At 38.8% G+C, this 40530-nt stretch carries 33 protein-coding genes; 22 read left to right on the forward strand and 11 right to left on the reverse strand.

All coding sequences use genetic code 11. The annotated features are described in order from the left end of the window. The first annotated feature begins 162 nt into the window (after positions 1-162). From VB711_RS02495 to VB711_RS02565, 15 genes are all read left to right on the forward strand, one after another. Positions 163-1263, forward strand: coding sequence for a glycosyltransferase (locus VB711_RS02495; protein ID WP_323284104.1), 1101 nt, complete (start codon positions 163-165; stop codon positions 1261-1263). Positions 1264-1329: 66 nt separating this feature from the next. Beyond that, positions 1330-3567: a polysaccharide biosynthesis tyrosine autokinase gene (locus tag VB711_RS02500; RefSeq protein WP_323284105.1), complete on the forward strand. Its 2238-nt coding sequence runs from the start codon at positions 1330-1332 to the stop codon at positions 3565-3567. A gap of 188 nt (positions 3568-3755) precedes the next feature. Beyond that, positions 3756-4757 (forward strand): glycosyltransferase family 2 protein, encoded by a 1002-nt coding sequence (locus VB711_RS02505; RefSeq protein ID WP_323284106.1) that lies wholly within the window; start codon positions 3756-3758, stop codon positions 4755-4757. 1030 nt (positions 4758-5787) lie between these two features. Then, entirely contained in the window at positions 5788-6456 is a 669-nt protein-coding gene (gene hepC, locus VB711_RS02510; protein ID WP_323284107.1) for a heterocyst development glycosyltransferase HepC, read from the forward strand. Between the two features lie 293 nt (positions 6457-6749). Beyond that, positions 6750-8600 carry a heterocyst formation ABC transporter subunit HepA gene (gene hepA / locus VB711_RS02515; RefSeq protein WP_323284108.1) on the forward strand — a complete coding sequence of 617 codons (1851 nt, stop codon included), beginning with the start codon at positions 6750-6752 and terminating at the stop codon, positions 8598-8600. Positions 8601-8675: 75 nt separating this feature from the next. Then, complete coding sequence (locus tag VB711_RS02520) at positions 8676-9533, forward strand: hypothetical protein (RefSeq protein WP_323284109.1); 858 nt, start codon at positions 8676-8678, stop codon at positions 9531-9533. A gap of 61 nt (positions 9534-9594) precedes the next feature. Beyond that, positions 9595-10725, forward strand: coding sequence for a glycosyltransferase family 4 protein (locus VB711_RS02525; RefSeq protein ID WP_323284110.1), 1131 nt, complete (start codon positions 9595-9597; stop codon positions 10723-10725). 179 nt (positions 10726-10904) lie between these two features. Further along, the gene (locus VB711_RS02530) at positions 10905-11891 is read left to right on the forward strand and encodes a glycosyltransferase family 2 protein (protein WP_323284111.1); all 987 of its coding nucleotides are present in this window, start codon (positions 10905-10907) and stop codon (positions 11889-11891) included. Between the two features lie 339 nt (positions 11892-12230). Next, positions 12231-13421 carry a glycosyltransferase family 4 protein gene (locus tag VB711_RS02535; protein WP_323284112.1) on the forward strand — a complete coding sequence of 397 codons (1191 nt, stop codon included), beginning with the start codon at positions 12231-12233 and terminating at the stop codon, positions 13419-13421. Then, positions 13351-14277 (forward strand): glycosyltransferase family 2 protein, encoded by a 927-nt coding sequence (locus VB711_RS02540; protein ID WP_323284113.1) that lies wholly within the window; start codon positions 13351-13353, stop codon positions 14275-14277. Before VB711_RS02535 ends, VB711_RS02540 begins: the two co-directional genes overlap by 71 nt. Positions 14278-14522: 245 nt before the next feature. Further along, entirely contained in the window at positions 14523-15950 is a 1428-nt protein-coding gene (locus VB711_RS02545) for an O-antigen ligase domain-containing protein (protein WP_323284114.1), read from the forward strand. Between the two features lie 3 nt (positions 15951-15953). Then, positions 15954-16832, forward strand: coding sequence for an aspartoacylase (locus VB711_RS02550; protein ID WP_323284115.1), 879 nt, complete (start codon positions 15954-15956; stop codon positions 16830-16832). A 284-nt stretch (positions 16833-17116) separates the two neighbouring features. Further along, on the forward strand, positions 17117-17809 hold the full coding sequence (gene queC / locus VB711_RS02555; protein ID WP_323284116.1) for a 7-cyano-7-deazaguanine synthase QueC: 693 nt from the start codon (positions 17117-17119) through the stop codon (positions 17807-17809). A gap of 102 nt (positions 17810-17911) precedes the next feature. After that, positions 17912-20029: an aminodeoxychorismate synthase component I gene (gene pabB, locus VB711_RS02560; protein ID WP_323284118.1), complete on the forward strand. Its 2118-nt coding sequence runs from the start codon at positions 17912-17914 to the stop codon at positions 20027-20029. Positions 20030-20194: 165 nt separating this feature from the next. Next, positions 20195-21559 (forward strand): aldehyde dehydrogenase, encoded by a 1365-nt coding sequence (locus tag VB711_RS02565; protein ID WP_323284120.1) that lies wholly within the window; start codon positions 20195-20197, stop codon positions 21557-21559. A gap of 314 nt (positions 21560-21873) precedes the next feature. On the opposite strand, the gene VB711_RS02570 is transcribed toward VB711_RS02565, so the two are convergent. The 4 genes from VB711_RS02570 to VB711_RS02585 all read right to left on the reverse strand — a co-directional run bounded on the left by VB711_RS02570 (position 21874) and on the right by VB711_RS02585 (position 23526). Next, a complete protein-coding gene (locus VB711_RS02570; RefSeq protein ID WP_079290402.1) occupies positions 21874-22197 on the reverse strand; it encodes a Txe/YoeB family addiction module toxin in 324 nt (107 codons plus the stop codon). Then, positions 22190-22471, reverse strand: coding sequence for a type II toxin-antitoxin system Phd/YefM family antitoxin (locus VB711_RS02575; RefSeq protein WP_040553935.1), 282 nt, complete (start codon positions 22469-22471; stop codon positions 22190-22192). Before VB711_RS02575 ends, VB711_RS02570 begins: the two co-directional genes overlap by 8 nt. Positions 22472-22678: 207 nt before the next feature. Then, positions 22679-22849, reverse strand: coding sequence for a 50S ribosomal protein L32 (gene rpmF / locus VB711_RS02580; RefSeq protein WP_323284123.1), 171 nt, complete (start codon positions 22847-22849; stop codon positions 22679-22681). Between the two features lie 74 nt (positions 22850-22923). Further along, on the reverse strand, positions 22924-23526 hold the full coding sequence (locus tag VB711_RS02585) for a hypothetical protein (protein ID WP_323284124.1): 603 nt from the start codon (positions 23524-23526) through the stop codon (positions 22924-22926). 176 nt (positions 23527-23702) lie between these two features. On the opposite strand from VB711_RS02585, the gene VB711_RS02590 reads away from it, so the two are divergent. Beyond that, complete coding sequence (locus VB711_RS02590; protein ID WP_323284126.1) at positions 23703-25535, forward strand: caspase family protein; 1833 nt, start codon at positions 23703-23705, stop codon at positions 25533-25535. Positions 25536-25601: 66 nt separating this feature from the next. Here the strand turns inward: VB711_RS02590 and VB711_RS02595 are convergent, their stop codons facing one another. Next, positions 25602-25979, reverse strand: coding sequence for a Mo-dependent nitrogenase C-terminal domain-containing protein (locus VB711_RS02595; RefSeq protein ID WP_323284128.1), 378 nt, complete (start codon positions 25977-25979; stop codon positions 25602-25604). A gap of 485 nt (positions 25980-26464) precedes the next feature. Between VB711_RS02595 and VB711_RS02600 the strand changes: the two genes are divergently transcribed. After that, positions 26465-26923 (forward strand): CBS domain-containing protein, encoded by a 459-nt coding sequence (locus VB711_RS02600; protein ID WP_323284129.1) that lies wholly within the window; start codon positions 26465-26467, stop codon positions 26921-26923. A 270-nt stretch (positions 26924-27193) separates the two neighbouring features. Beyond that, positions 27194-27850, forward strand: coding sequence for a phycobilisome degradation protein NblB (gene nblB / locus VB711_RS02605; protein WP_323284131.1), 657 nt, complete (start codon positions 27194-27196; stop codon positions 27848-27850). Between the two features lie 533 nt (positions 27851-28383). Here the strand turns inward: nblB and VB711_RS02610 are convergent. Beyond that, positions 28384-28653: a LapA family protein gene (locus VB711_RS02610; protein ID WP_323284132.1), complete on the reverse strand. Its 270-nt coding sequence runs from the start codon at positions 28651-28653 to the stop codon at positions 28384-28386. Positions 28654-28725: 72 nt separating this feature from the next. Next, positions 28726-30156 (reverse strand): phosphoglucomutase/phosphomannomutase family protein, encoded by a 1431-nt coding sequence (locus VB711_RS02615; RefSeq protein ID WP_323284260.1) that lies wholly within the window; start codon positions 30154-30156, stop codon positions 28726-28728. Between the two features lie 106 nt (positions 30157-30262). Here VB711_RS02615 and VB711_RS02620 point away from each other — a divergent pair, with 106 nt between their 5' ends. Next, on the forward strand, positions 30263-31117 hold the full coding sequence (locus tag VB711_RS02620; protein ID WP_323284133.1) for a PD-(D/E)XK nuclease family protein: 855 nt from the start codon (positions 30263-30265) through the stop codon (positions 31115-31117). A gap of 8 nt (positions 31118-31125) precedes the next feature. On the opposite strand, the gene VB711_RS02625 is transcribed toward VB711_RS02620, so the two are convergent. The 3 genes from VB711_RS02625 to VB711_RS02635 all read right to left on the reverse strand — a co-directional run bounded on the left by VB711_RS02625 (position 31126) and on the right by VB711_RS02635 (position 34933). Beyond that, the gene (locus tag VB711_RS02625; protein ID WP_323284134.1) at positions 31126-32412 is read right to left on the reverse strand and encodes a hypothetical protein; all 1287 of its coding nucleotides are present in this window, start codon (positions 32410-32412) and stop codon (positions 31126-31128) included. 368 nt (positions 32413-32780) lie between these two features. Continuing rightward, entirely contained in the window at positions 32781-34415 is a 1635-nt protein-coding gene (locus VB711_RS02630) for a transglutaminase family protein (RefSeq protein ID WP_323284135.1), read from the reverse strand. 104 nt (positions 34416-34519) lie between these two features. Next, positions 34520-34933, reverse strand: a complete 414-nt coding sequence (locus tag VB711_RS02635; RefSeq protein WP_323284136.1) for a DUF3782 domain-containing protein — start codon at positions 34931-34933, stop codon at positions 34520-34522. Positions 34934-35273: 340 nt separating this feature from the next. On the opposite strand from VB711_RS02635, the gene VB711_RS02640 reads away from it, so the two are divergent. The 3 genes from VB711_RS02640 to VB711_RS02650 all read left to right on the forward strand — a co-directional run bounded on the left by VB711_RS02640 (position 35274) and on the right by VB711_RS02650 (position 40012). Next, positions 35274-38132 carry a cation-translocating P-type ATPase gene (locus VB711_RS02640; protein WP_323284137.1) on the forward strand — a complete coding sequence of 953 codons (2859 nt, stop codon included), beginning with the start codon at positions 35274-35276 and terminating at the stop codon, positions 38130-38132. Between the two features lie 143 nt (positions 38133-38275). Continuing rightward, positions 38276-39421, forward strand: a complete 1146-nt coding sequence (recF, locus tag VB711_RS02645; RefSeq protein WP_323284138.1) for a DNA replication/repair protein RecF — start codon at positions 38276-38278, stop codon at positions 39419-39421. A gap of 177 nt (positions 39422-39598) precedes the next feature. Continuing rightward, positions 39599-40012: a hypothetical protein gene (locus VB711_RS02650; RefSeq protein ID WP_323284139.1), complete on the forward strand. Its 414-nt coding sequence runs from the start codon at positions 39599-39601 to the stop codon at positions 40010-40012. Positions 40013-40198: 186 nt separating this feature from the next. Here the strand turns inward: VB711_RS02650 and VB711_RS02655 are convergent, their stop codons facing one another. Continuing rightward, positions 40199-40351, reverse strand: coding sequence for a hypothetical protein (locus VB711_RS02655; RefSeq protein WP_323284140.1), 153 nt, complete (start codon positions 40349-40351; stop codon positions 40199-40201). Between the last annotated feature and the right edge of the window lie 179 nt (positions 40352-40530).

Raw genomic sequence — 40530 nt, forward strand, 5'->3', positions numbered from 1 at the left:
TGACTACACAAACAAAGTCCACCTGCGTGGACTAAGAAACTATTTATTTTCTTCAACCCACGGAGGTGGGTTTCGCCTGTGTAGACGCGGTTTCTAACCGCCCTTTCTAACCGCCCTTTCCAACTACCATTTGAATCTTTGTTAAACCTATAAGGTAAAACTATGAAAATAGCTCTCGTCCATGATTACTTAACACAACGCGGCGGGGCAGAGCGTGTATTTGAACTACTATGTAAACGCTATCCCCAAGCCGATATTTTTACCTCCTTGTATAACCCAGAAAAAACAATTGATTTAGGTGAAAGAATTATCAACACCACCTTTTTACAAAAAATTCCCGGTGCAGCCAAATATTTTCGCCTACTCGCTCCCCTATACTTTCCTGCCTTTCGATCATTGAATTTACAAGACTACGATTTAATTATTAGTAGCAGCACAAGCTTCGCCAAAGCAGTACAAAAAAATCCCCAAGCACTTCACATTTGCTTCTGTCATAACGTCACCCGTTTTTTATGGGATACCCAAACTTACTTACGAGAATATGGAGATTATCGCTATTTTGCACCCTTGATTGAAAAGATATTTCAATTAATGAGAAATGTAGACCTGAAATATTCTCAAGAACCAGACCTTTATATTGCTAATTCTACCGTTGTCGCCAGACGAATACAGAAAATTTATCACAAACAAGCCATTGTCGTTAACTATCCCATTGATACCAGTAATTTTAACTTTTCTGATCAAAAAGATGAATACTACTTGGCATCAGCCCGCATGATAAGTTATAAACGTCTTGATGTCATAGTTGAAGCTTTCAACTGGTTAGGGTGGCATTTATTAATATCAGGTGACGGACCAGAACAAGCACGGTTGAAATCTAAAGCATTAAGCAATATTGAGTTCGTAGGTCATGTTAGTGACGCAAGACGGAAAGACTTATTTGCTCAAGCCAAGTCGATTATTGTTGCTGCTTTAGAAGACTATGGATTAGTACCAGTAGAAGCAAATGCTAGTGGAACACCAGTTATTGCCTATGGAGCAGGTGGAGTATTAGATACTCAAATACCTGGCAAAACTGGAGTTTTCTTTAAAAGACAATCACCCGAATCTTTACAAGTAGCATTACTAGAGGCTAGAGGAATATCTTGGAATTACGAAAACATCCGTAATCATGCAGTCAATAATTTCTCAGAGCAAGCATTCTTTAGTAAAGTCGAACAAATCATTGAGCAAACTTGTGGCGTGCGTCAATCATTTATTTGATTTATTAGCTTTATCTTTAAACAGGAACAAGCTAAACATAACATCTGACAAAGAAGGATAAAAAACATGGTTCAAACAAGTCTAAACCCCCATATCAATCCAGCCTCAGTAGCCGACGCAGAACCGGGTTACGGACAAATATTTACCGTGTTTGTCCGCAGATTTCCCTGGATTTTAGTAGTATTTATGAGTTCTACCGCTCTAGCCGGTCTGATAACTATTAGAACCAATCCTACTTTTAAAAGCTCAATGCAGCTATTAGTAGAACCTAATTACCAAGGTAAAAAAGAAGTCGGTAATGAAACAGGAAATCAGTTTACTGATGCCAATGTACAGATAGATACTGCTACTCAACTCAACTTGATGCAGAGTTCTGGATTAATTAAACAAGCAGTTGATAAACTTAAAGCTGAATATCCAGATATTACCGTAACTGAAATCAAAAAATCCTTGATTTTAGATCAGTTAAAGACTAAAGAAGATAATCTTGCGACTAAAATCTTTCAAGTCGATTATACTGATAAAGACCCAGATAAAACACAAAAAGTCCTGGCAGCCATTCGGCAAGTTTATGTTAAATATAACAAAGAACAACAAAATGCTCGATTGCAGAAAGGTCTGCAAGTTATTAGAGAACAACTAAGAAAAGCCAGTGATGAAGTAAATAATTCTGAAGCTAATCTGCAACGTTTTCGTAAAAGCCAAAATCTTATTGATCCAGAGTTACAAGCTAAAGCCGTCGAGACAGCATTACATTCTATCCAAGAAGACCGACAAGCAACTCGTTCTCAATATCAAGAAGCCTTAGCAAAACAAAAAACTCTGCAAGAACAGCTAAACCGTTCTCCTCAAAATGCTTTGGTTTCTTCTCGTCTGAGTCAATCCCTTCGCTACCAAGGTTTACTCAACGAAATTCAAAAAACAGAACTTTCTTTAGCACAGGAACAGTTGCGTTTTACTGATGATACTCCCAGTGTACAGAAGCTCAAAGAACAACTTGAAAGCCAAAAAGAACTACTACAAAAAGAAGTTAGTAGAACTTTAGGTGGACAATCTAAAGCTGCTTTAAGTGCTGGAGAAACCTTGCTAGAACAAGGACAATTAGGTGAAATTGATCTCGACCTGACTGAAAAGTTAGTAGAAACTCAAACTACAATAGTTGCCTTAACTGCACGTGACCAAACATTAGTACAAAAAGAAGCTGAACTCCAGGCAGAACTAAAACGGTTTCCCTCTCTTTTAGCTTTTTACAATCGCTTAATTCCACAGTTACAATTTAGTCGTGAAAGATTGGAAGAACTGCTAAAGGCAGAGCAGCAATTACGGCAAGAACTTTCTAAAGGTGGCTTTAACTGGGAAATAGTAGAAGAACCACAACAGGGGATTATGATTAGTCCTAACCTCAAGCAGAACCTGTTATTAGGTGCCGTGGTAGGGTTAATTTTAGGAGGTATTGCAGCTTATATTCGTGAAGCTTCTGATGATTCTGTACATACTACTGCTGAATTAGAGAAACAGTTTTCTCTGCCATTATTAGGAACAACTCCTAAGTTACCGCCGGCAAAATCTAGAGAATCAATGATTAAGTTACCTTTTGGTAAACCAGAAGTTCTCGCTCCCTGGACAATTCAGGTACTACAATCTCCACCACGTTGGGAATCGTTGGATCTGATTTATAAAAATATTGAATTGCTGAATAATGGATCTGATTTAAAATCGTTGATGGTGACATCAGCTTTGGCAGATGATAGTAAGTCTGCTTTCTCTTTGGGTTTAGCTATGAGTGCAGCACGGTTACATAAAAAAGTGTTGTTAATTGATGCCAATTTACGCGATCCTAGTCTGCATAAACAACTTAATCTCCCTAATGAACAAGGGCTTTCTACGCTGTTAGCCAATGATGTTAGTTTACCCAATCAGGTAGGAGTTCAATACTCTGGTTCGTCATATATTGATATTTTGACTGCCGGACCCATACCTGTTGATCCAGCTAATTTGTTGAGTTCTCCACGGATGATCCAATTAATGGCAGGATTTGAAGAAAACTATGATTTGGTAATCATAGATGCTCCAGCAGTTCTCGGTTTAGTAGATGCAATGCTCACGGCTTCATCTTGTCGCAGTGTGGTGATGGTGGCCAGCATTGGTAGGGTGACGCGAACTCAATTAACTCAAGCTACAGCTATGTTGAGCAAGTTGAATTTAATTGGTGTGGTGGCTAACGGAGTTTCTAATTCTGATAGTACCTATGTGCCTTATGTCAAGCAAAAACAATTGGTGTTGCAACAGGCTTTAGAAAAATAGTTGTTTATGTCCTGATTTAATATTAGACCTCTTGCAGAAGTATTTTGTAGAGGTCTGATTTCTACTTTAATGTTGGCGTAAAAAGGTTAGGTTGTCCCAATTTAAAGATAGCACGATGGGAATTAATAAAAAGTTCGCCATGGCTATCTTGATCATTTTTAATTACCTACAAGAGATGGATGGAAAGTATGAGACAGAACAATGAATATCTACAACCTTTAGTCAGTGTAATTATCCCAACATATAATAGATTACATTATCTACCGGAGGCGATCGCTAGTGCAGTTCAACAAACCTATCAAAATATTGAGATTATTGTTTGTGATAACTGTAGTGAAATCAGTCCTCAAGCCATCATAGATACTTTTCAAGATCCACGAATCCGCTTGTGGCGTAATGACCAAAATATCGGCATGGTAGCTAATATTAAAAATGGATTTAATATGGCAAAAGGAAAATATGTTGCCAGTTTACATGACGATGATATGTGGGAGAAGGACTATTTAGCAAAGCTTGTTACCGTTCTAGAAGATAATCCTGATTTAGCTTTAGCTTTTTGTGATTATCACATAATTGATGCTGATAATAAAATAGATTATACCCTCACAGAAGAAGTTTCACTGGAGCGAAACCGGACTAATTTAAAAGCCGGAATATATAGACCTTTTTATGATTTGGCAATCAATATGTCTATAGGTAGTGCTAATGCTGCGGTGATTCGTAAGGATATTGTGGATTGGCAAGCAATTCCCCTTGAAGTGGGTGGTTGCTACGATTTATATATCAATTATCTTTGTTCCTGTTCTGGTCTTGGTGCTTACTATTCTCCAGAAAGATTGACTAGATATCGCATACATCAGCAAAGTGAAACATTGACTGATAATCCACAAGTTAATATTGGCAAAGCCAGAAATCATATATTTTGCTATGAGCAATTTATTGAAGATACTAGGCTAGAGCAATTACAGCCATATTTTCGGCGGAGATTGATAGAATCTACTTATGTTTTAGGGGTAAATTTATTGGTAATGGGAGAATTAAAAGCAGCACGCACTTGTTTTAAGTACATAATTAAGAGAAAAAAGTTCAGCAAAAAAGCTATGACAGGGCTGTTTTTAACTTTTTCTCCATCTCTGGTTGCTCTCCGTTCTCGATTACCCCAGAAATATTTTTCTCAACAACCAATATAGGTTTTAGTTCAGGTAAGTAGGACGAAACAAATAAGGCTAACTATCTAATTAACAAAACTCCTGAGTAAAGTTTAATAGCATAGTTATAAATTTCTCCACTTACCTACTAACTTAAATTGCTATTTATTAACTTTTCGGATATTTTGTGGTCTGTAGGGTGTGGTTCGGCAAGCTCACCAACCACGTCAGACAAAATAACTTAGGCTCAAATCAATAATTGTCAGTTTCTGACGCGCCTTATTTCACTAAAAAAGCAACTTACTAGGACTTACGCACTATACAATTAGTGCGGTGCGTCAGATAGAGAAAATCTGTTAGATGCTCAATTATCGGGTCTGACGCACCCTACAAGAGATAAAATCCATAACCTTTATGTAATAGATTCTGTCAATGCGTAACTCTTACTTACATTACTAATAAACTTTGTAGAGATTAAATATCACAAGTCTCCACAAATTAAAAAAATTATATTATCCAATTTTAAGAAAAATGTATCGGCTTTTACAGCTTATTTTTTTAGTTAAATAGCACTGGTATATCAATACAATTCATAGGAACTTAATAAAATCTTGGCTATAATTCACTTTAGTTAAAGAGTGAATAAAGAATCTATAAAAGTAATAGCTATTTCTCGATATTCTTATATTCTATAAAAAGAGGACTTAATTCAGAAGTATATAGCAGTTGTCAGTGAGATGAAAACATATATAGTTTTCATTCCATAAGGCATACCCCGAACTGCTGTGATCTACAGGTTGAAAACGACCTTAACTTTTAATAAAAATACCAAGTGTTATCACTACCTACTCATCTTAATTGGTATTTACTTCAATCTTTATTGTTACTATTTTCACATCTTGACACCTTCATAATTCTACAAGATGGATATTGGCTAGTAACAAAATTCACTTGTTTTCACAATTAGTCCTCTTCAATTATTTAGAGTAGCAACGAGACTTAGATCACATTTCTGGCGTTAATTTCTTGTGTATTAAGTCAGTAATTAATTAGTGTAGACATTTAAAGAGATATGACAGCTTCAATCATTTCCAGCGTAGAAAATAACTATACTGTATCACAGCAGTATCAAACTTCTCCATCTCAATATTGTGTACTTCATTGGCGCATGGGTCAACTATTAGTAATGTCACCAGGAAAGTTAAACCCGCCATATTTACCTGCCTTGGATAATGAATTATTGCTGATAGAATGTTTGAAATCTTCTCCGGTAAATTTGGTAAAAATAGATTCTCAATTAGGTGCAGTTTGGCTAAAATTTTGGGCAGAAGCTTGTTATAAAGCTAATAAACCCTTATTTATTTCCAGCGAATTTAGAAATAAATTGCCGAAAAAAAAGCATCAAATACTACGAATTACAAAACGCCTAATTGACTTTTGTTTAGCATTAGTATTGCTGGTATTTTTAAGTCCACTAATACTAATATTAATGGTGCTAATCCAAGGTTATTCTCCAGGAGAGTGCTTTTCGTATCAGTGGTGTATTGGAGAACGAGGCGAAGTTTTTCGTGCTATTAGTTTTTCCACAATAAGTCAGGGGAATATCACATTTATGGGTTTATTAATGCAGAAATTCGGTTTAGATCATTTACCTAAATTGTTAAATGTACTCAAAGGAGAAATGAGTTTAATTAGCTATCGCTATTCTGGTTTACAAGATATTGTAAAAGTGACTTCATAACTTCTTTTATGTTGAGAAAAATGTCGGTTGAGTTAGGACTAACTTAGGTAATTGCGAAAATGAACAAAATTTCCAAACTGTTGGCTTTCTTAGCTCAACTTACATAAATTTCTCGAAGAAAGGCAGAGATGAAATCAGATTATAAGCTAGAAAAAATGATTGCTATATAATTCCTGATTAACAAATTGTAGAAAGAATTTATTTGTATAGTGAAGTAATTCAAACAAGCTATTTGCTTGCATCCACTAGAGCATAAAATGTTTACACCAACCAATTATTATTAACCAAAACTGATGAATTTAAGATTTTTGGACTCATTACTGATTTTTTTGAAAGCTAGTAGATTCTGGGAGGATAATCATTTAATTTTGCAAGAATTTAAACATTTTCGCAAAATTACTATTTTAGCTTTCATATTTGCTCTGTTTGCTGCAACATTTGAAGGTGTTAGTATTGGATTTCTACTATCTTTTTTACAAAATTTAACTAACCCTAATTCTCCACCAATTCAAGTTGGTGTAGGTTGGTTTGATCACTGGATTTTGGGAGTTCATACATCAGCAATTAGTCGTTTATATCGGGTTTCTCTGCTGATATTATTAAGTACCTGGATGCGAGCGCTCTTTAACTATCTTGCCCAAATATACACAGAATTAGTACAGTTATATCTGGCTGATAGGTTAAGAAAACAAATTTTTGAGCAGTTACAATCCTTATCACTTAGTTACTTTACTAATACTCGTTCCGGTGAATTAATAAACACGGCTACTATAGAAATTGAAAAGATTACCCAGGGTTTTAGAGGGGTGGCTTTTTTGTTTACTAGAGTATTAACGGTTATTGTTTATTTCGGAACAATGCTGTTACTCTCCTGGCAATTAACAATAATTTCTATTTTGTTATTTACGCTTTTAGCTGTTGGGTTATCTACTTTAAATGCTAAAACCAGAGAAACAAGTTTTGGGGTTTCTACAGCTAATAGTAATTTTACATCAACGGCTTTAGAGTTTATTAATGGTATTCGGACAATTCACGCTTTTGGGACTCAAAAATTAGAGCGCGATCGCTATTATAAAGCCAGTAATCAAGTAGTTACTACTTCTACTAAAGTTGTTTACATTTGGAATTTAGTCAGACCAATTTCTGAAAGTGCGGCTACTACTGTACTGGTCGGGATGATTATTTTAGCTTTTACGAAGTTTGTAGTTAATGGCCAGTTAGAAGTTAGTTCGTTGTTAACATTCTTCTTTGTGCTGTTTCGCCTTGTTCCTATCCTTCAAGATATTAATGGTACAAGGGCATTTCTTAGCACTCTCCAAGGTTCAACTGACAGTATTAAAAACTTATTACAATCGGAGGACAAGCCCTATTTCCGAAATGGTAATGTTGTGTTCAAGGAGTTAAAAAGGTCAATTGATTTAGTATCTGTAGATTTTAGTTATGGTGCTAATCAAAAAGTATTAAATAATATTACTCTGACGATTGAACGAGGCAAAACAATAGCATTGGTTGGTGCTTCTGGTGCCGGTAAAACTACATTAGCTGACTTAATTCCCCGGTTTTATGATGCTACAGATGGTCATATTTACATTGATGAAATTGAGATTAAACGGCTTGACATTAATTCACTTCGACGGAAAATAGCAGTTGTTAGTCAGGATACGTTTATTTTCAATACTTCTGTTGCAAATAATATTAGTTATGGAACACCAAAAGCGACAGATGCAGAAATCAAAGAAGCAGCTAGATTAGCAAATGCTTTAGAATTTATTCTGGAAATGCCAGAAGGATTTGAGACAAATTTAGGAGATAGGGGTGTACGATTGTCTGGAGGACAAAGACAACGACTGGCGATCGCGCGGGCTTTGTTACGCAATCCAGAAATTTTGATTTTAGATGAAGCTACAAGTGCTTTAGATTCTGTATCTGAGCGGTTAATTCAAGACTCATTAGAGAAGCTAACTGTGGGACGTACCGTAATAGCGATCGCTCACCGTCTTTCTACTATTGCTAAAGCTGATAAAGTTGTAGTTCTCGAACAAGGACGCATCGTAGAACAAGGTGGTTATCAAGAACTATTGGAACTAAAAGGTAAGCTTTGGCAATATCATCAAATGCAGTATGAACTAGGTCAAGTTCCATAACTTTTAGGGGTGTAAACCCCTAACCCTAACATCATATTCAAATCAAGTGTTATTTCTATTTTATTGGAGAAATCAATGGTAAATATAGGCTATCATTCTGCAAAAATGCAAGCGCAAATTTATCGTTTTGTCTACACGAAAGCAATCAATAATATTGTCAGATTTCCACTAAATCAACATCAGAAAGTTAACATAAATATCTATTCTTTCTCTTGTCAACGAGATTTAGCTATCCAAGTAGCCAATATTCGCTCATTTATTCGTCATGTTGGCATTCCTAACAAATTTACTGTGATTTCTGATGGTAGTTATTTACCAAATGCCAGTAAAATTTTGTGTCAAATCGATCCCTGTGTAGATGTTATTGAATGGAAAAATTTAGTTGTGGGTGACATCCCTAAACCTATTTCAAACTATATATTCAACCATCCTAACCGAGCGATCATGGCGTTTTGGAGAAGATTGGCTGTCTTAACTTCAATTGCGATCGAACAACCGACAATTTACACCGATTCTGATATTCTTTTCTTTCCGGGTGCTAAAGAAATTATAGATTTATGCGAATCTAATGATAGCTTACCTTGGTATTTACCTGATTGTTTACCTTCACTAGATGAACGAATAATATTAGATGAAAATGAAAAATTAAACCCAGTCAATGCCGGGTTTTTCTTGCTAAAGCAGCAAATAAATTGGGAGAAAGCTTTAGACCGTGTTACTCAATTAATAGACTCTCCAATGTATTTTACTGAACAAACTGTAGTCCATTTGGCTATGCACAACAACCAAGCAAAACCACTAAATAAAGAGAAATTCATTTTAAGTAATGATGACCAATTCAACTATTTAGACAATTTTGATCACAACAAAATTGCTTTGAGACACTATGTCAATGATGTCCGACATAAATTTTGGTTGAATTTAATAAATTAATTGCCGTGCTGAAAAATATTACCGGAAAAACTGAATTTATCTAGTAGCGAGGAAATTTAAGATGATACTTACATCAGTTGCTGAAAAAATGATATATCACTGCTCTGTTGCTGATATTAGGGGTGGTGGAGGTCTAGAAACCTATATAGCTTCTTTAGTCAATTCCCAGACTCCTAATGTTAGCGATCGCTCTTTAAAATCTCTCAAAAATCTAGATCAAAGTCAGTGTAAATTACTGCATCTTCATGATCTAGAAATGGTGGCACAACTGCGGGGAGAATGTCCAGTAGTATTGACACTCCATAATCATAGTAGTTACTGTCCTAGTGGGACAAAATATTTAGAAGAACAGGGTAGAGAATGCCATCGTAATATGCACCCTCTCGGATGTGCATGGGGACATTTAGTAGATGGTTGTGGTAGTCGCAGACCTCAAAAGATTTTAGCGAATTGGTTAGGAACCGAAAGTTTTATTACCAATCTCAAAAAACTTAATATCCCTATTATTGCTAATAGTGATTATGTCAAAAAGCAAATTATTAGTAATGGTATATCACCCGATAGAGTCACAACTCTCCTCTGTGCTGTACAATCACCTAAATATCCTATTCCACCTTTAAATCAAGAAACCCATCAAAATCAACGCATTTTATTTGTCGGTCGGATTGTTCCCTATAAAGGAGTTGAATGGTTAATTAGAGCTTTAGCAATAACTGATCCCCGCATTCATCTTGATATTGCCGGTGACGGTTGGGGTAAACCCGAATTAGAAAAATTAGCTGATAAAATGGGTTTGCGCGATCGCATTACTTGGCATGGTTGGTGTAATAGTGACAAGTTAGAAACTCTTTACCAACAATGTTTAGCTGTAGTTTTTCCTAGTCTTTGGCCTGAACCTGCTGGTTTAGTTACCCTCGAAGCGTATGCTAGAAATCGTCCAATTATTGCCAGTGCGATCGGTGGTATTCCTGAATATGTCAAAAATGGTAAAACAGGGATTCTTGTACCAACTAATCATATTCAATCTTTAGCAGATGCCATTCATGAACTGACAGTAAACTATGACAAAGCTCGACTAATGGGTGAACAAGGTTTCCATTGGTTTCAACAAGAATTTACCCTAGATACTCATATTCAAAGACTAGAAAAAATTTATGAGAAAATTATTGCTGATTTTCAAAGGAATTTGTAACCCAATATTATTTGGAATAGTGCTATTTAGAGACATTGTAGGTTGGGTTGACGTAAGGAAACCCAACATTTTCGGGATTTTCTTGGGTTACGCTATTGCTTAACCCAACCTACTATTTTCGTAACTGACTCCTGCTATAACAGTTTTGTTCTAAAATTAACCAATTACTAATTTTGATTATGTCTTTTTTAACTCAATTATCAAATCCTCTGGTTAGTGTAATTATCCCAACTTATAATCGACCAGATTATCTCAAACAAGCAATTGATAGCGCAATTAAGCAAACATACCGAAATATTGAAATTATTGTTTCTGATAATTGTAGTCCTGAAAGTCCTCAAATCCTAATTGAATCTTTTAGTGATTCACGCATTAAATTTTGGCGACATAATCAAAATATCGGAATGTTGGCTAACCAAATGAATGCCTTTAAAATGGCAAAGGGTAAATATGTGGCTAGTCTTCATGATGATGATATGTGGAATGAAGATTTTTTAGCTAAACTTGTTCCACCTTTAGAAGAAAATCCTGATTTAATTTTAGCTTTTTGTGATCAATATATTATTGATGCTCAAAGTAATATTAATCAAATTGGCACTGAAATTAATACGCGCAGTTATAAACGCGATCTACTTACACCCGGAATCCACAAATCTTTTATTAACATTGGTCTAATTGATAAAAGCATACCTACTGCTGCTGGTTGTGTAATTCGCAATGGTTTGATTGATTGGGATTCAATCCCCTCAGAAGTTGGTGGATTGTGGGATTTATATTTAACTTATCTGTGTTGTGTATCGGGATATGGTATTTACTATCTTCCTGAAAAATTATCACTTTATCGAGAACATCAACAAACTGAAACTATGCTCAGTGGTAGACGGAACATCCAAGCCAAAATTAGTAAAGCTAAAAGCGAAATATTCTGTTATCAAAAATTTACTGAAGATATACGTCTTCAAGAAATACATCCCCATTTTAGACAGCAATGGTCAGAATCTCACACAACTTTAGGAATTGGCTTAATGTTAGATCAGCAAACAAATATAGCACGTTCTTACTTTTGGCAAGCCTTGAACAAACAAAAATTCAACTTGCGAACATTAACAGCACTGATACTCAGCTTTATTCCTAGTAAATTAACTAATAAATTACTTGGTGTTTAAGTAGGAAGGTACAAATAAACTAAGTTGCTTTTTTAGATGAATTAAGGTGCGTCAGAAACTTAAAATTACTGATTTTAGCCTAAATTATTCTGTCTGACGTGGTTGATGAGTTTGCCGAACCACACCCTACAGACTTCTTCCTTGTTCCTTCTTTCTTCTTTCTTCTTCCTTCGCGTCCTTAGCGTTCTTTGCGGTTCATTTAATCCATATTCTCTTAGTGAGAAGGGAGTAAAAAAATAAAAATCTTGTAAAGAGAAATTATTATTTTCAAGAAATCATGGAAAAAACAACAACTTTAATTTATATTTGTGAGCAAGTTAGAGAAGATAGAGGTGATAAATGAGACTTTGTATTATAACCCACAGAATTAAAAAAGGTGATGGTCAAGGACGGGTTAACTATGAAGTTGTGAAAGAAGCAATTCGTCGCGGTTATCATCTCACCTTATTGTGTAGTGAAATAGCACCAGAAATAGAAGAAAATCCATCTGTAAATTCCGTCGTAATTCCAGTAGAAGACTATCCTAGCGAATTTATCCGCAATTTAATATTTGCTATTAAAAGCGCCCATTGGTTACATCAAAATCGCTCTAATCTTGATGTAATTCAAGTCAATGGGGCAATTACAATGGGTGTTACTGATGTCAATGCTGTGCATTTTGTTCATAGTTCTTGGTGGCGATCGCCCGTTCATATTTCCCGCATCCGTCGAGATTGGTATGGTTTATATCATTGGTTATACACAGCTATTAATTCCTATTGGGAAAAACAAGCTTTCCGCACCACAAAAGCCATCATTGCCGTATCAGAAAACGTAGCTCAAGAATTAGTCAGCATTGGTATACCCCGCTCACAAATTCGCGTCATTGTCAATGGTGTAGACTTAGAAGAATTTCATCCCGGTGTCAGTTCTCGTCAACAATTAGGTTTACCAGAAAATGTCAACTTGGCATTATTTGCCGGAGATATCAGAATTACCCGCAAAAACTTAGATACCGTACTTCGTGCCTTAGTTCACGTCCCCGACTTGCATTTAGCCGTTGTGGGAGAAATCAAAGGTAGCCCTTATCCCCAAATGGCCGCAGATTTGAACCTCAGTGAGCGAGTACACTTTTTGGGTTATCGTCGGGATATGCCCCAAATTCAACAAGCATCAGATTTCTTTGTTTTTCCATCCCGTTATGAACCTTTTGGATTAGTAGTAATTGAAGCGATGGCTTCTGGTTTGCCAGTCATTACTGCAAAAACCACCGGTGCGGCTGATCTTGTCACCCCCGACTGCGGCATCGTTTTACCCGACTGTGATGATGTTAATGCCTTAGCTTCGGCACTCAAGTTACTCAATAGCGATCGCTCTCTTTGTCAAAAAATGGGTAAAGTCGCTCGCACTGTAGCTGAAAACCATAGCTGGACTACCATGGCACAAACCTATCTCGATCTGTTTGAGGAGTTAATCAATCATGAGAAACACTGTTCTCATCCCCACCTATCGTCGTCCTCAAGACCTCTCACGCTGCCTTTTGGCACTTAAAGCCCAAATTAAACCTGTTGATCAATTAATCCTGGTTGTTCGCGATACAGACACAGAAACACAGCAATTTCTTGATCAACTCCATCCCCATCAATTACCATTACAAATCCTCACTGTCACCCAGCCAGGAGTAGTCGCCGCCCTCAACACCGGACTTGCAGCCGTAGAAGGTGACATCCTTTCCATTACCGATGATGATGCAGCCCCCCACCCAGATTGGTTAGCTAAAATCAACGCTCATTTTCAAAGCGATAGTTGCATTGGTGGCGTTGGTGGTCGTGATTGGGTACATCAAGGCAATGAATTAGTCAACGATTCTCGTTTAGTAGTTGGTAAATTACAATGGTTTGGCCGAGTTATTGGCAATCATCACTTAGGAATCGGAGAACCCCGTGAAGTTGACGTACTCAAAGGCGTAAATATGAGTTTTCGTCGCACAGCGATCGGGCAATTACAATTTGATCAAAGAATGCGAGGCACAGGCGCGCAAGTACATTTTGAAATGTCCTTCACTCTCACACTCCAACGCGCCGGTTGGAAAATGATTTACGACCCCAACATCGCTGTAGATCACTATCCAGCCCAACGTTTTGACGAAGATCAGCGCCGCAATTTTAATCAAACTGCCTTAATTAACTTAGTTCATAACGAAACCCTAATTTTACTAGAACATTTATCACCTTTACGCCGCATTATTTATCTAATTTGGGCAGTCCTAATTGGTACAAGAGAAAGTTTAGGTTTAGTCCAATGGTTGAGATTATTACCAAACCAAGGTCAATTAGCAACCAAAAAACTTTGGGCATCTTGGCTTGGACGTTGGCAAGGATATTACAGCAGTTTTAGTAATGGATAATTATACTAACACGGCTTAATCCTTTGATTCTGTGGGTAGGGGTTTAGCATTGCTAAACCCCTACAAAACTGGGGTTTTCATAATTTTGTAAAAGTCCATGTCCCAACGGTTTTTAGTATACCAATCACCCAAGTTGCTAGTAATCTGTCAAGAACTAATCTGTATTCTGTTTTAATCCTGCAAATCTTTTAATCCTGGACATCCTGATTCAGACATTTTTCTTCATTCTGTCACCTTTTTCCACCATGATTTCCAAACAAATACTATTTAATAGTTTTTTACAAAAAGAATTTTCTCCTGAACAACGAGCAGCAGAAGCTTGGATAGTTATCTCTGGTTTTCTATTACTCACTGCAACTTGCTACTTTAGTGGTGCTGCCAGTTTATTACGCTTGGTTTTTCCTGCCACCTCCTTAATAGTAGCCATATTTTTATACTTGCGTCACCCCATCCTTTACATCGGCTTTACCTGGTGGATATGGTTTCTTACTCCATTATTGGCTCGTTTAGTTGATTATCGAGTTGGTTGGGATCCCACCCGACAGATCCTCCTAGCACCTTATTTAGTGGTGTTTGTCACTCTAGCTACCCTTTTTAAACATCTTCCCACTGCCATAAAACAAGGGGGAACGCCTTTCATTTTGGGTTGTATTGGAGTCTTATATGGTTGTTTACTCGGATTAATTTATAATCAACCAATCTCAGTAATTCGTGGCTTTTTAGATTGGCTCAGTCCTATTATTTTCGCCTTTCATTTATTTATGAATTGGCGCGATTATCCTAATTACCGTCAAAATATTCAACGTGTATTCTTATTAGGTGTGTTAGTCATGGGAGCTTACGGAATTTATCAATTTGTCGTAGCTCCAGAATGGGATCGATACTGGTTAATGGAATCAGAAATGTTTACCAGTGCAGGTAATCCCCTACCTTTTGAAATGCGCGTGTGGAGTACCATGCACTCACCTGGACCCTTTGGTACGGTCATGCAAGCAGGTTTGTTATTACTATTTACCAGTACAGGAGCTTTAATTTTCCCAGCTTCAGCCGTTGGTTATTTATCGTTTTTATTAGCACAAGTTCGCAGTAATTGGGGCGGCTGGCTATTAGGAATGATGATGATCTTTGGCTCAGTTAAACCCAAAATTCAAATTCGCTTACTCACCATTATTTTAGTCATGTCTCTGTGTGTTTTACCATTGGTAAATATTGAGCCAATTTCTGATGTAGTAACAACTCGTTTTGAAACTTTTACTAATTTAGAAAAAGATACTAGCTATAGAGATAGATCAGCAAACTATAGCCGCAACTTCACTTTAGCTCTTTCTACACCTTTAGGTAATGGTTTAGGAAATGTTTGGAAAGTCGATGAAAAAACTGGACGAATTGAAGTTTTTGTGCTGGATAGTGGAATTTTAGATATATTTTTCACTTTGGGCTGGTTTGGTGCTATCCCTTATGTAGGGGGATTAATTTTAATGATGATCAGTGTGAGCAAGTATACGGAAAGCCGTTTTGATAGTTTTGTTAGTGCTGCCCGTGCCATTGGCATTAGTTGTTTTTTCCAGTTGATTATCAGTAGTGGAATGCTGAGTATTGCTGGTATGGTAATGTGGGGATTTTTAGCTATGGCTATGGCAGCACATAAGTATTATCGACATCAAGGAATTTAATTTATGAATTTAATTAACCGAGTTGCAATTGTAGGAGGAAGTCACGGTAATGAGTTAACGGGAGTATATTTAGTTAAAAAATTTCAGCATTATCCAAATTTAATTAATAGGCCAAGTTTTCAGAGTTTAGCATTACTTGGTAATTTGAGAGCGATCGCTGAACGCAAACGATATACTGAAAAAGATTTAAACCGTTGCTTTCATACCCAGGGTTTACAAGATCCCACTCTTTCCACCTACGAAGAATTAAGAGCGAAGGAAATTCACCAAATACTCCTACCACCAAATCAACCCAGTGTCGATGCCATTATTGACATCCACAGCACAACTACCAAAATGGGGTTAACTATTATCTTGGGTAATATGCACCCTTTTTTACTACAATTAGCCGCTTATTTAAGTTCAATTAATCCTTTAGTAAAAATTTGTAGTCATCACCAACCCAAAAACAGTGGTTTTCTTCGTTCCCTCTGCGATTTGGGTTTTGCTATTGAAGTTGGTGCAGTAGCTCAAGGTGTTTTAGATGCGGAATTATTTCAACAAACAGAGCAACTTATTCATCAAATTTTAGATTATTTTGAAGCCAAAATTCAAGGTAAAACCCTAAATATCACCAACACGCTCACATTTTATGAATCTTTTGGTATGATTGATTACCCCAGAGGTGATAATGGAGAAATTGAAGCAATGATTCATCCCCAACTTCAGTTTAAAGACTATGAACCTCTGCATCCAGGTGATCCGATGTTTTTGACCTTTACCGGCAAAGATATTTTTTATGCAGGAGAAACCACCGTTTACCCCATTTTCATCAACGAAGCAGCTTATTATGAAAAGGGAATTGCAATGCACCTCACCCAAAAGCAATTGATTCAACTTTGATCAAACTTGGTGTATACTCAAGACTGTTAAAAAATTAATTTTTTCAAAAATCCGTAAGGGGCTTCCAAATAAAAAACACTCAACCACCTAACGCAAAAAATCTCTCAAACCCTCATTCCTCTGTGTCCTCTGCGCCTCTGCGGTTAGTTAATCCGGATCATTTATTTTTGTAAATCCCTAATTGTTTGATTTTGTAGAGGCTTAGATCAAGTCAGGTGCGTCAGATTCAAATTATTCTGTCTGATATAACCTACAGACTACAAAATATATGAGGAAATATAAAGATGACGGAAAAAAAAGCATTAATTGTGTTGTCTGGTGGACAGGACTCAACCACCTGTGCAGCTATGGCTTGTCAAGCATTCGATCAAGTTTATGCGGTTACGTTTAATTATCAACAAAGACATTCTATTGAATTAGAAAGTGCGATCGCTATTTCCCAAGCCCTGGGAATTACCAGCCATGAAATCATCGACTTGGGTCCCGTTCTTAAAGGTACAAGTCCATTGGTCAGCGACAATCCTGTGGGAGAATACAATTCAGCCCAGGAATTACCCACAGGCGTAGAACCTACTTTTATACCTGGTCGAAACATTCTATTTTTAACTATAGCATCAAATCGAGCCGCTTGTTTAAATATTAATGATATCTTTATCGGAGTCTGTCAAGCCGATTTTGCCGGTTATTGGGATTGTCGTCAGAGTTTTATTAATGCTATGTCAGTGGCTTTGAGCGAAGGTATATATGGCAATCAGAATGCTTTTAAGATTCACACACCATTGATGGATTTAACCAAGGCTGAATCAGTAAAACTGGCTATTGATGTTTTGGGCGATCGCTTTGAGTCGATCATGGAATTAACTCATACCTGTTATGCTGGAGTTAAAGGCGGTTGTGGCAAATGTCATGCTTGTATTTTGCGCGATCGGGGTTTTGCAGAAGCTGGAATAACTGATCCTATTTGGAAATTTAGGTAAAAGGTAGAAGCAATAAATTTCTGAGGATTTTTTATCTATTGATAATTGCCTAAAACCTCTTGTTAAAGGACAATCATTATAAACCTGAAACCTCAAGGGAGTATGCAAACATTAATCATAGATAATTATGACTCTTATACCTTTAATTTGTACCAAATGATCGCCGAGGTGAACAGGGAACTGCCCTTGGTAATTCGTAATGATCAGCTTAACTGGGATGAAATTAAAGAAATTTCATTTGATAATATAGTCATTTCTCCAGGTCCCGGTCGTCCAGAAAAGCCAGCAGATTTTGGAGTCTGTAAACAAATAATTGAAAACGCAGATGTGCCGTTACTGGGAGTTTGTCTGGGACATCAAGGACTTGGCTACCTACATGGGGGCAAAGTGATTCATGCACCAGAAGTCCGACATGGTAGATTAAGTAAAATAATTCATAATGGTTCGGAATTGTTCCAAGGCATTCCCAGACAGTTTTCAGTTGTGCGTTATCACTCCTGGTTAATCGCAGATCAACTACCTGAATGTTTAGAAAAAATTGCTTGGACTCAAGCAGGATTGGTGATGGGATTGCGTCATCGGTATCTACCTTTTTGGGGTGTGCAGTTTCACCCAGAATCTATCTGTACAGAATATGGGCAAAGATTATTAGAAAACTTTAGAGATATAACCCTGCAATTTCCGAAAAAATCATCAAGAAGTTCAAAAATTGTTTCTCCCAGTATAGATCAACCCAACCAAAAACAATCTCAGCAGTTTGAATTGTTGACACGCAAATTAGATATTTGCCCAAATACAGAACAAATATTTGTACAGCTATTTGAGGATGCACCGAACGCTTTTTGGTTAGACAGTAGCCGTGTAGAACCCGGTTTATCTCGCTTCTCGTTTATGGGTGACGGAAGTGGAGAAAACAGTATCTTGGTACGCTACCATACCCAAAACCAAGAACTAATCATCACACAATCAGATACATTGACCCGTCGCAACGAAAGTATTTTTGACTATCTAAAGCAAGAAATAGATGATCGACGTTGCCAATCTGATCAATTACCTTTTGATTTTAACTGTGGATTTATTGGCTATTTTGGCTATGAACTCAAGGCAGATTGCGGATCGCAATTAGGACATTCTTCTAATTTACCTGATGCAATTTTTTTATTTGCCGATCGCCTGATTGCCATCGATCATCAAGAACAGTGTCTTTATTTGCTGCAATTAGTTAAAAAAGGACAAACACAACAGGTAGAAACTTGGTTTGATATTATTCAACAACAACTCGAAACTTTAGCTCCTCTTTCTTCCCTTGTACCCCAGAAAAACCCAAAGCCAGTTAAATTCCGTTTGAGTCGCACTTACCAAAATTATATCCAAAATATTCACCAATGCTTAGACGAAATTCATGCAGGGGAAACTTATCAAGTTTGTCTCACAAATCAGCTTTACACCGATGCGACACCTGACCCATTGACATTCTATCGCGCATTACGTCAAGTCAATCCTGCCCCATACTCTGCATTTTTGCGCTTTGGTGAAATAGCGATCGCTTGTTCATCTCCAGAACGATTTCTCAAAATTGATCGCCAAAAATGGGTAGAAACTAAACCAATAAAAGGAACAGTACCGCGAGGAAAAAACCCCCAAAAAGATTTTATCCTGCGGGAACAGTTACGCAACAGTGAAAAAGACCGGGCTGAAAATCTGATGATTGTGGATTTGTTACGCAATGATTTGGGACGAGTTTGTGAAGTTGGAACTGTCCACGTACCCAAATTAATGGATGTGGAAACATACTCAACATTACATCAGTTAGTCACAACTGTACGGGGTCGGTTGCGATCGCACCTACAAGCGGTAGATTGCATTCAGGCTTCATTTCCAGGGGGATCCATGACCGGCGCACCCAAAGTCCGCACTATGCAAATTATAGATCGTCTCGAACAAGAAGCGCGGGGAGTATATTCAGGAGCGATCGGTTTTTTGGGTTTGAATGGTTCAGCCGATTTAAATATTGTGATTCGGACTGCTGTTTTAACTCCTGATCAAACCTCCATTGGTATCGGTGGCGGAATTGTAGCCCTTTCTGACCCTGAAATAGAGTTTCAGGAAACTTTACTCAAGGGGAAAGCTTTAATTCAAGCTATGATAATGACAATACATGGAACTACAAAATTTTCGGATGATGTAATTATAAACCATCAGAAAAGTTTAATTTCATAAGACTTCCTGCAAAAGTCGTGATTTTCAAATTCTTCTTTGCGTCTTTGCGCCTCTGCGTGAGCTTTTCAAGAATATTCTTGGCAACACCAAAGTATATTATGCAAGAGGTCTATAGAAGATTCGATCCTTAAATTCTATTGCTTCTACCAAAAAATACCTGAAATTATGAATTTTACCATATCTCAACAGCGTGTTTATTTTTCCACCGGAGAAACCAAAGATATTAACTTTCGACAACAACAACTCATCATCCTCAAAAAATTAGTTATTGATTATGAAATAGAAATTGTCAAAGCATTACAATCGGACTTACATAAACCAGAATTTGAAGCGGTGGCATCAGAAATTATCCTGACTATCAAGGAAATTGAACTAGCAATCAAAAGCCTAAAAACCTGGACTAAACCACACAAAGCCCCAGTTCCTTGGCAATTATTACCAGCTTCAGCCAGAATTGAACCAGAACCTCTAGGAGTAGTTTTAATTATTGGTGCTTGGAACTATCCATTTCAGTTAGTAATTTTACCATTAATTGGGGCGATCGCTGCTGGAAATTGTGCCGTTATTAAACCTTCAGAAATCGCTGTTCATACGTCTAAGTTATTAGGTGAAATTATCCCTAAATATTTTGATCCAGCCTATATTTCTGTTGTAGAAGGTGGCATAGAAACAACTCAACAACTACTTACAGAAAAATTTGATCATATATTTTTCACAGGGAGTCTTCATGTAGGTAAAATAGTCCTGGCTGCTGCTGCTAAACACCTCACACCTGTTACTCTAGAATTAGGTGGAAAAAGTCCCTGTATTGTCGATACAGATATCCATGTAGAACACACTGCTAGAAGGATTATTTGGGGAAAATTCATGAATGCGGGACAGACTTGTATTGCTCCCGACTATATTTTAGTTAATCAAAAAATCAAAGCACAATTATTAGTTAATTTAGAAAAATGTTTAAATGAATTTTATGGGAAAGACCCCCAAAGCAGCAAAGACTATGCGAGAATCATCAATCGCAAAAACTTTGATAGATTAGTAAATCTGCTCAACAATACACAAATCATGATTGGTGGTGAAACTAATGCTGATCACCTTTATATTTCCCCAACGTTAATCAATAATGTTGTTTTTACAGATTCCATCATGGAAGAAGAGATTTTTGGACCGATTTTACCAATAATTGAATATACAGACATTAGAGAAGCTATAGATTGGATTAACTCTCAACCAAAACCCTTAGCTTTATACTTATTTTCTCAAAATAAAAACCTGCAACAACACGTTTTACAAACAACCTCATCTGGTGCAGTTTGTCTAAATGAAACAGTTCTCCATTCTTCTATTTCATCTTTACCATTTGGTGGTGTAGGAAATAGCGGTATTGGTAGCTATCATGGAAAAGCCAGTTTTGACACCTTTTCCCATTACAAAAGTATTCTACAAAACCCTTTTTGGTTAGATATAAAATTACGCTATCCACCATACCAGGGTAAATTATCTGTATTCAAGCAACTATTTAAATTTTAGATAGTGATATGGTTAGGAATATTGGTATCAACTGAAGTTAAAAATAGCTCATCTGTTGGCTTCTACACCCGTCAAGGAATAAATAGGGTTTGCTGAATAAACCAAAAACCTAGATATATCAACAATTTCAGGCTGAAAAAAGTAGGAGAAGGTGCAAGAAATAAGCGATGAATCATCAAAAACCGTTCATTTACCCAGATTTGAGAATATTCTGATCTCCTTCTAATTCTTCCTCCTGACTCCTGACTCCTGACTTCTGACTCCTAGCCCTAACGGAAAGACTTTTTCAGCAAGCCCTAAATAGATTTACGATTTTAATCTGATTCATAATGATAACGAGCTTGTAAAAAATAAACTTTATTTTGTGTTACTTTATAAACCAAACGATGTTCTAAATCAATGCGTCGTGACCAAGTATCAGGAGCAATATATTTAAGAGGTTCAGGTTTACCTAAGCCTGTAAACGGTTGACCATCAAGAATATCCGCTACTAAATCTAATATCTTATCCCCTTTTTTTCTATCATGATTATACCACCAAGCCAAATCTGCTTTAAAATCAGGACTGAAAACCGGAAAATACCCAGATAATTCTTTTTCTTCATTATGAGTATCCGGCTTTTTTTTCTTACTACTCAATTCCTAACTCCTCTTTTAATTCAGCCAATGTTTGAGGAGTTTCCATTGCTGTTTGTGTCCATTCTAAAGCTCGAAATAAACGTTTAGCATTTTCAGGTGATCTTAATAAATAAACACACTCTAATAAACTGGAAAGTTCATCTTCTGCAATTAACGCGACATTTTTCTCATTACGACGTTTAATGACTACAATTTCCCGTTGATCACACACCTGATCTAAGATAGTTGCTAAATTCAACCTTGCTTGAGAGTAAGTGGTTTCTTTGTTTAACATTCTCTTTTTTAAATAAGTTGTACAACTATATTGTACAATATTCACGGTGAAAAGGAAGTGCTGATTAAAAATCGGACTACAGAGCGATCGCTATATAATTTAGCTGGATTCTATAGCCTAAAATAAATTTAACTTTTATTGGGTGGGCATCCCTGCCCGCCCTCATATTCAAATTAGGTGGGTTTTAGCTTATTTGTGAGGGAGATATTATTCTTCTTCCTCTTCCTCAGCCTTGGGATAAACGAATGTAGAACGTCCTGTCAAAATTGATTTACCGAGGGAGAGAGCTTTTTGAGCTTCTACTACAGCTTTATGTGTCCAGGTAGCGCGGCGTTTATCTCGTTTGGATTTAGATGTTTTCTTCTTTGGAACAGCCATGATAGCTTATATTGCGATTCTTGACAACCTTCCTATTCTAAGCGATCATTTGTCATCTTGAGAAGAAAAATAATCTAGTCTCTAACGGGTTGTTCTAACTGTTCTTGTAAGCGTTGCAAATCTTTAAGAACGCTAGAAGGATCGCTGGAAGGAGCAGAAATGGAATTTAGCAGATCCTCAACTGTGTTTGGTAATGTATTTGTGGGTGTTGTAGTTGGGGTGGCCGCATTGGTGGTTGATGGTTGTTGGTCAAATAATAGGAGCGATCGCGCAGTTTTAAAATAAATCACCCAACGTTGAGGATCAGGGCGACTTTTCCACTGGGGACGACTCACCTCTAAAGACAAAACAGGGGCGATCGCTCCATAATTTTGGGCAGAAACAATAATAGAAACCTCTGTCACCAATATATCTTGGTCAAAACTCCTTTGAGTTGCTGCTCTAGCTACCGCTTCAGCACGTCGTAGCATAGTTTCATAATTTTCATTGGGAATCCGATCAATCGTCAAGTCCACTCTAGCTGTATAGGCTTGAACAATTTGGGGGGCGATCGCTTCTGTAGTCAACCACAGAGGCATAGCTAATAACAGCCACAATTGCCACCGATTGATCTTGATCTGGCGGATAATCGAAGAAAAGTGCATAATTGATAATCCTTGTTTGTAAATCCTGTCCATAATTCTCTAGCTCCTCTCAATCCTGCGAGTAACTTAAAAAAATATTAACGTAATAAAAACTACAGTTTTTGTGATCAAGGCTGGAATATCACCTAGACTATAAAACATAGGTTAGCTTTGTTGATTTAGCAAGGCCAACTGTAATAGTAAGCAAACAATAAAAGACAAATAGCGGGATGGGAAATTACTGGGCGATCGCTATTGGCATCAATCAATATCAATTATTTCAACCCCTAAGTTGCGCTCAAACAGATGCTGAAGCGTTAAAAGATTTTTTAGTCACAGAAGCCGGTTTTGCCTCCGAAAACTGTCTGCTGATGACCAACACCACACCGCCAATTGGCGATAGATCATCCTATCCCAGCAAGGAAAATATCCTTTTAGTGCTGGAAGAATTAGCAGCAACATCTTGGCAGCCAGAAGACAATCTCTGGTTCTTTTTCAGTGGTTATGGCGTTAATCACCAGAACAAAGACTATTTAATGCCCATAGAAGGCAACCCTGAACAGGTTTGTGAAACAGGGATAGAAGTGCGATCGCTGATGCAAAGTCTACAAGTGACAGGACTCAATGTATTACTGATCTTTGACATCAACCGCGCTTTTGGCACTCAAGCAGATGCCCCCGTGGGTGAAGAAATCATCGAACTTGCTCAAGAATTGCAAATGGCCGCCATTCTTTCTTGCCAACCAGAGGAATTTTCCCACGAAAGTAGCGAAATCGGTTATGGATTCTTTACCGCCGCTTTATTAGAAGCTTTGCGTTCTGGTAACGGTAATAACTTAGCCAATTTAGAAACCTATCTCAGTTCCCTGACTCCAAAGTTATGTCAACATCATTGGCGACCAATCCAAAACCCTGTCATCGTGATTCCATCGGTACAACAAGCCATTTTACCCGGAGATCACAACTTAGAACCAGAAGCCGTCATTTTTCCTGAAGACAGCTTTGCCATTAGTCGTTCGGCTGCACCTTTCCCAACTACTTCTTCCCAACCGCAAACCACAGACCAAGACTGGTGGAGTCAAGGGGGAACAGTAGAAACCCGTCTCAACCCCTCTCGATCTGCTAAGGGTGACAAGTCCGCCAATAACGGCAAATCTGTTTCTCATGTCTTGGCAACTTCTCCAGAACTAAACACAGGGAACAGATTTATTCCCTCTGCGGCTAAACTTCATGTTTCTGAATCCCATCAAGACAAGATTCCCGTCTGGAAACAATTTATATTGTGGGGTGGTGGCAGCATGATCGTAGTTGGTTTAGTTGCCACATTCCTTTTGCGTAATCAAGCAATTTTCCGGTTTAAAGAATTACCAACCAACAGCACCAACAACAGTACGAGCGATCGCCCAATTGCCAAGCCCATACCAGCTTTACCAGCGATCGCCAACCCACCCTCTAATCCAACTAACCAAGCATTGGCAGAATTAAAGAAAATGTCTCTGCAACCCACACAGGCTAGTGATTTGAGTACAGCGATCGCTAAAGTCAGCAAAATTAAACCCAACGAACCACTTTATTCACAAGCTCAAGAAAATATTCAGATTTGGAGTCAAATGATTTTAGATTTAGCCGGGGATCGGGCTAAAAAACGACAATACCCAAGTGCGATCGCTGCTGCTGAATTAATTAACCAAAATTCAACCCTTTATCCCCAATCTCAAACCGCAATTAAACAATGGCGAATAGAAGCTAAACAATATTTAACTAACAAAACTGTTGTAGAAGCAGCCAGTTCTTTGATCCAAACAGGACAGGCATCAACCTACAATCGAGCTATTGAAGTCGCTAAAAAAGTATCACCCGGAGAACCAGGATCAGATATTGCCCAGAAATCTATTAATCAATGGAGTGAAAAGATTTTCGATTTGGCCAAAAAACGCGCCGCCCAAGGAAAACTCACAGATGCCATTGCCACCGCTTCTTTAGTTCCAGAAGCAACAGCCGCTTACCAAGACGCTCAAGATGCTATTAAAAAATGGCAAGTTAGTAAAACAAGTAACAGGTGACAGTTAAGGAGTAGAGACGTTCCATGGAACGTCTCTACATGGGTAGGGATTCCCTGCTCCCACTTATTAACAATACTGTCCAATATCTTCGCCGCATTCATCAGCTAGGTAACACATTGCTCGAAAACGTAAGCTTACCAATTCTTCGTATAAGGGATTAAGTTTACACATTGGGGGAATGTGAAACAGCTTTTTACCAAATACTATGACATCACGCTCAAACGGACACTGAGCGGGAATTAGTTTACATAAACGGTGAGCTAATTGGCGATCGCTCAATTGGATACTATCTAACCAACGCCGCAAAGGTTTAAAAACATCAAAATTAGAGTAAGAATGAGAATGGTGTAACTGGGTTACATCAGCTTCATGTATCTCTTCTTGATTGAGCGATACCCAGCTTGCTAAAAAAATCTTTTTGGTAGTACTACTAAACACCTTCATGGCTAATCCTCTTTCTTAACGAGGGTATTCACCTAACTGATGAATATATACAATTTGACAACAACCTTTCCCGGAGTAATATTGCTCTGATAGTCAGAACACCTGTGTTACTATGTCAAGTTAATCGCATTTTTATCGGAATTGGTGATGTAGTCTTCAAATCTTGTCCGTAACTTGACACAGTTTAAATTCTAGTGAAGTCATCTACCTTCCGGCAGTTTTTAGGATAACATTCACAAACCTTAATATAGCTAAATATTATCAAGAGTTTCAATAAGCATAAATACTCGTAATGTTAAATTTTAACCAGTGATTGTGGATAAGGCAGGAGGCAGCACTTCGGCTACGCTCAGTGACCGGGGGCAGGGGAGGCAGGAGGGAATAAATTCCTTGGTGGGTTTCCGGTAATAACCGAATTTCAAGCTGATCAGCCATAGTTTTCTATAATAATTAAAAAGGCTTTAATAAAAGGTGCTAGTAAAAAAATGTCTAAAACTGTGGCCGATGTGATGACCAATAACCCCGTGGTTGTCCGTCCTAATACTCCCCTGAAAGAAGCAATTCAAATTCTGGCAGAACGACGTATCAGTGGTTTACCTGTAGTGGATGATCAAGGTAAATTGGTGGGGATTATATCAGAAACTGACTTAATGTGGCAAGAAACTGGCGTAACTCCACCAGCGTATATCATGTTTTTAGATAGTGTGATTTATTTACAAAATCCTGCCACCTATGACCGGGATTTACACAAAGCTTTAGGGCAAACCGTGGGAGAAGTCATGAGTAAAAATCCTGTGACTATTTCTCCTGATAAAACTTTAAAAGCCGCAGCGACAGTAATGCACGATCGCAGCGTTCACCGCTTACCAGTGCTTGATACTACAGGACAAGTTATTGGCATCCTTACCCGTGGTGATGTAATTCGCTCAATGGCAGCAGATTAGAGGCAGGGGGCAGGGGGCAGGGGGCAGGAGGCAGGGGGCAGGAGGCAGGGGCAGGGGGGCAGGGGAAGCAGGGGAAGCAGGGGAAGCAGGGGAGGAATAAATCTTTTATTACCTATTACCTATTACCTATTACCTATTACCTATTACCTATTACCTATTACCTATTACCTATTACCTATTACCTATTACCTATTACCAATCCCCAATCCCCAATCCCCAATCCCCAATCCCCAATTACCAATCACCAATTACCAATCACCAATTACCAATATGACTATTTCTCCAGAATCAGTGAAGCAACTACTTAGTTCGGAAAATTTGGGCGATCGCCTCCGTGCAGTTAATCAAATTCGGGAACTAGAACCGAAAATCGGCTTAGAACTACTGCAAATCGCCATTGGTGACAGTAATGCCCGTGTCCGATACTCGGCTGTAAGTCAGATGGATACACTAGGATCACAGGATTTAGAATTATCGTTAAATCTTTTACGTCAACTACTCAAAGATCCTGAACCTGACGTACAAGCAGCCGCCGCAGACTGTTTAGGTGCGCTAAAATTACACGCAGCTTTTGAAGACTTAGAACAGCTTTACCATTCCAGCCCCGAATGGCTGGTACAATTCAGTATTATTGCCACATTAGGAGCATTGGGTGATCCGCGAGGCTTGGAACTATTAAAATTGGCCTTGGACTCCGATAACGGATTAATTCAAACAGCAGCGATTAGTTCTCTCGGTGAATTGGGAAATCTTCAAGCCGTTCCCTTGTTAATTCCCTACGCGACTAATGCAGATTGGCAGGTGCGTTACCGAGTTGTACAAGCTTTAGGCAATTTAGGTGGTGCCGAAGCAAAATCTATTTTAGCAACTTTGGTTGATGATCAAGTAGAAGCGATCGCTAAGGAAGCAAAACAATTCTTACAATGATCAACCCCCGTAAACCTGTAGCCAAGTAGTAACTAAAAAACTATCACTGTCCCAATGTCCGCTTTTAAAAGGTGTCGATAAAGCAATGTACTCTGATATTAAATTAGAATATCTAAGTAGGGCTTGCTGTTCGCGTAGCGTGCCGTTAGGCATAAAAGTCTTTTCGTTAGGGCTAGGAGTCAGAAGTCAGGAGTCAGGAGTCAGGAGTCAGAAGGAAGAATTAGAAGGAGATCAGAATAGTCTCGAATCTGGGTAAATGAACAGTTTTTGATGATTTCATCGCTTATTACTTGCACCTTCTCCAACTTTTCCAGCCTAAAACTGTTGATATATCTAGGTTTTTGGTTTATATGCCTAACGGCACGCTACGCTATCAGCAAACCCTAAGTAGATGAACAGAAAAATTTAAAGGTATGTGAAGAAAAGTAAAATCGCCCAAAACTCTCTTCCTGTTCCCTGTTCCCTGTTCCCTCTCTCAACGAATGAATTTAATTTTGTCCGACTACTTAGCGGTTTCATTCGTGAGAAAACTCCTAAAAATCCTCATCATCAATAAAAAACTCCGCCTCCTCATCAAGCCTAGATTGAGACTCACCCAACCCCCAAAAAGACTGTAAAACTGATGTACCAACCAAACCCACAGCAGCAGCAAAAGCCAATACCAACCCAAAGGGAATTTGTATAGATTGAAAAATCAAAAACCGCAAAGATACAGGGGTGGCATTTTGAACTGAAATAATAGCGATCGCTATCACCCAAACAGCTATAACTACAGATATGAATAAATTAATAAAACTTTTCATAACTTAAAAAATAAATTTCCCACAGATGTAGAGACGTTCCATAGAACATCCCTACATAGTTCCGATCAAAAACTATCCTAACTTAGCAATTTCACTCTCCATAAATTGAGCAATCAGGCTAAGTTTTTCCGGTGAGTTAGTTTCCATATACACCCTCACCAGAGGTTCTGTACCAGAAGGACGCAGCAACACCCAGCTACCCTCTTCTAAATACAGTTTAACCCCATCCTTCCGTCCTACTTCCTTCACCTTAATTCCCGCCACTTCTGAAGGGGGATTTTGGGTGTAAGCATCAATCACAGCAGTTTTGTGAGATTCCGTCAGGTGTAAATCCAAACGATTGTTATACAGAGGACCATCAGCTTCTTGAATAGCTTCCTCCACCAATTGACTCAGAGGCTTACCCTCATAAGCAATAGCCTCAGCCACCAGCATATCGGCTAGAACCCCATCCTTTTCAGGAATATGACCAATCACACTCAAACCGCCAGATTCTTCCCCACCAATCAAAACAGCAGTTTCCCGCATCTTTTCACCGATGTATTTAAAACCCACAGCAGTTTCATAAATTGGCAAGCCGTATTTAGCAGCGAAATTATCCAATAGGTGAGTAGTCGCCACCGTGCGGACAATAGCCCCAGTTTTGCCTTTGTTTTTGATTAAATGCCGTGCTAGAAGCAACAACACCGTATTGGGTGTTAACACATTACCTAACTCATCCACAATGCCAAAGCGATCGCTATCTCCATCCGTCGCCAAACCCAAATCAGCCTGATCAGCCTTCACGGCCTCCACCAACTCAACCAACTGTTCACCCTTGGGTTCAGGCATTCCTCCCCCAAACAGAACATCTCGCCAATCGTGGAAACTTTCTAACTGACAGCCGCAATTTTGCAGCACCTCATCCAAATAGCCGCGAGAGGTAGAATAAAGGGCATCATACTTGACCTTTAAATTCGCCCCCTTGATTTTTTCCACATCCAGCAAGGTGTAGATAAAATTCAAATAATCCGGTTTGGGATCGAAAATAGAAATTGAACCAGATGGATTGCTTCCCGGCAACTCATCCGAAGCACTTTCTATATTTGCCACAATAGTATCAGTAATTTCTGGAGTGGCAGGCCCCGCATAGTCTGGGATATATTTAATTCCACAGTAGGGTGCAGGATTGTGACTAGCTGTAAACATCAACGCCCCCGCCGAATTTAGGTGACGGGCATTATAGGCAATTACTGGAGTAGGGCAATCCCGATCAGTAATCATCACATTCCAACCCAAATCTACCAAAACTGCGGCAGAAGTGCGGGCAAACTCATCTGCTAAAAACCGAGTATCGTAGGCGATCAGCACCGGCCGATCTTTACTGTAAGCAGTTTCCAGATAGCTGGCGATCGCCCTTGTTACCTTCCGTACATTCGGGAAAGTAAAATCATCGGCAATAATCCCCCGCCATCCATCAGTACCAAATTTTATCTTACTGGAATTGGTGCGATGTTCGCTCATTTGCTTAACTTCCTTCCGTGCATCATCGTTACTATTAGGAAGCATCCCCCAAAGCGTGTGTAGCCGCAAGTATCTCCAAGGTAATTTCTCTCACTGGGTCAGAGCAATGTCAACCCCCGATCGTCCTTTCGTCAGTTATCACCTCTGGTCATTAGTTGCCCCCGCAACAGGGCAAGAACGTTGGCATTGCCAGATGAGACGCGGGTTTATTAAAGCACGGCAACACGAACCACAAGTTAAAACCCTCCTAGCCCAAGCCACACCACCCCAGCGCATTGGTATCTTAGCCCAAAAAGGCGTGTATGAGTTCCACCATCATCGACATCTCTTAAATCAGTCCGATGGAGTAGATAAGGTTGCTAAGTTACTAAAATTAAGCAACTTCACAGATCAGGTCAAGCAACGGGTATTACATATTTTGCAAAAATACCATAATTCCCCCTTGCTATTGGGTAAACGCATTCTCCAACTTACCCCCGGAGATGAAGGCTTTCCCAAACCCATAGTTATTGAACAGGAAGATTATTGTTTTCGGTTATATGCAGCTATGGACTGTGTTTTTATCGAGTCTGATAGCACCTTACATATTTTAGATTTTAAAACGGGTAAATCTGCCTTTGACCGCAGACAAGCCCTAGTTTATTTACTAGCAGCACATTATCTTTATCCCGGTAAAACAGCCGTTGCTTCGTTTTATAATTTAGAAATTGGTAAAAAGTCTGATTTGATTACTATTAATAATCATGAATTAACATCTTTAGAATTTGATTTAGCTAATATAGCTCATAAACATCAGGAAGATTTACATAAATATCAATTAGAAAATAGTAATTTTAGTCAAATATTCCCACCTAATCCCGGTAATCACTGCCGATTTTGCCCATTTAATTCTATTTGTGAATTTGCTGAATCTAAACCTAGTAATTTTTCTCTGATGCCAATTATTAAAAATATAAATTAGTTTGAGTATTAAGACAATTGCTTCAAAAAAGATAAATCAAGTTGACCAAAATGAATACTTAATGCCACATTTAACTGTTCTAATGAACCGACTAACCAGCCAATAGCACTGGTGTTATTAGATTCATAATGATTGAATAAAATAGCAAATCTGTTTTCTAAATATGGCTTAACTTTACGGCAAATTAACACAACCTTTAGCACCAAACCAATTGTCATCACAGTTCCTTGATTGCTAATTAAATCCAGGAAATTAAAATGCTGGGGTGATGCTTGACTATGGACAACCAAAAAATTTAATAGCTGACTACAAGTTCTGACAATTAAAAAATCACTCGGTGGCTGAGAATTAGCTTGTGGTAATGTATTTTGCAAATGAGTATATAATCGTTTATTAAATTGCCGCTTTCCATACTGGGCATCAACCGATGATATCAGATATTCATATAAATCATCTTTAAAAGCCCCAAAATTAGGTGACTGATTAGTATAACTCAAAAACTGTTGCGCTAATTCGTGATGGGTATAACCACTACTAGATTTACCAATAAATTGTCTAAGGGTCATATCAAGGTCGTTATCACTTAACAATGTTGGATTATTCACAGGCCGCAAAACCTGACTAGAATCAGAAGTACCAAATGTTCTGAGATTCCGACTGTTACGCACTTTGTAAGTTACATATTGCGATAAATCAATTTCAAACTTTTTCTGCACATCTTTCTGAAAGTTCCTGACTGTTTCTTGTTGTTCAAAAGTAGAATATTCACCCATTAAACAATGTTCGTACAAGTAAGGATAGCGACGAATTAATGCTACCAAGGGTTTACCATCGGTGCTAGTATTTGAGTCTTGAGATTGAGTTACTACTTGAGTAAAACGTTGCAAAATTGAATACTGTTCACCTTGAGTAAACAACTTCACCAGTTCATGCAAACGCCTAATCTCTCTATGACGTATACTACCTGCCCTTGAGCTAATTGGTAAAAAATCAAATAAGCCAATTAATTTAAAAATAGCATAATGGGATTGGGGTTGCATATGCCAGTGGTTAATTAAAATATGGCAGCAACGATTAAGGAAAAATTTAAACTCCTGGGGCGCTTTATCGGACCCTACAACTTTATATAGAGTTAAAAGAATGTTTGGTTCAGCATAATTTGTCCCGTTAATAAATAAGTTACGAAATCTCTCAAGCATTGAACTAGGAGATTCTGTCCTTACCAATTCCAGTAAATGCTGGTATATTATGTGTTCTTCTGGAGAACAGTTGTAACAGTAGTTGTAATTAGACATTCGCCTACCACTAGGTTTTGGTTGGGCGGTTATTGGGTTTATAGATTTTGCGGTCTGTGGCCTGCTCCAATTGTTCACGTTCCATTACCGTTTTAAAAAAGTATATATGTATGTTTTCATACAAAATTCCATTTATGTCAACTGTAAAACCACTCTAAAAGTGTGATTCTTTAATATGTTGACCTGTGACTTAGATCACAACTATTATTTTAATACGTGAATGCACTTATTTTTATCAAGTTAAGATGAGCTTTTCTTCCCATAGATTAATTTTTTGATTAAGTTAAGGGAAAATAGAGACAGGAGAAGGGCAGGAAAGGGGTAAAAGTATATTTAGTTGATTATTGCCTGCCTGTCACCTGTCACCTTTAAAAAGGCGGTAATTCTTTAAGAATTGTAAAACGGATATGATTAATTGCCAAATCGCCAATAGGAATATCTTCTTTGGTTAAGCGAGTCCCTTCGCTGATCAAGGTTTCAAAGGTCACACCTTTGCCAATTTCAATATGATACCAACATAAACCCATAAAAAAGCGTGTGGGATAGGGACCTCCATCACTGAGATCATCAGGATTTGACTCCATTGGCAACCAGCCGATATTCGGTATGTAGAACTCTAGCCAAACATGATTAAAATCAGGTTGCAGAGGAACACCTTGATGTTCTGGGTTGGGGGGACATTTATATCTACCTACAGTGCGGCAGGGGATGTCATTTAAACGGCACAGTGCCAATAGTACACCGACATATTCGCCACAGGAACCAACTCCACGTTCTAACACTATGTCAGGAGTGTCAATATAGGGTTTAATGCCATAAGATAACTCATCATAGACATAGTTACGAATACTGTACATTTTTCGTAACATATTTGTTTCTGAGCCAATTGCCTCACGGGAAGCACGACGGACAATGGTGCTGTCCATTGCTAAGTCATCATCATCTACTAAATAGCGATTTTGAAATTCTGATGGTAGTTCTGGCAGATTTTCTACGTCTCTAGGTGTGAGGCGATATTTAATACCGTAAACTTCCAGAAGTGCTTTCCAACCAAATATGTGTCGTTCGCCTGGGGTAAGGGCATCAAATTTAAAGACTGCTACCCGTTGTCCTTCGATAATTTCTTCTGTGAAGGGTAGTCCAATGGGTTCAACCTGTTTGAGTTTTTGGCGTTCAGTTTCCGAGGGGAGGGCGATACGCCATTCTACGTTGGGTAAATAAACTTCATCTAGGGGAGAAATTTCTTCAACATAGGACATTTCGATCAGATAACCATTGGAGAGGGTGTAGCGTTTATCTGGCTCGTAATGGTAATACAGGGGATGAATGAAAGTTTTATCGCGGAAGGTTAACTCATGGCTGGGGTCTGCATTGGGGTTATCCCGAATATAGGGTTCTTCTGAGGCGTAGGCGATGTAAAGAGTTTCTTGACTAGAATCGTCATTTTTATGTATGGCGATGCCTGTGGGCGATGCAAAGGGGGTGAGGATGCTGAATTGGATTTCTCCGGTAGCCCTATCCATAGAGTAGACTGTTTGCTCGGTGCGATCGCAAACCCAGAGAATTTCTTGACTAACCACCAAATTTTCTATTCCCACACCAGGGGCGTTAAATTTAGTAATTTCTTTGCGTGTATCCCGGTTAAAAACCAAAATACAGCCCATTCTTTGGCAACTGACATAAACGGTTGATTCCCAAACTGCAACACCATCAGCAATGTGAGGTAGGGTAACAAAATGCTCTAAACCTAAAGAGCCAAGCTTGCATAGGTAAACGCTGTTACTGCGTGTAACCCATAAGGTGTCATCCCATACGGATAAACCCGTAACTTCTTTAAATTCCTTGACTTGGTGCGGGTTAAGGATTCTACTGTTATCAGTGATGGGATCAATTTCCAGTAGATGTCCTTTAGTTGTATCGATCGCAATTAGTCTATCTTTGATGAAAGCAATACCATAGAGGGTAGCTGCGGTAAGCGGTCGGATTGTTCTTGTCCCAAACATCTGGTTAGCCGTCAAACAGGGCAGTGCAAAAGTTACTATAGATTAAGCATATAGCTATAGTTATCCTAAATTAAATCTGAATTGGACTATTTTAGCAGTAATACCTACCAAGCGATCGCTTGAAAAGTTGTAGCATTGATAATTTCCACGCTATCACCAGAGGGTTTAATCACATATAGCCCGCGTTTTTCAGCATAGGCATCAATACCGTCATTAATTTCTATTCCTGCCACCGCACCAAATACATTAAAGTTAGTATATTGAGGAAATGCTAATTTGAAGCGTTGTAATTTAGAAATAAAGTCATTTACATCATCATAAGACAAGCGAGATTTACATTCTACGGCAACCACATCGTTGTCATTATTTGCTAAAATATCAATTTCCATCGCTAGTCCTTGCTTATAAGTGCGAAATCTCGATGCTACCTGAGTTAAATTAATGCCCCGTTCTTCAAATAGTCTAAATACGGCAGGTTCAACTAACTGTTCTACAAAAATTGTTACAGGGTTGCTCATGCTTCTGCCTCCCAAACTGGCTTTATTTTGATGGTAACATTTGAGATCCCCCATTAAACTTCTTGCAAAAGTCGTGATTTTCAAATTCTTCTTTGCGTCTTTGCGCCTTTGCGTGAGCTTTTCAAGAATATTCTTGGCAACACCAAAGTATTTATGCAAGAGGTCTATTGATTCCACAGTCTGCGCCCCAACTTTTGATAATTGGGATAAATAACCTGTCTAAAGCCTTTTTCGCCTTTTCTATCTTTTCTGTCTATCCCCTTTGTAATTTTAGTTGATGGTTTTCTGTCCCTTACTAAATTATGATCGGATTTTGTAACCATTTTCTGTGACTTACACCATGTCTGCTCATTCTTTGCCTGAAGGTGCCGCCGCTTGGCATAGTTTAGAAGTTGATAAAGCACTAGAACTGCTAGATAGTAATGCAGACAGTGGCTTAACACCCCCAGAAATTCAAGAGAGGTTGCACAAATACGGCCCGAATGAATTAGAGGAACACGGTGGCCGCAGTGCTTGGGAGATTTTGCTTGATCAGTTCACGAACATCATGTTATTGATGTTGATTGCTGTAGCGATCATTTCTGGTGTTTTAGACTTGATGGCTTGGCAAGCAGGTAGCTTGAAAGTAGGAGAAGTTCCATTTAAAGATACGATCGCTATTATGGCGATTGTTGTCCTCAATGGTGTTCTGGGCTATGTGCAAGAAAGCCGTGCCGAAAAAGCTTTAGCCGCCTTGAAAAAACTCTCTTCTCCTTTGGTACGAGTGATCCGCGCTGGTAAACTAACTGATGTAGCCGCGAAGGAAATAGTCCCTGGGGATGTGATGCTACTGGAAGCAGGTGTACAAATAGCTGCTGATGGACGCTTAATAGAACAATCTAATTTACAGGTGCGGGAATCGGCTCTAACGGGTGAAGCGGAAGCTGTAAATAAACAAGCCACTTTAATTTTACCAGAAGAAACTACCCTGGGCGATCGCTTAAATGTGGTTTTTCAAGGCACGGAAGTAGTCCAAGGTCGCGCTAAGGTGCTTGTTACCAACACCGGAATGGGAACAGAACTGGGCAAAATTGCTGCCATGTTGCAGTCTGTGGACAGCGAACCGACTCCCCTCCAACAGCGCATGACCCAACTAGGCAATGTTCTAGTTTCCGGTTCTTTGATTCTTGTGGCGATCGTGGTGGTTGGTGGTACAATTCAAGCTAGAGGTTTTAGTACATTCCAAGAACTTTTGGAAGTTTCTTTAAGTATGGCGGTGGCGGTAGTTCCTGAAGGTTTACCGGCGGTGATCACTGTCACTCTAGCGCTGGGGACTCAGCGCATGGTACGTCGTCATGCTTTGATTCGCAAATTACCAGCAGTGGAAACCCTGGGTTCTGTGACTACGATTTGTTCTGATAAAACCGGGACTTTGACTCAGAATAAAATGGTGGTGCAATCCGTCTACACCAATGAACAAAATTTTCGGGTGACGGGTGAAGGTTATGCTCCCAATGGGGAATTTCAGTTAAATAATGAAAGTGTTGCTGTTGATGAATATCCAGAAATCTCGGCTTTGCTTGTAGCTTGTGCCGTTTGTAACGACTCGGTGCTGCAAAAAGAAAAGGGTGAATGGGCTATTTTAGGCGACCCCACCGAAGGGGCTTTGGTGACATTGGCCGGTAAGGCTGGCATTGAAAAAGACCAATGGAATAGTAAATTACCCCGTGTGGCTGAGTTTCCCTTTTCTTCTGAACGCAAACGCATGAGTGTGATTTGTCAAGTGGAAGAAGTGGCTAACGGTGAACCAGCTTTAACAGGACTTGACCCCGCCATTACAGGCTTTTTAGACTTTGAAAGTCATTTAATGTTTACCAAAGGTTCACCAGAATTAACTTTGGCTCGTTGTAATAAAATTCATTTAGGCAATCACTCCGTTGCTATTACCGAGGCACAACGCCAGCAAATTTTGGCAGAAAATGACCAGAAAGCAAGTCAAGGTTTACGAGTATTAGGTTTTGCTTATAAACCCTTAACAGAAGTACCGCCAGAAGGTGAAGATGAAGTTTATGAACAAGATTTAGTTTGGTTGGGATTGGTGGGAATGCTAGATGCACCACGGCCAGAGGTGAGGGCGGCTGTGGCAGAATGCCGTCAAGCGGGTATTCGTCCGGTGATGATTACTGGCGACCATCAATTAACAGCAAAAGCGATCGCTATTGATTTGGGAATTGCCGAAGCAGCTGATAGAGTCCTGACTGGTCAAGAATTACAGCGCATGACTGACCAAGAACTGGACGAAAATGTTGATCTTGTCAGCATCTACGCCAGAGTTTCCCCAGAACACAAACTGCGAATTGTCCAATCTCTCCAACGTCGCGGTAAATGTGTGGCTATGACAGGCGATGGTGTCAACGATGCCCCCGCCCTCAAACAAGCCGATATTGGTATCGCCATGGGCATCACAGGTACAGATGTGAGCAAGGAAGCCAGTGATATGGTATTACTAGATGACAACTTCGCCACCATAGTTGCTGCCACTAAGGAAGGTCGGGTTGTTTACACCAATATTAGGCGTTTTATTAAATACATTTTAGGCAGTAATATTGGGGAAGTTCTCACCATTGCTGCATCACCTTTAATGGGTTTAGGAGGCGTTCCCCTCACACCTTTGCAAATTTTGTGGATGAATTTGGTAACAGATGGTTTACCAGCCCTAGCCTTGGCTGTAGAACCCCCAGAACCAGATGTGATGAACCGTCCTCCCTTTAGTCCCCATGAAAGTATTTTTGCTAGGGGTTTGGGTTCTTACATGATTCGCATTGGTATTATTTTCGCTATCATTTCAATTGCCTTGATGTCATGGGCTTACAATCATACCCATGCAGTAGGATACCAGGGAAATCCTGAAGCGTGGAAAACCATGGTCTTTACTACATTATGTCTTGCCCAAATGGGTCACGCGATCGCTATTCGTTCTAACAATCAACTCACCATCGAGATGGATCCCTTTTCTAATCTTTTTGTCCTGGGGGCTGTAGTCGTCACCACAATTTTACAACTAATGCTAATTTACGTTCCACCCCTGCGAGCTTTCTTCGGTACTCACGAACTAAGTTTATCAGAGTTGGGAATTTGTATCGGTTTCAGCGCCTTAATGTTTATCTGGATTGAAGGTGAAAAACTCTTCTTCCGTTTTATGGGTAAAAGGACTGTGTAATTGGGTAATGGGTGATTGGTCATGGGTGATTGGTAACTGGTAATTGGATAATCTTGAAATCCGTGTCATCTGTGTAATCCGTTAAATCCGTGTTCGTAATTGGTGATAAATTAATTATTCCTCCCCTGCCTCCCCTGCCCCCTATGTACCTGAAAACCCTACAACTACGGAATTTTCGTAACTACCAAGACCAAAAAGTTGAATTTAGCGCTGCTAAAACAATATTGGTAGGTAATAATGCCCAAGGAAAATCTAATTTGTTGGAAGCGGTAGAATTATTAGCCACATTGCGATCGCACCGGATGGCACGCGATCGTGATTTAATTAAAAACGGTGAATCTATCGGCCAAATTAACGCCACCCTAGAACGCTCTGCTGGTACAAGTGAATTAACCTTAACACTACGTCAAAACACCCGTCGAACTGTGGCTATTAATGGCGAAACTGTACGCCGACAAATGGATTTTCTGGGTATTCTTAATGCAGTGGAGTTTTCTAGCTTAGATTTAGAACTGGTACGGGGTAGCCCAGAAATTCGTCGCAATTGGTTAGATACCCTGTTAATTCAACTCGAACCAGTCTATAGTCACATATTACAGCAGTATAATAAGGTGTTGCGTCAGCGAAACGCTTGTTTAAAACGCCATGTAGAGACATTACACGACAAATCCCTACAATCGGAATTAGCAATTTGGGATGCACAAATAGCGATCGCTGGCACACCCGTAATTATTAGACGCAACAGAGCTATAATCAAACTGGCATCCCTCGCCGCTACTTGGCACGCTAGTATTAGTGGAAGCACCGAAGCCCTGCAAATCAACTATTTACCCAATGTACCATTTTCAAAAAATGATTCTGTTGGACTCGCTGCTATTAGAGAAGAGGTACAACAAGCCTTTTTGAATAAAATTCAACAGCGATCCGTTGTAGAATTGCACCGAGGAACTACCCTTGTCGGACCTCACCGCGATGAAATAGAATTGAGTATTAACCAGACACCTGCTCGTCAATACGGTTCCCAGGGTCAACAGCGAACATTAGTTTTAGCTTTAAAATTAGCAGAACTACAGTTAATTGAAGAAGTCGTCAAAGAACCACCCTTACTCTTACTGGATGATGTTTTAGCCGAATTAGACCTATCCCGTCAAAATCAATTACTCGATGCCATTCAAGATCGATTTCAAACGTTAATAACTACCACTCATTTAGGTTCTTTTGATTCTCAATGGTTAAATTCTTCCCAAATTCTTTATGTCAAGTCAGGGGAGATAGTTATAGAAAATTAGGGTATAAAAATAAAATAACAAGTTTTATAGTTTAGTTTATCTTTTATAAAAAAATAAATTCTCTTTAAAATCTTCAGCTTTTATTTATCTCAAATACCAACCTTATTAATAAATAGAGTAACCCTAAAAATAAATATTAAAACAATAATCAAAATTCTGATTTCTATCTCCTGCTATATGAACAAAAAAAAACATATTTTCAATAAAAATGAAATTGCATCACTAGGAGCATCATTAAGAGCAATTGAACCAAAACTGCTAAAACAATCACAAATACAAGGTAATTTAAGGATTTGGTTTCAAGGAGGAGAACCTTATTTTGATGTTTTTTTTGAGTTAAGCAATAACGAAATTACATGGTTTCAATTCACGTTACGGGGTAAATCTCTTTCTTGGCATAATAAAAGTCCTATCTTACAAACAGGAATTACCAATGAGTTCAATTTAGATGATGGAGGTTGTTATGCAGCTAGTAAGATTTTAGAAAATGACGATATCTCTGATTTAGAATTTATTAACTTAGTAAAATCTATTTTTCAGGTAAGAGCAGAAGAAGAAATTTTTGCCAAAGCCTTGTCTTTATTTAATTAGCAGCAGTTATTACTAATAATTTATCCTAATTATAATTAAAATCGTCTTGATAATTTTAAACTTAGCCTCAATAATTGAATACAATAAAGCAGTTGCCAAGTACGTGAGAAGATATAGCAGGAGGCAGGAGGCAGGAGGCAGAGGGCAGGAGGCAGGAGGCAGGGGGCAGGGGAGGCAGGGAAAGGATTAGTGATTTCGCAACCAAGGTGATAGATTATTAATCATATTCACCAAACCGGATAAAACTTGGTTGTACTTTGCATAAACTTGTCTTGCCATTTCTACATCCATGTAGTTACATTTGACAGCAAATTCAATCCAGGGAGAGAGTTTCGGCAACTTCAGCCTGTCTTCGACACCCTCCGCGAACAGCTAAATTAGCACAATATGATCTTTGATCTTTATGATCTTTGATTGCTTGTTTATTCACCGTTTTCCCTCCGTTTTCCCTCCCCTGCCTCCCCTGCCTCCCCTGCCCCCTGCCTCCCCTGCCCCCTGCCCCCTGCCCCCTGCCCCCT

It is taken from the genome of Cronbergia sp. UHCC 0137, assembly GCF_034932285.1.
In the GTDB taxonomy this organism is placed as follows: domain Bacteria; phylum Cyanobacteriota; class Cyanobacteriia; order Cyanobacteriales; family Nostocaceae; genus Cronbergia.

Excerpts from the sequence above, each read along its gene's own strand:
- VB711_RS02495 (WP_323284104.1), top strand. The coding sequence starts at position 163 with ATGAAAATAGCTCTCGTCCATGATTACTTAACACAACGCGGCGGGGCA.
- VB711_RS02500 (WP_323284105.1), top strand. The coding sequence starts at position 1,330 with ATGGTTCAAACAAGTCTAAACCCCCATATCAATCCAGCCTCAGTAGCC.
- VB711_RS02505 (WP_323284106.1), top strand. The coding sequence starts at position 3,756 with ATGAGACAGAACAATGAATATCTACAACCTTTAGTCAGTGTAATTATC.
- hepC (WP_323284107.1), top strand. The coding sequence starts at position 5,788 with ATGACAGCTTCAATCATTTCCAGCGTAGAAAATAACTATACTGTATCA.
- hepA (WP_323284108.1), top strand. The coding sequence starts at position 6,750 with ATGAATTTAAGATTTTTGGACTCATTACTGATTTTTTTGAAAGCTAGT.
- VB711_RS02520 (WP_323284109.1), top strand. The coding sequence starts at position 8,676 with ATGGTAAATATAGGCTATCATTCTGCAAAAATGCAAGCGCAAATTTAT.
- VB711_RS02525 (WP_323284110.1), top strand. The coding sequence starts at position 9,595 with ATGATACTTACATCAGTTGCTGAAAAAATGATATATCACTGCTCTGTT.
- VB711_RS02530 (WP_323284111.1), top strand. The coding sequence starts at position 10,905 with ATGTCTTTTTTAACTCAATTATCAAATCCTCTGGTTAGTGTAATTATC.
- VB711_RS02535 (WP_323284112.1), top strand. The coding sequence starts at position 12,231 with ATGAGACTTTGTATTATAACCCACAGAATTAAAAAAGGTGATGGTCAA.
- VB711_RS02540 (WP_323284113.1), top strand. The coding sequence starts at position 13,351 with ATGAGAAACACTGTTCTCATCCCCACCTATCGTCGTCCTCAAGACCTC.
- VB711_RS02545 (WP_323284114.1), top strand. The coding sequence starts at position 14,523 with ATGATTTCCAAACAAATACTATTTAATAGTTTTTTACAAAAAGAATTT.
- VB711_RS02550 (WP_323284115.1), top strand. The coding sequence starts at position 15,954 with ATGAATTTAATTAACCGAGTTGCAATTGTAGGAGGAAGTCACGGTAAT.
- queC (WP_323284116.1), top strand. The coding sequence starts at position 17,117 with ATGACGGAAAAAAAAGCATTAATTGTGTTGTCTGGTGGACAGGACTCA.
- pabB (WP_323284118.1), top strand. The coding sequence starts at position 17,912 with ATGCAAACATTAATCATAGATAATTATGACTCTTATACCTTTAATTTG.
- VB711_RS02565 (WP_323284120.1), top strand. The coding sequence starts at position 20,195 with ATGAATTTTACCATATCTCAACAGCGTGTTTATTTTTCCACCGGAGAA.
- VB711_RS02575 (WP_040553935.1), bottom strand. The coding sequence starts at position 22,471 with ATGTTAAACAAAGAAACCACTTACTCTCAAGCAAGGTTGAATTTAGCA.
- rpmF (WP_323284123.1), bottom strand. The coding sequence starts at position 22,849 with ATGGCTGTTCCAAAGAAGAAAACATCTAAATCCAAACGAGATAAACGC.
- VB711_RS02585 (WP_323284124.1), bottom strand. The coding sequence starts at position 23,526 with ATGGACAGGATTTACAAACAAGGATTATCAATTATGCACTTTTCTTCG.
- VB711_RS02590 (WP_323284126.1), top strand. The coding sequence starts at position 23,703 with ATGGGAAATTACTGGGCGATCGCTATTGGCATCAATCAATATCAATTA.
- VB711_RS02595 (WP_323284128.1), bottom strand. The coding sequence starts at position 25,979 with ATGAAGGTGTTTAGTAGTACTACCAAAAAGATTTTTTTAGCAAGCTGG.
- VB711_RS02600 (WP_323284129.1), top strand. The coding sequence starts at position 26,465 with ATGTCTAAAACTGTGGCCGATGTGATGACCAATAACCCCGTGGTTGTC.
- nblB (WP_323284131.1), top strand. The coding sequence starts at position 27,194 with ATGACTATTTCTCCAGAATCAGTGAAGCAACTACTTAGTTCGGAAAAT.
- VB711_RS02610 (WP_323284132.1), bottom strand. The coding sequence starts at position 28,653 with ATGAAAAGTTTTATTAATTTATTCATATCTGTAGTTATAGCTGTTTGG.
- VB711_RS02615 (WP_323284260.1), bottom strand. The coding sequence starts at position 30,156 with ATGAGCGAACATCGCACCAATTCCAGTAAGATAAAATTTGGTACTGAT.
- VB711_RS02620 (WP_323284133.1), top strand. The coding sequence starts at position 30,263 with ATGTCAACCCCCGATCGTCCTTTCGTCAGTTATCACCTCTGGTCATTA.
- VB711_RS02625 (WP_323284134.1), bottom strand. The coding sequence starts at position 32,412 with ATGTCTAATTACAACTACTGTTACAACTGTTCTCCAGAAGAACACATA.
- VB711_RS02630 (WP_323284135.1), bottom strand. The coding sequence starts at position 34,415 with ATGTTTGGGACAAGAACAATCCGACCGCTTACCGCAGCTACCCTCTAT.
- VB711_RS02635 (WP_323284136.1), bottom strand. The coding sequence starts at position 34,933 with ATGAGCAACCCTGTAACAATTTTTGTAGAACAGTTAGTTGAACCTGCC.
- VB711_RS02640 (WP_323284137.1), top strand. The coding sequence starts at position 35,274 with ATGTCTGCTCATTCTTTGCCTGAAGGTGCCGCCGCTTGGCATAGTTTA.
- recF (WP_323284138.1), top strand. The coding sequence starts at position 38,276 with ATGTACCTGAAAACCCTACAACTACGGAATTTTCGTAACTACCAAGAC.
- VB711_RS02650 (WP_323284139.1), top strand. The coding sequence starts at position 39,599 with ATGAACAAAAAAAAACATATTTTCAATAAAAATGAAATTGCATCACTA.